The organism is Pseudomonas sp. G.S.17 (assembly GCF_038096165.1).
GTDB lineage: Bacteria > Pseudomonadota > Gammaproteobacteria > Pseudomonadales > Pseudomonadaceae > Aquipseudomonas.
The window spans coordinates 1,320,727-1,376,362 of sequence record NZ_CP151076.1 but is presented as its reverse complement, the minus strand read 5'-3'; the positions used below and the strand labels follow the sequence as shown (position 1 = coordinate 1,376,362).

Here is a 55,636-nt window from a genome sequence, read left to right as displayed (position 1 = left end):
CAGTTGCTCGAGGTAGGACAGGGAAATGCCTTGTCGCTCAGAGATATCGGCCAGTGACACTGGCCCGTGCTGCGCATGTAGTGCCAGATCGAGCATGGCAGTTACAGCGTATCGGCCTTTCGTAGTCAGTCGCATGGCGTGTACCACAGAGGTTCTGGATAAAATCGAGTATGCTATTCCCGACTGTTTAAGTCAACTATAAGACCAAGCAATTTAGTCGGGAATACCTGCAAAACTGCGGCCGCATCATAGCAAACGCTGGGCCGCATGACACGCCCGGCATCAACCGACCTTGCTTTCGCTCTTGTCCTTGACGCAGTCGAAGACCTCGTCATGCAGTTCGGGAAGTTCCTTGGCGCAATAATCGCTGCCCAGGCCTTTGAGTGCATCGCACATGCCTTCCAGGCGCACGTCCACGGCTTGCAAGTGATCAAGCAACTGGCCAATGGCTCGCGCCACCGGATCGGGCATGTCTTCGCTGACGCCATAGGCATCGAAACCCAACTTCTCGGCAATTGCCTTGCGTTTGGCCTGCACATCATCGTCGGACTTGATGATGATGCGCCCCGGAATACCCACCGCCGTGGCACCAGCCGGCACCGCCTTGGTCACCACCGCGTTGGAGCCGATCTTCGCGCCCGCCCCCACCGTGAACGGCCCGAGCACCTTGGCGCCAGCGCCGACCACGACACCGTCTTCGAGAGTCGGATGGCGCTTGCCGGCATTCCAGCTGGTCCCGCCGAGCGTCACGCCCTGATACAGCGTGACGTCATTGCCGATCTCGGCCGTCTCGCCGATCACGATACCCATGCCGTGATCGATAAAAAACCGTCGACCAACTTTGGCACCGGGATGGATTTCGATACCGGTCATCCAGCGACCGAAGTTCGACACCACTCGCGCCGGCCACTTCAGACCCTGCAACCAAAGAATATGGGCCAGACGATGCAGCCAGATCGCGTGCATGCCTGGATAGCAGGTCAGCACTTCAAAGGCATTGCGTGCCGCCGGATCACGATGGAATACACTTTGAATATCTTCTCGCAGACGCTCGAACATCATTGATCCTTCCGCTTATAGGGTTCACCGCGGGCTGATTTCTGGGTCTCCGTGAGGATCCCGCGCAGAATGCTCAGCTCCGAGCGATTCACGTCGCTGCGACCGTACAGGCGGCGCAGTCGAGCCATCAAATGCCGTGGCTTTTCCGGATCCATGAAACCAATCGCTACCAGCGTGGCTTCGAGGTGCCCGTAAAAACCTTCCATTTCGTCCATGGTCGCCAGATCAGCGCTGCGCACCGAGGTCACTTCGACTTTTTCGGTCTTGGTCGGCTGCCCTTGAGCCACCAACCAGGACATGCGCACCTCGTAACTGAGCACCTGAACTGCCGCCGCCAGGTTCAGCGAGCTGAATTCAGGGTCGGACGGGATATGCACGTGATAGTGACATCGCTGCAGCTCCTCGTTGGTCAGGCCGGCGTATTCACGACCAAACACCAATGCCACCTCGGCGCCCTGCCCTGCCTGTTCGGCAGCCATCACGCCAGACTCGCGCGGATCGAGCAGCGGCCAAGGGATGCGCCGATCACGGGCACTGGTGCCCAAGACCAGATTGCAGCCCACCAAAGCGTCTTCAAGGGTCGCAACCACCTGGGCGTTTTCGAGGATGTCGCTCGCCCCGGAAGCCCGGGCGTCGGCCTCGTGATGGGGAAAGACCAGCGGATCCACAAGCACCAGGCGCGAAAGCCCCATGTTTTTCATGGCGCGAGCAGCCCCTCCGATATTGCCGGGATGACTGGTACCGACCAGGACAACACGAATGTTTTGCAGCAAGGCAAGTGCTCACAGACAGAAGAATGGGGAGCAAATCTTACAGAAGCCCCCGGCTTAACGCTATGAACGTCTGTGGCAGCGAGGTTGCTCGCGAAGAACGCTACCGCGGTGAGCGTGATCCTTTAAGGCGCCTGATTCGCGGGCAAGCCTCGCTCAACGAACCCGGTTTTAGCCTCACGCGGCAACACGACGCTGGAAATATTTCGTCTTACGCCATAGAATGTTCGGCTTTCTTTAACGACCCAGGTGAAACGTCCATGCAGCCCATGCTGAATATCGCGCTGCGCGCCGCCCGCAGCGCCAGCGAATTGATTTTCCGCTCCATCGAGCGCCTGGATACCATCAAGGTCGATGAAAAAGGTGCGAAAGATTACGTCACCGAAATCGATCGTGCTGCCGAGCAACTGATCGTGACCGCCTTGCGCAAGGCTTATCCGACTCACGGCATCCTTGGGGAAGAAAGCGGCCTGCATGAAGGCTCCGGCGAAGGCGCCGATTACCTGTGGATCATTGATCCGCTGGACGGCACCACCAACTTCATTCGCGGCGTTCCGCACTTTGCCGTCAGCATCGCCTGCAAACACAAGGGCCGCCTGGCTCACGCCGTGGTTCTCGATCCGGTCCGCCAGGAAGAGTTCACCGCAAGTGCCGGCGGCGGCGCGCAACTCAACGGTCGTCGCATGCGTGTCAGCCCGCGCACCAGCCTTGAAGGCGCCCTGCTTGGCACCGGCTTCCCGTTCCGTGACAACCAGATGGATAACCTGGAAAACTATCTGGGCATGTTCCGCAGCCTGGTAGGCCAGACCGCCGGCATCCGTCGCGCAGGCGCTGCAAGCCTGGACCTGGCCTACGTGGCCGCCGGTCGTTTCGATGCGTTCTGGGAATCGGGCTTGTCCGAATGGGATATGGCTGCAGGCGCCCTGCTGATTCAGGAAGCCGGCGGTCTGGTCAGCGACTTCACAGGCGGTCACGACTTCCTGGAAAAAGGCCACATCGTTGCTGGCAACACCAAATGTTTCAAGGCCGTGCTGACCTCCATCGCACCGCACTTGCCTGCATCGCTGAAGCGCTAAGTCTCGGCGCATTAAAAAAACCGGCCTAGGCCGGTTTTTTTATGCCTGGGATAAAAACTACTGCTGACCCAGAACCAATTGACCTTCCTTGTTGACCGGAATCTGGTTGCCCGGATCGCGCTCCATACGCACCTGACCGACCTTGTCGTTGAGCTTGTACTTCACGTCATAACCCACAACCTTGTCGCTGATGTCATTGACCGTGTTGCAGCGCGTCTGCGTCGTGGTGTAGGTATCGCGGTTCTGCATGCCTTCCTGAACCTTGTTACCGGCGTATCCGCCACCGACTGCGCCAGCGACCGTCGCAAGCTTCTTGCCGTTACCGCCGCCGACCTGATTGCCCAGCAAACCGCCGGCAACCGCACCGATAACGCTGCCGACGATCTGATGCTGGTCCTTGACCGGTGCCTGACGTGTCACGGCTACATCCTTGCACACTTCACGCGGCGTCTTGATTTGCTGTTTGACAGGTTCGACTGCCAAAACTTCAGCATATTCAGGGCCGCTTTTAACGAGGCTGTAGGTGGCAACAGCACCGCCGGCAGTAACGACGGCAGCACCCAGCACAGCACCAACAAGCAACGATTTGTTCACGTGAACCTCCTGACCATCTCAAGCGCAGTGACCTGCGCGACTTGGGCCTACTGCCCGCTCAGCGCGAGCCGCGTGGCGGTTTACAGACCCAATCCTTGGAGCACAAAAAAAGGCGCGAGTTCAAAACTCGCGCCTTTCAGGTCATTGAGGTGAACGCGTCGTGTTATGGACGGTCGTCCACCTTCTCGGCGACCACTGGAGGAATCAGATCCTCGGAGGACAGGTTCAGCCAGATCAGCACCACGTTGGCGATATAGATCGACGAGTAGGTACCCGCCAATACGCCGATGAACAGCGCCACCGAGAATCCGTGCAGGCTGTCGCCACCAAACACCCACAGCGCGATGATCGCCAGCAAGGTCGAAACCGAGGTCGCAATCGTCCGCAGCAGGGTTTGCGTGGTGGAGATGTTGATGTTTTCGATCAACGAAGCCTTACGCAACAGACGGAAGTTTTCCCGGACCCGGTCGAATACCACGATGGTGTCGTTCAGCGAGTAGCCGATGATCGCCAAAACCGCCGCCAACACCGTGAGGTCGAAGGTGATCTGGAAGAACGACAGGATACCCATGGTCACGACCACGTCGTGGATCAGCGAGACGATTGCACCGACGGCGAACTTCCACTGGAAGCGGAACGCCAGGTAGATCAACACGCCGCCCAGCGCCATGAGCATGCCGAGGCCGCCCTGGTCGCGCAGCTCTTCACCGACCTGTGGACCGACGAATTCGACACGCTTGACGGTCGCCGGGTTATCGGCGCCCGACTTGCGCAGCGCTTCAGCTACCTGAGTGCCCAGTTGTGGATCTTCGCCAGGCATACGCACCAGCAGATCGGTGGTCGCGCCAAAACTCTGCACGACCGCGTCGTGATAACCGGCGGTTGCCAGTTCTTCACGTACTTTGCCCAGATCCGCAGGACGCTCGTAGGTCAGCTCGATGAGCGTACCGCCGGTGAAATCCAGACCGTAGTTCAGCCCTTTGGTGGCCCAACTGAACAACGCCAGGACGGTAAGGAGCATGGTAACGGCGAACGCAATATTGCGAACGCCCATGAAGTTAATGGTACGTAACATGTCAGCCCCTTAAATCCACAACTTCTTGAAGTCACGCCCGCCATAGATCAGGTTGACCATTGCGCGGGTCACCATGATGGCACTGAACATCGAGGTAAAGATGCCGAGCGACATGGTCACAGCAAAACCTTTGACCGGGCCGGTGCCCATCGCAAAGAGAATGCCGCCGACCAGCAGCGTGGTCAGGTTGGCGTCGAGAATCGCGGTATAGGCGCGATCGAAACCTTCGTTGATCGCCCGCTGCACAGTCATGCCGTTGGCGATCTCCTCACGAATACGCGAGAAGATCAGCACGTTGGCGTCCACCGCCATGCCCATGGTCAGCACGATACCGGCGATACCCGGCAGGGTCAGCGTCGCGCCCAGCATGGACATCAAGGCCAGCAGCATGACCATGTTCAGCGCCAGGGCAACCGTGGCGATCAGACCGAAGAAACGGTAGATGGCCATGATGAACAGCGAGACGAACAGCATGCCCCACAGCGAAGCGTCGATACCCTTGGTGATGTTGTCAGCACCCAGGCTCGGGCCGATGGTGCGTTCTTCAGCGAAGTACATCGGTGCAGCCAGACCACCGGCGCGCAACAGCAGCGCCAGTTCGGAAGCTTCACCCTGGCCGTTCAGGCCGGTGATCCGGAACGAACCGCCCAGCGGCGACTGAATGGTCGCCAGACTGATGATCTTCTTCTCTTCCTTGAAAGTCTGAGCCGGCACGTCTTTCTCGACGCCGTTGACCGTTTGCTTGGTGTAAGTAGTGGTCGGTTTTTGCTCGATGAAAATCACTGCCATGCTGCGACCCACATTGCTGCGCGTCGAGCGGCTCATCAGATCGCCACCATGGCCATCCAGGGTGATGTTCACTTGCGGACGACCGTGTTCGTCGAAGCCAGCCTTGGCGTCGGTTACCTGGTCACCGGTGATGATAAGGCCACGCTCAACCGGAGCTGCCGGACGACCGCCTTCGCGGAACTCGAACATCTCGGTGGTGGCCTTGGAATCATCAGGACCTGCGCCCAGACGGAACTCAAGGTTGGCGGTCTTGCCCAGAATACGCTTGGCTTCAGCGGTGTCCTGCACGCCCGGCAGCTCAACCACGATGCGGTTGGCGCCCTGACGCTGGACCAAAGGCTCGGCAACACCCAGCTCGTTGACCCGGTTACGCACGGTGGTCAAGTTCTGCTTGATCGAGTATTCGCGAATCTCGGCAACCTTGGCCGGAGTCATCGCCAGACGCAGTACGGGAATACCGTTCAGATCGGCCGGGACGATATCGAAATCGGTGAAATTCTTGCGGATCAGTGCACGGGCTTCATCGCGAGCGGCTTCATCACTGAAACCCAGCTGAATAGCGCCGTTGAGTTGCGGCAGGCTGCGATAACGCGATTTTTCCTTGCGCAACAGGCTTTTCACTTCGCCTTCATAAACCTTCATGCGCGCGTCGAGCGCCTTGTCCATGTCGACTTCCAGCAGGAAGTGCACACCACCGGACAAGTCCAGACCCATCTTCATCGGGCTGGCACCCAGATGACGCAGCCATGTCGGCGTGGTGCGGGCCAGGTTCAGTGCGACGACATAGTCATCACCCAAAGCCTTGCGCGCGACATCCTTGGCCGGCAACTGGTCTTCTTGTTTACTCAGACGCAACAAACCGCCTTTGCCATTCTCAGCCAGGGAGGAAGCCTTGACCGCGATACCTGCATCGGTAAGCGCCTTGCCGACACGATCGAGATCAGCCTGATTGACCTGCAACGCCGTGCTCGCGCCGGTGATCTGGATCGCCGCATCATCAGGATAGAGATTGGGTGCGGAATAAATAAAACCGACCACCAGCACCGCCAGGATCAGTAGGTATTTCCACAGAGGGTATTTGTTCAGCATCACGCCGCCCGTATAACGCGGGGCGCCTTGCGCGCCCCGTCGATTGGTAAAAGACTGAAACCTTAGATCGCTTTCAGGGTGCCCTTTGGCAGGGTGGCGGCAATAGCGCCCTTCTGAATTTTCAGCTCAACAGTGTCGGACACTTCGATAACTACGAAGTCATCGGTCACTTTGTTGATCTTGCCAGCGATACCGCCGGAGGTGACAACTTCGTCGCCCTTCTGCAAGTTGCCGAGCAGGTTCTTCTGCTCTTTGGCGCGCTTGGCCTGCGGACGCCAGATCATCAGATAGAAGATGACCAGGAAACCGACCAGGAAAATCCATTCAAAGCCACCGCCCATAGGGCCTGCGGCCGGTGCAGCAGCATCCGCGAAAGCGGAAGAGATGAAAAAGCTCATTTAGCACTCCAGTTGCAAAATTAGTAAGAAAAGCTGAAAAAACTCAGTTCAATCAATCCAAAGGCGGCACGGGAAGGCCGCGTTTAGCGTAGAAGGCATCGACAAAGGCGGCCAATGTACCCTGTTGAATAGCCTCGCGCAAACCAGCCATGAGCAGCTGGTAATGCCGCAAATTATGGATCGTATTGAGCATGCTCCCCAGCATTTCGCCGCACTTGTCCAGATGATGCAGATAAGCACGGGAGAAGTTCTTGCAGGTGTAGCAATCGCACGTCGGATCCAGCGCCGAATCGTCATGACGATGGAACGCGTTACGGATCTTCAGCACACCTGTATCAATGAACAAATGACCATTGCGGGCATTGCGGGTCGGCATCACGCAATCGAACATGTCGATTCCGCGGCGCACACCCTCCACCAGATCTTCCGGCTTGCCTACACCCATAAGGTAACGAGGTTTGTCAGCTGGCATCTGGCCCGGCAGATAATCCAGCACTTTGATCATCTCGTGCTTGGGCTCGCCCACCGACAGACCGCCAATGGCCAGGCCGTCGAAGCCGATCTGATCCAGGCCTTCGAGGGAGCGCATGCGCAGGTTTTCATGCATGCCGCCCTGCACGATACCGAACAGCGCCGCCGTGCTTTCGCCGTGAGCGATCTTCGAGCGCTTGGCCCAGCGCAGGGACAATTCCATGGATACCCGGGCGACATCTTCATCGGCCGGATAAGGCGTGCATTCGTCGAAGATCATCACGATGTCCGAGCCCAGGTCACGCTGGACCTGCATCGACTCTTCCGGGCCCATGAACACTTTGGCGCCATCGACCGGGGAAGCGAAGGTCACGCCCTCTTCCTTGATCTTGCGCATGGCGCCGAGGCTGAACACCTGGAAGCCGCCGGAGTCGGTCAGAATCGGGCCGTTCCACTGCATGAAATCGTGCAGGTCGCCGTGCGCCTTGATGACTTCGGTGCCCGGACGCAGCCACAAGTGGAAGGTGTTGCCGAGGATCATCTGCGCGCCGGTGGCTTCGATGTCCCGTGGCAGCATGCCCTTGACCGTACCGTAAGTGCCCACCGGCATGAACGCCGGGGTTTCGACCACGCCGCGCGGAAAGGTCAGACGACCACGACGCGCCTTGCCGTCAGTGGCCAACAACTCGAAAGACATACGACTGGTGCGGGTCATGCGTGATCCTCTGGGCCCGATGCTGCAGGAGCGGTCGGCGCGGGATTGCGGGTGATGAACATCGCATCACCGTAACTGAAAAAGCGGTAGCCATGCTCAACCGCTGCCGCATAGGCAGCCATGGTCTCGGGGTAACCGGCGAACGCCGAAACCAGCATCAGCAGCGTGGATTCAGGCAAATGAAAGTTGGTCACCAGGGCATCGACCACATGAAACGGACGCCCCGGAAAAATAAAGATATCGGTATCGCCGCTGAACGGCTTCAACACGCCATCGCGGGCCGCGCTTTCCAGCGAACGCACGCTGGTGGTGCCCACGGCAATCACCCGCCCGCCGCGTTCGCGACAGGCTGCTACCGCATCGACGACTTCCTGGCTGACTTCCAGCCACTCGTTGTGCATGTGGTGATCTTCCAGACGCTCGACGCGCACCGGCTGAAACGTCCCCGCGCCAACGTGTAGCGTCACGAACGCCAGCTCGACGCCTTTGGCAACGATGGCATCCAGCAGCGGCTGATCGAAATGCAGGCCCGCCGTCGGCGCAGCCACCGCACCGGCGCGCTCGGCATAGACCGTCTGATAACGCTCGCGGTCGGCGCTGTCGTCCGGGCGGTCTATATAAGGAGGCAGCGGCATGTGCCCGACCCGCTCGAGCAACGGCAAGACCGGTTCAGCGAAACGCAGCTCGAACAGCGTGTCATGGCGCACCACCATCTCGGCCTCGCCACCGCCGTCGATCAGGATCGTCGAACCCGGCTTGGGCGACTTGCTCGACCGCACGTGGGCCAGCACGCGATAGGTGTCCAGAACCCGCTCGACCAGAATCTCCAGCTTGCCGCCGGACGCCTTCTGGCCGAATAAACGGGCCGGAATCACACGGGTATTGTTGAACACCATCAAATCGCCGGGGCGCACATGCTCCAGCAAATCAGAGAAATGACGATGTGCCAGCGCGCCGCTAACCCCGTCAAGGGTCAACAAACGACTGCTGCGGCGCTCGGCCAAAGGATGGCGAGCGATCAGGGAATCAGGGAGTTCGAAGGTAAAGTCAGCAACGCGCATGATGGGGTTCGTCTAGCAGGGCCGTGAAGTTTAGCGGAAGAAGACAAAATTGACTATGAAAGGTGATTGACCAACGGTAATACCGTCTGTAGACTTCGCCGCCATTGAGCCCTGATGGCGGAATCGGTAGACGCGGCGGATTCAAAATCCGTTTTCGAAAGGAGTGGGAGTTCGAGTCTCCCTCGGGGCACCATATAGCAGTATCTGAAAGTCTCTACCAGACTCTCAGACCCAAAGAAACCGGCCACTTGAGCCGGTTTTTTTGTGCCTATCTGTATACCCCTGTCTCTCCCTATCCGTTGTATCCCTGCTTGTATCCTGCAAAAAACACCGAACTTTGGGATACAAGGATGAAGCGTTCTGAAATCAAACGTCGCCCCCTTCCTGATACGACCCTCGCAGGATTAGAGCCTGATTCGAAGGAGTACAGGGAGCTGGATGGAAATGGCCTGTACTTCAGGGTAAAGCCTTACAGTGGGAAATCTTGGCAGCCTCGTTACAAACGTCCGGCGGGCAATTGGCCATGGATGGGGCTCGGGGCACCAGTTGGAGCGGTTCATACCAAACGCAGTGCTGGAGGTGTTTCCATAGTCGGCTATGACATTGGCCATGCTATGAGTAGAACGTCAGCTGCCGTCCCCCCCAGTGGCCGCCTTCAGTCCTGACGGAAGAACACTGACCAGGCTCTGCGTCACTCATTTACCAAGGAACGTCTCAACAGTACTGGCGAACCGTTCGGGCTGGTCAAGCATCACAAAGTGAAAACTGCCGTCAATGCGTGTGAACTGGACATTGGATGTCGAGGCATAGGCGCGATGGAACAGCGCATCGACGTTGGATGAAGGTACGCCATACAAGGGGTCGTATGCGTAAACGACCTCGACTGGCGCTCTGATGTGACTCAGTTCAGGGCGCAAATCGGTGACCATCAATTCATACACAGCATTTGCCACGGCTCTACGATCAGAATTGATGCTCGCAGCGAGTACGCAGGGCCTGGATGCTTGGGTTTTTACAAGCCGGGCGATGGATAATTTTTGCATGTTTTCGGTTTGTTCCGCAGATGCAGCCAACAGAGAATCACGCATCTGTACCGCATGTGGGGCCACTGTTTCGCTGGTCGCCGAAGGATTCATCAATAAGCTGTAGAAGGGCAAGGCATCGACGATCATCAAGCGACCCACCAAGTCTGGATGCCGAGCCCCAAGCATCAATGCAGCTTCGCCCCCAAGTGAGTGGCCGATGATCACCGGTGCATGGATATGCTGGGCGCGGATGTATTCAGCAATCGCTTCGACCGCAGGGGCCATGACTCCCCCTTCTGTATCGAGCGGAGCAGGCGAGCCGGCAAAACCTGCCAGTTGGATGAGATGAAGGCGATGGCTTTGACGTAATCTAGAGACCAGATCCGCCCATACCTCGCGGGACGAGGCAAGTCCCGGGATTAATATGACGTCCTTGCCAGCCCCCTCGACCTGCACAGAAATACGCCGCTGCTCGGAATGCCCCGCTGACGGAGATGGCAACTGATCGGATGCTGCCGATAGCGTCGCTGACAGCAACCATAATAAGGCACCCACCGTCGCCAAAATCTTCGCACGCATCAGATCCACCTAACCGCTTGATGCGCTGCAATACTAGCGGACACGTAAGCTGTACAAATGATCAGCAGCGTCATAGCCCTTCCTTTGACTATCAAGAGGCGGACACTATAGGGGCCATCTACGCTACGTGAAACCCCGGAAATCGGACATCTGGGTCAGGTCGAAAGCGGACTAGGTGGAAGGTCTGCTCTTGGCCGCTTGCGTTCTACATTTGCCCAAATCTGTAGATGCTGCTGTAACACCTATCTTGCTTGTAACACCCAAGAAACGTGGAAGCTTAGTGGTATGCAACACCAATAAAAATCATTAAATTCAATGAGTTAATTTTAATTGCAACACCCGCAACACCTGTAACACGTCTTTTTCGTGCCCCATACCCCAATGGTGATCAAGCCATCAGCGGGTGCAATACTGGCTGGTAACGACTGATGCAGAATTCGAATGTTGGGTCGCCGAGTGCCGGGGCGTTTGTAGGGCGGTCTACCAAGGGGGGATGCATCAATTGGGTAGCCAAATCGCCAGGGACCCTGTGAATGTTCGGTGGGTACGGGGTCGGAAACCCGTGCGTTCGTGTTAGCGGCTGGATTTTTTGAGTTGGTTGACAGGTTGACGAGGTTGACACCTACCACCATGGTTGGCGCCATGCAGGCGTTCACTATCAGCAACAGATAAAGCCATCTTTACCGAAGCTGTAACGATGGCCCTCTTTCTTCAAGATCCTTTCTTTAAACGATTGAAATTTCAGTAACTTCCGGCACTTCCCACTAACTCGATCCCGCGGATTTCCTGCCCCGTGTCTTGATTAAGCCCCTAGGGTCCCCGGCTACATTTCCAGAACCAAAAAAATTAGTAGCCTCCATTCTCCTCTCCGACCACAACCGCTTTCGGTTTATAAGTTTGAGGAGAATCAATATCCAAGAACGTGACTCCGAGACTTTCAAATAAAACCGCAACCGGATCCGCGACAATATTTGAAATATTGATAATCGACCACCTAGCAAATCAAAGCATCCAACCCTGCCGAAACACCATTCACCCAGTGATAGCTCGGCTCCTGTCTGCTGGTGAAACCCACAGGCAGCAAGTATTGGCACTTCCTATACGGCTCTCAGGGTCGAGCGGCGACATCAGTCACATTTCTCAGCTCCACTCGTGATCATTCACAAAGGAAGCAAAAATTCCATACCTCTGTACCAACGTAGTAGCCCTCTATTACCCACCTGGGTCACGTCCGCCTCATCATGAAATCGCAAGTGCTTGACCAAAAATCCAGGAATCACGAAAACCGTAGGTAGATGGAATGGCAAAATTTATTCATACCATGATCCGTGTGGGCGACCTCGACCAGTCGATGAAGTTTTACCAGGACGTGTTTGGGCTCAGAGAAACTCATCGCCTGGAGTTCGACGATTTCTCGCTGGTCTACCTGCGGGATTTCGAGAGCGGCGCAGAAATCGAGCTAACCTGGAACAAGGGGCAGAGCGAGTACACCCATGGCAGTGGCTACGGTCATGCCGCCTTTGTCGTCGAGGATCTGGACCAGCAGTTCAATCGACTGGTGGATCTGAAATTGTCACCGGCCCCCATCAAGGAATTTAAAAGAAATGGCGTTTTGCTCGCACGATTCTTTTTTATTCAGGATCCCGACGGTTACAAAATTGAAGTGTTACAGCGTGGTGGCCACTATCAATGAACATTTGAATTTCCAAATGCCGTCGGACTAAGCACTGCCAGCTTAGAACCAAAAACCTCAGATCCATTTGATCTCCAACAGGAGTGATTTTCCCCTTCAAACCGCACTCCATGATTCGACCGTGACGTTGTCATTCCTAATAAAAATAAAAAGGAGACATTTCATGCAAGACGTAACTCTCAATCGTCGCCGCTTTCTGCAAGGCAGCGGTGGGTTGTTGTTGGGCACACTTATATTCGGCTCAGGCCCCATCGCCCTGCTGGCTCCCAGCCGATCATGGGCCATGGAAATGAACACCCTTAGTAGCGAAGTAGCGGCGAAACTGCTGCTGGTGATTCGCCGCGTTTACCCCCATGACCGCATGGAAGATGCTGTCTACGCCTTTGCCGTAAAAGCGCTTGACGAGCGTGCATCCACTGACCCCTCCGTACTCCCACTGCTTGATAAAGGTCTTTCCGAACTCGACCGACTGGCGGGCGGCAACTGGACAAGTCTCGATGAAATCAGGCAGGTCGCCCTGCTTGAAGAAATCCAGCATTCCGACTTTTTCATTTTGATCAGAGGCACGTCAGTCAACTCGCTATACAGCAACGAATTGGCTTACCAGCATTTCGGTTACGAAGGCGCCTCCTTTCCTAAGGGCGGATATCTGATGCGTGGCTTCAACGATCTGAAGTGGCTGCCCGCCGCTCCAGCAGAAGCCAGTCCCAGCGCTTTTTCTTGAGGAGTAACCAGCATGACAACTTACAGTTTTGACGATGATTCCGTAGTAGTGATCATAGGTTCCGGTGCGGGTGGCGGGACACTCGCCAACGAGTTGTGCCAAAAGGGCATACCGGTCGTTCTTCTCGAAGCAGGTGAGCGTCAATCCACAGCGACCTTCATCAATGATGAATGGCCTTCGTTTCAACAGCTCTCCTGGGGCGATACACGCACGACGTCTGGCACTTGGCAGATCGCCAAGGACTTTCCCAATCTACCCGCCTGGATCTGCAAAACGGTGGGTGGCACCACCACTCATTGGGCCGGAGCGAGCATCCGCTTACAAGAACACGAGTTTCGCGCACGGCAGACTTACGGCGACGTAAAAGGAGCGAACCTGCTGGACTGGCCATTGACGCTGGCGGAACTGGAGCCCTATTACACCCGTGCCGAGGACAAGATGGGTGTCACTCGCACCAACGACATTCCCGGCCTGCCCGGCAACAACAACTTCCAAGTGATGTACAACGGTGCAATGAAGCTTGGCTACAAACACTGCTCGACTGGACGCATGGCCATCAACAGCCGCGCCCGCGCAGGACGCGCGCAGTGCATGCAACTTGGGTTCTGCTTTCAAGGCTGCAAAATGGGGGCGAAGTGGTCAACGCTCTACACTGAAATTCCGGCCGCCGAAGCGACCGGCAAGCTTGAGTTGCGAACCCAAGCCCATGCGGTTCGGATCGAACATGATGCCAAAGGTCGTGCCAGCGCCGTTGTCTATGCTGACGCAAAGGGCGAGTTACACCGGCAGAAAGGCCGCATCATCGCGATAGCCGGTAATGCAATCGAAACCCCCAGACTGCTCTTGAACTCTTCCAGCACCTTATTTCCCCACGGGCTGGCCAACGGATCGGGCATGGTCGGCAAGCACTACATGCGCCACACCACCGGCTCCGTTTTCGCCGAGTTCAGCGATCCTGTGCACTTCTACCGAGGCACGATAATGGCGGGCCTGATCAGTGACGAGGTGCATTTCAATCCTGATCGCGGCTTTGTCGGCGGCTACGAAATGGAAACCGTCTCTCTCGGGCCATCGTTCATGGCAGCATTTTTCAATCCAGGTGCATGGGGCAAGGATTTTACCCGTGTCATGGACAATTACACTCACCTTGCCGGCATGTGGATAGTGGGCGAAGACATGCCTCGCGAGAGCAATCGCATCACATTGAGCAATGACACCAAGGATCGTTTCGGGATATCCGTGGCCAACGTTCACTACGACGATCATCCAAATGACATTGCCATGCGTGAACACGCCTTCAAACAAGGCAGCGCGGTATACGAAGCGGTTGGCGCGCTCAAGACCCACCGGGTTCCGCCTTATCCTTCCACCCATAACCTGGGCACGTGTCGCATGAGTCTCAAAGAGGCGGATGGTGTCTGCAATAAACATGGCCAGTGCCATGAGGTGCCTAACCTGTTCATCTCGGACGGGAGTCAATTCACCACGAGTGGCGCGGAGAATCCGACCCTGACAATCGTCAGCCTGGCCATTCGACAAGCCGACTACATTGCCCAATCGCTCAAGGCCAAGGCCGCATGACAGCGCAAAATCCAGGCGGCCGGGAAGTCTGAGAGTTGAGGGCGTTCAGCGACAATTACATTTGGTCGCTGCTCTGCCTGGAGGAGAAACGCTGTGCAGTCGTTGATCCAGGGGGACGCGCAACCTGTCATTGACTGGTTACGCGCGCACCCGCAATGGACGCTTGGCGATGTTTTGATCACACATCACTAAAGCGACTGCAACCTCTGCAGGAGTACGCAGGTGTAGTATCTGACTATTACCCCCTCTTGTATAAAGAGGACAATGATTCTGATTTTTCCGGGAGGATCTTAAAATGTGCGAACTGTATATTAAAGCCGATCCAATTCTTTATGAGTCTCGGTCACGCTCATTGCGCATACATGGCGTGATCACGACGTTGCGGCTGGAAAACCAGTTTTGGGACATCCTCACGGAGATGGCTGCCGGGGAAGGTCTTACCACCAACCAATTGATCACCAATCTCTACGAAGAGATCACCAAAGCTCGCGACGAAGTGGTGAACTTTTCCTCGTTCCTGCGCGTTTGTTGCACTCGATACCTGGCTCAACAGCGCGGTGCTGCGCCTCTTAAGCTGGTTAACCGCACTGCATGATTAGAAACCGGCCATTGGAGGCAATATCATGCAAACCCATAATATTCACGCCGCCAAGACACACTTCTCGCAGCGTGTAGACGCTGCAGCTGGCGGGGAAACGATCATCATCGCGAAAGCAGGCGTACCCGTAGCGAAGCTGGTCCCAATCGAAGCTCCCAAGCGGCGTGGGATGCTACCCAATGTGAGATTTAATGCAGAAGCTTCGGATGCAATGGACGCGGGCTATGTTGAACTGCCCATCACATCTGCCCACGGACTGACAGTTGGCGCCCTGCCCCTCCATCACCGCGACCCGTTTGATCGCATTATCGTTTCGCAAGCTATGGCTGAGGGGATCAGCCCGGTCACCAATGACAGCGCTATGCGCGCTTATCCTCATACCATTATCGTCTGACATGCGAGCGTCCCTGGTGCAGACAACATTGGCAAAAGCGCCGAGCCGCGAAGGATTTGTCCCCGCATACAACACTGAACCCTTTGCGCATCACCCTGCCTAAACAGTTACAACCAAGGGGGAGATGTATGGAACTCAAACAAATCTGGGACGTGCTGGCGAATATCATGGACGCTCCGCTGGTCTGGATATCCGTTGTGACGCTACTTATCGTTGCCGTGCTGTGGGCGGTGACCCGGGTCATGAAGAGCGATGGCCAGCGCGAAAGCAAGGCGCTATGGATCATCGTACTGGTGTTTGTTCCGGTTCTCGGGCTGCTGGCCTGGGCGGTTGCGGGCCCGAAAGCCAAAACAGCAGGTTCCGATCCGCTTCAACAACGAAATTGAAGCCTGATGCGACCCTAAGCTTGCGATTCACAAAACCGGCCACTGAGCCGGTTTTTTTGTGCCTGGCATTTAGCGTTATGAAACGGTCAGTTAAATAACCATAAATCAGCAGCTTAGGTTTGCTATATTTCGCCGCATCAAATCGCCATGTCGTTCGGCGCAGCACTGACCTGGAAGGGAATCAACATGGGTCTCACCAAAGAAAACCAACAACTTCAGAATGCTCTGGTCTCGGCGGCCCACCTGCTGCGATGGTCTTTGGCCAATATGCTCAAGGAAGCCAACAGCCTCTCTGATAGCGGCAAGCATGCTGAAGCCCAGGCCCTGATTGAGTTTTCGGCCAATTATCAAGAATCCGAATCCAGCCTGCTGAGCTACGCCTCCGAAGTTCGCGATGGCCTGATCAGCAAAACCAGCGCTGCCTGACCAGCGGCACTCACCGAGCTCAAGCCTTGTTCTTGCTGGCTTCAGGCACGGCACCGCAACGCTGTCCAGGCATGCCTTCGCTGACCTGCACTTAACACGGCGCCTGTGCCAGGCAGTGTTATCAATCGGATCATGGATGTGCGGTCGGCTTCTGGCTTATACCTGAGCGGGCATCGCGTCCACAGTGAAGACATCACCCAAAAAGATAAACAGGCAACTCTTTTAACACTCAAATGGATTTATCTATTACCCACCTCTATTTTTTTATGACCATTCGTCAACTTGGCTGAACAGCTTTCACGGCTCGGCGCTCCCTTTACTGTGGCCAATCATATGTCCACCGACAGCCGTTTTGGCTTAATAAGATGAGGAACCGAACCATGTTCATTCATAACAAGCGTTTGCAGTACACCGTGCGTGTCGCACGACCTGATCCAGGTTTGGCCAATCTTCTTCTGGAGCAGTTCGGTGGTGCTCAAGGTGAACTGGCAGCAGCGGCACGCTACTTCACTCAAGCGTTGGCAGAAGAGGATGCAGGTCGTAAAGACTTGTTGATGGATATCGCCACGGAAGAACTTAGCCACCTGGAAATTATCGGTTCGATTATTTGCATGCTGAACCGTGGCGGCAAAGGTCAGTTGGCCGAAGGCGTACAGCAGGAAGGTGAGTTGTATCGTGCAATCAATGGCGCGGGCAATGATTCGCATATTACTTCTTTGCTCTACGGCTGCGGTGCGCCACTGACCAACTCGGCCGGTGTGCCATGGACAGCGGCGTATGTCGATACTATCGGCGAACCGACTGCGGACTTCCGTTCCAATATCGCGGCAGAAGCACGGGCGAAGATCGTTTACGAGCGCCTGATGAATGTGACGGATGATCCAGGTATCAAAGAAGCGCTGGGCTTTTTGATGACCCGGGAAATCGCGCACCAGAAGTCGTTCGAAAAAGCGCTGCACTCGATCCAGCCAAACTTCCCGCAAGGCAAACTGCCTGGCATGCCTGAGTTCGCCAACGTGTACTTCAACATGTCGGCCGGCGAGCCGAACCTGCGTGGCCCATGGAATGAAGGCGACGAGTGGGAATATGTGGAATCACCACAACCTGCAGTAGATGGCGGTGACGGTACCGCATCGGTCGAGTTGTCCACCGATGACGAAGCCGTGTTGTTGACCATGAAGGAACGCACCATGTCCGATCCGGATGCCAACCCGATTACCGGTGCGGATCTGGGTTCAGGTTACGTGCAAGGTAAAGATCTGTAAGACCATTAACCTGTGAAATAGACTGACTGACCAAAACTTAAAAGAGGAGGTGGACAATGCATTTGTCTGAGGATGAGACTCGCCTTGTAAATGACGAAGAACTTAATGCGTTGCTGGCGACTCCTGCAACGTTTGATTCAACCGTTAAACGCTTTGAAGTTCAGGCGCGGGATATCAAACGTGGTTTTCAGGTAAACCAGGCTATCAACTCATTGAGAGTGCCGGGCAGTTCCGATCATTCGGCTTCGCCGGACTCGAAACGCAAGTACGCTTCGGTGACTTACACGTCAGGCAAGTCGAAACAACCGTGACAATTAAATGTGCATAGCAAAAGATAGAGCAAGCCTGCATGCAGGCTTGCTCGCTGTGCCTGAAGTTAGATATCCAGACAGATCTTGCCGAAGTGTTGATTGGTTTCCTGGTAACGGAACGCGTCAACTATTTCACTCAACGGAAAGTGCCGATCAATAACCGGGCGCATACCACTGGCATTGATCGCGCGAATCATATCCTGCTGTTGTGTGCGACTGCCTACCAGCACGCCTTGGAGACGCAACTGTTTGACCAATGCTGGCACGAATGAAAGCTGCCCGGCAACGCCCGTCAAAATACCAATCACCGAGATATGCCCGCCAACCCGAGCAGCAATCATCGATTGCTCCAGCGTCGATGGCCCGCCTACTTCTATTACGTGATCCACGCCTCGGCCGCCAGTCAATGCCCGCGCGGTCTCCCCCCAATTGGTGTCCTTGCGGTAGTTGATCAGGTGATCAGCGCCCATCGCTTTCAGACGGCTGAGCTTTTCGTCGCTGGAGGACGTTGCAATGACCGTCGCGCCAGCCATTTTCGCGAACTGCAAGGCGAAGATGGAGACGCCGCCGGTGCCCTGAATCAGCACGGTATCGCCAGGCTTGAGAGAGTCGTCGGCCATCAGCGCACGCCAGGCGGTCAAACCGGCGGTGGTCAGCGTGGCGGCTTCGGCGTGGCTGTAACCGGTTGGCGCCAGGGTGAATGAAGTGGCGCGCGCCGTTACCTGCTCACGGGCGTAACCGTCGATGCCATCGCCGGGCACGCTGACGAAACCTTCGACCAGGGGCGTGCCATCGATCCAGTCCGGGAAGAAGGTGCTGACCACCGAATCACCGACCTTGAATTCGCTGACGCCCTCGCCCACGGCGATGACTTCACCCGCACCATCGGCCATGGGAATGCGCGCCTCGCTAGGGCCCCACATGCCGCTGACGACAGCGAAGTCATGGTAGTTCAGGGAATTGGCGCGTAACCGCACGCTGATCTCGCCGACGTGTGGCGCACGGACTTCGCTATCGCCGATTGTGACGTTGTCATAACCGCCGCCTGCTTGTACGTAAATGGTTTTGTTGCTCATGAGGTGTTCCTCTTGGCTTGATGTAGTCGTAGGAGCGAGGCTTGCCCGCGAAGAGGCCGGTACAGCCGCCTGTCTTCTGAACATCTGGCATGGCCTTCGCGGGCAAGCCTCGCTCCAACAGAACGCATTAAAATTCAGCTCTTCGATTCATCATTACGCATAATGACGAAACGTATGATCAAAAATCAGAGCTCGTTTTTCAGTCGGACGGCGAACTGGTCGATGGCCTGCTCGTCGCGTCGGAAGTAAGTCCATTTGCCGATTCTCGTTGCCTGCAGCAGCCCCGCTCTCTGCAAAATCGCCAGGTGCGCAGACGCCGAGGACGGCGACAGGCTGGCCTTGCGCTGAATGTGCGACATGCACACACCAATCGCCGGATCGCCATGGTCCTGGGGAGGAAAGTGAGTTTGCGGGTCCTTGAGCCACTCCATGATAGTCATGCGTGTGTCATTACCGACCGCTTTGAGCTGTTCGAGAATCATGGGGCGAACATTACGCCTTTTGACGAAATGTTCAAGGATAAATCTCCAATCCCCGATTCGAAAGCTGGAAAAAAATCACCAAAAATGCGCTGGCGCCGCTATCCTCAGGCCTTTTAGGCAAGGACGCATGCCATGAAACTGATTGCCTTATTGACCCTCAGTTTGGTATTGAGCGGATGCGGCAGCATCAATACGGTGGTGCGCGGCGATGAAGTCACCAGCCGCGAGTTGATCGACCAGAAGTCCTACTGCGCCACTGTTCCACGGGTTTACAGCGGGGTGTATTACGATTTCTGTCTGCTCAACGCACCCGCGCCTGAACATACCAGTCGCAGCGGCTACGGCATGCCGGGCTTGTTGATCGACGCGGCTGTCTGCGCGGTGCTGGACACCGTCGCCCTGCCCTACACGGTTTATCGGCAAAGCCAGGACGGCAGCATCGAAATCAGCCCCAGGACCTGGAAACGGGAAAGTTAAGAATCTGACACCAACCGAACACCCCTCACTAGAACAATCACTAGAAGTGAGCATCACTGCATGAAGAGCCTCAAGTACAGCGCAATCGCCACCTTGCTGTGTGGACTTTCCAACATGGCTCTCGCTGAAGAGCCGGCCGCTTCCCATCTCGACAAGGTCCTGCAAGGCGGGCAACTGGCGGTATGCACCACCGGTGATTACAAACCGTACACGTTCCTGCGCGAAGACGGCGAGTACGAGGGTATCGATATTGAAATGGCGCGCTCGCTGGCGCAAAGCCTCGGGGCGAAGATCCAGTGGGTGCCGACCACCTGGAAAACCCTGATGCCGGACATGATTGCGGGCAAGTGCGACATCGCCATGGGCGGAATTTCAGTCACCCTTGAGCGCCAGAAGAAAGCCTTCTTCAGCAACATGCTGGACATCGACGGCAAGATCCCACTGACCCGCTGTGAAGACCACGCGCTGTATCAGACCATCGAGCAGATCAACCAGCCATCAGTGCGCCTGATCGAACCGGCCGGAGGCACCAACGAAGCTTTTGTACACGCTTACCTGCCCAAGGCGCAGTTGGCGTTTCACGACAACAAGACCATCTTTCAGCAGTTGCTGGACAAGAAGGCTGACGTGATGATCACCGATTCTTCGGAAGCGCTGTACCAGCAAAAACGCATGCCTGGGCTGTGCGCGATCAATCCTGCGCAGTACATGCAATATGGCGAGAAGGCGTATCTATTGCCGCGCGATGATGCGACCTGGAAGGGCTTTGTTGATCAATGGCTGCATTTGAACAAGGCCACCGGCGCGTATCAGACCGTGGTCGGCCATTGGTTGGCGGTGCCGGGGCAGTAAGCTGTAGAAGCCAACTTGTCGGCGAGGCATAGGACCTGCAAAACAGGAACATCGCCTCGCGAACAAGTTCGCTCCTACACGTTTGTGCAGATCAAATCTTGACGATCCAGCCCTGCGGCGCTTCAACGTCGCCGGACTGTACACCGGTCAATTCCGCGTACAGCTTGCGGGTTACCGGGCCGACCTCGGTTTCGCTGTAGAACACATGCAGCTTGTCCTTGTAGGAAATCCCGCCGATTGGCGTGATGACCGCAGCGGTACCGCACGCGCCAGCTTCCTTGAAGTCGGCGATCTGGTCGATGAACACGTCACCTTCAACCACTTTCAGGCCCAGACGGCTTTGCGCCAGTTCGATCAGCGACAGGCGGGTAATACCCGGCAGCACTGACGGCGACTTCGGCGTGATGAATACGTCATCTTGGGTGATGGCGAAAAAGTTGGCCGAGCCGACTTCTTCGATCTTCGAATGAGTTTGCGGGTCCAGGTAGATGCAGTCGGCGAAGTGGTTCTTCTTGGCTTCGGAACCAGGCATCAGGCTGGCGGCATAGTTGCCGCCGACCTTGGCTGCGCCAGTGCCGTTCGGTGCGGCGCGGTCGTAACCGGAAATCACGAAATTGTTTGGCTTCAGGCCGCCTTTGAAATAGGCGCCGACCGGAATGCAGAAGATCGAGAAAATGAATTCGGGAGCGGTCCGCACGCCGATGTTGTCACCCACGCCGATCACGAACGGACGCAGATAAAGCGCGCCGCCTGAACCGTACGGCGGGATGAAGCGTTCGTTGGCCTTGACCACTTGCTTGCACGCTTCGATGAACACATCGGTCGGCACATGAGGCATCAGCAGACGCGAACAGCTGCGCTGCATGCGTTGGGCGTTCTGGTCAGGACGGAACAGATTGATCGAGCCATCCTTGCAACGATAAGCCTTGAGACCTTCAAAACATTGCTGACCGTAATGCAGCGCCGTGGAACCTTCACTGATGTGCAGGACGTTGTCTTCGGTCAGAGAACCCTCGTCCCAGGCACCATCGCGCCAGTGAGAGAGGTAGCGCATATCAGTTTTGATGTAGTCGAAACCCAGTTTGTCCCAGTTGATACTTTCGTGACTCATAACGCCCTCTGTCATTAGCAGCTGCCTGGACGAATCAGGCCAAGCCCGTATTCTGCCAGAATCATCTGCACCCTGAGGCTTCAAATCCACATAAACCTCCACATGACGTTCAACTGTGCGGCAAGTAGAGGATGTCATCGGCCGGATCGGCTTTCGACAGACAGCGGGCGAATAGCTGGTGCAGGGGAAGATCACGCTGGCCGCGCCGCATCAGCAATACCACTTCGCGATGGAAGGTCAGGCTGCCCAGCGGGATGACTCGCAAGTTGACGTCGCGCTCCAGCCAGAGCCCGGCCTGGGGAATCAGCGAAACACCCAGGCCGTTTTCAACGAACTTGACGATAGCGTCCAGCTCGTCCAGCTCCAGCGCCACTCGGACCTCGATCCGCTGCTCGCGCAGAAACCGGGTGACCTGCCGGCCGCCGAAGGAAGAGCGGTCGTAACGCACATGGGGCTGCTCAAGCAAGATGGTCAGCGGGTCATCACCCTTCACGTCCATTGGCACGATCAGCACGAAGGGTTCGGTCTCCAGCGCTTGAACATGCAGCTCTTTGGGCAGCTCGAACGGCGGCTTGATCAGGATCGCGACGTCCAGCTCGCCAGCATCTACCTGACTGAGCAGATCCAGCGAAACGCCCGGCACCAGCTTGGCCTCCACTGCCGGCGCCATACGGCGCAGCCGCAGCAGCGCCTGGGGCAGGAAACCGGTCTGAGCGCTGGCAATCGCGCCGATCTTCATTTCGCCGTGGTACTCGTCAGGTTTTTGCGGAATCGACATCTGGCTGAACAGCTCGAACATCTCCCGAGCCAGAGGCAACGCGCGCACTCCGGCAGCATTGAGTATTGCCTGACGTCCGGTGCGGTCGAAGAGCCGTACTCCCAGGGCCTGCTCCAGATTCTTGATCTGCGAGCTGACGGCCGACTGCGTCAAGCCGATGTGCATGCCGGCGGCGGCGAATGTGCCATGCCGTGCCACGGCCATGAAGGTTTTCAGTTCCCGCAACATAAGCGTCTCGATTGATCGAAATTATTTGAGCTGAGCAGCAAATATATCCGCTTTGTATAAATTTCTTTCTATCTAAAATGAAGCGTTCCCATAAAAACAGGATTTTCCCGTGAGCCTTTCTCCCTTTCACCTGGCAATTCCGGTTTATGACCTTGCAGCCGCGCGGCATTTCTACAGCACCATTTTCGGCTTCGCCGAAGGACGCTCCAGTGAGCACTGGGTGGATTACGATTTCTACGGGCATCAACTGGTGATCCACGAACACCCGAAGACCGCCTCCCAGGAATCCGCCCACACCAATGCCGTAGATGGACATGACGTGCCGGTGCCGCATTTTGGGGTGGTATTAAGCTGGGAGGACTGGGAAATTCTGGCAGAACGCCTGCGTTTGCAGGGCATCCAGTTCGTCATCGAACCTTATGTGCGCTTTCAGGGACAAGTGGGTGAGCAGGCAACGATGTTTCTGTTCGATCCGTGCGGCAACGCCCTGGAATTCAAGGCATTCAAGGATATCGGGCAGTTGTTTGCGAAGTGACGGCTGAAGGCGGTACTCAGTGGGTTCGGTAGTAGCCAAGTGTTGGCGAGGTAGTGATCCGACCTCCAGGACAATCACCTCGCCAACAACGTCGCATCTACGGGTTTGCCCGCTCGCGGATATAACCCAAAAACGCATCCATGTCCGCGCTGCTCAGCATCCGCGCCACGGACTTGACCTCTTCCATCGGCCAGTCCCACCACGCTGCCTGCAGCAGCAAGTCGCGCACGTCTTCTTCGAAGCGCCAGCGGATAAACTTGCACGGGTTGCCGCCCACGACCGAGAACGGCGCAACATCGCGGGTCACGATGGCTCCGGCAGCGACGATGGAGCCATGCCCAATGGTGACGCCCGACAGAATCATCGCATCGGCGCAGATCCAGCAATCGCTGCCAATCACCACATCGCCCTTGCTGGGCGCGTAATCCTTGATGTCTTCCAGGCCACTCATCATCGCCGGGAATGGATAGGTGGTGAGCCAGTCGGTGCGATGCTCGCCGCCCAGAAGAATCCGCACGCCTGCGGCAATGGACGTGTAAGAGCCGACGCGCAGGATGGTGTCATCGCCAAACTCAATGACTTCAGGAATGCCGTAAGTGCCGACCCCGACGGTATAGCGCGGATATTCGAGCCTGATTTTTTCCGGCGCGCGCTCCAGTTTGTCCATGCGGCGCAGGCGTTTTCGGGTGTTGCGCTTTTTCAACAGGTCGAGGAGATTCATGGCAATCCGCAAACAAGAATGACGAGGTGTCTGGCAAGTTCCGCTTAACTGCTGTGGCGATGCAGCAGCAGACGCTTGAAGCGGCGGAAGGTCGTCATGTTCAGATGCCGAAAAGGGATCGAGCGCAACAGGCTCCAGGCGTGCTTTTTATCGGTGACTACGGCGTACTTCAGCGCCTTGTTGAGGATCGCGGTGCGACCGCTCTGGTACGCGGGGTGCGCGGTGTAAGGCGCAATGGTCTGCAGATCGGCATCCAGCAGCACTTTGTACTTGCGCGACAGGTTATTGGGATGGCGCCGATAACGGGTCACGCTGACCGGCAGGACATCAATGCCATAACCCTGATGCGCGATTTTCAGGGTCATCTGGAAATCCTGGACCTTGATGTCCGGATTGTAGAATCCCGCAGCCTTGAGGGCGTCCATCCGATACAACGAAACCGGCGCGCCGACGACGATGGCATCACTGAGTATTTCATCGAAGTTGAGGTGTTTAACTTCGTCCAACTTCTGGAACTTGGTGTTGTTGCCTTCGCTGTCCATGTAAATGACCAGCGCGCCGACACAACCAACATGGGGATGCTTATCCAGATACTCGGCACGAATACGCACCGAGCCCGGCAACATGATGTCGTCCAGGTCTGGCGTGGAAACGTAGACGCCTTTGACGTATTGCAGCCCGTGATTGAGCGTGGCGCTGACGCCCTGGTTCGCTTGCTGATAGAGCTGGAACGGATAGCGCGACTGGAGCGCTTCAAGCATCGCGTAGCTGTTATCGGTCGAACCATCGTCGACGATGATGACTTCGAAGTTCGCGTAATCCTGGGCGAAGATGCTGGCAATCGCCTCTTCCAGAAACTTCTCGGCGTTGTAGCAAGGGGCAACGATTGATACGAGTGGCGGCGTATCCATTGCCTGATGTGGTCCAGAGGTGTTTTCGTCAGTCATAAAGTCAGTTTCGAAGCCTTTCAAGGGCGCGGTCCTACAAACCAGTTACCTATTACCTACAAAGCGGATACATCATGCTGCAAACAGCCCCCGTTTGTCATGGTTTGAATCCCTCTGTCCGGCTGAAACTGCTGTCACGACACTGTAAGTTTGCAAGGCTGCGGCAGAATCAAGACGAACTGCCTGTTGCAGACCTGTACCTATTTCTGTACGTTAGCGTTTCGACAGAGGTATTCACATGCAGACCATTAATTACACGACCGCACGGGCTCATTTGTCCGAAACAATGGACCGGGTAAACGAGGACCGAGCGCCACTCCTGGTCACTCGCCAAAAGGGCGAACCGGTGGTGATGATGTCACTGGCGGATTTCAATGCCCTGGAAGAAACCGCCTACCTGTTGCGCTCGCCAGCCAATGCCGAGCGTCTGGTGAAGTCCTTGAACAGCCTGCGTAGCGGCAAGGCACAGGCCAGGAAGCTGATTGAAGAATGAATGTGCTGTTCACTCCGGAAGCCTGGGACGATTACCTCTGGTTTCAACAAAACGACAAGACCAGCCTCAAGCGCATCAACCTCGTCATCAAAGCGATTCAGCGCGACCCCTTCGAAGGCATCGGTAAGCCTGAACCACTCAAGCACAACCTCAGCGGTTTCTGGTCCCGGCGGATTACCCATGAGCATCGGCTGGTCTACACAGTCGAGGGCAGCGAGTTGCAGATCCTGCAGTGCCGCTACCATTACTGAACCCTGAACCCAACCCTGAACCCGAGCCATAAAAAACCCCGCTGCTCAGTCGAGCAACGGGGTTTCATGTTTCAGGCCAGCGTGGAATCAGAAGGCGTACGTCACCAACAATTCCTTGGTTACCTGAAAGTCCAGCGACATCATCACGCTCAAGGCGCTGATGGTGAAGATGGAGAAGACGAACAGCTTGCGTGCCCAGACGATGTCATCCACCGCCTTGTAGCCTTTCCAGGCCATGTACAACCAGTACATGCCCATGGCTGCAGCGACTGCCATGTAGTTGAGGCCAGCGTAACCGCCAACGGTCAACATCAGGGTAGCCACCAGGAACGCCAGGATGTACATCAGGATATGACGCTTGGCGACCAGGATACCGCGCTCGACCGGCAGAACCGGAATCTTCGCGGCCAGATAGTCGTTGAAACGGAAGATCGCAATGGCATACGAATGCGGCATCTGCCACAGGCTGAACATCACCAGTAGCGTCAGCGCGGCGAAGTCGAAGCTGTTGCTCACCGCAACGTAGCCAATCACCGGCGGCATGGCCCCCGACAGACTGCCCACCAGGGTTCCGTGCACCGATTTGCGTTTCAGGTACAGACTGTAGAAGCCGACATAAATCACAAAACCGATGACCGCGAACAACGCCGCCAGCGGGTTGGCCTTGGTGTACAGCAGGCCAACCCCGACCACGCCCAGAATCGTTGCGTAGAGCAGCGCCAGTTTCAATGAAACCAGGCCCTGCACCAGCACGCGGTTCTTGGTGCGTTCCATCTTCACGTCAATGTCACGGTCGATGCAGTTGTTGAACACGCAACCGGACGCAACAACCAGCGAGGTGCCGATGACTGCGGCCAGAAAAAGGCCGAAGTCGATCTGCCCTTTGGAAGCCAGAAAGAAGCCACCTGCCACCGAAAGCACGTTACCGAAAATGATCCCCGGCTTGGTGATTTGGATAAAGTGCTTAAGGGACATTCAGGTTTCCTCAGTGCGCCATCATGACGGTGTGGATGCTGAACATGATCCACAACGAGAGACCAACCAACAGGACAATGACCAGCGCCGCAAACGCAAAGGAAATCACGTTATTGCGTTGTCCAGGCGAACGGTCGAAGTGCAGGAAGTACACCAGGTGAACCATTACCTGAACGATTGCGAAGATCAGAATCGTCCAAAGCGTTGCCGTCTTGGACATGATTGGATCCATGACCAGCCAGAACGGGATCGCGGTCAGGATTACCGACAACACGAAGCCGATGACATACGACCTGACGCTGCCGTGACTTGTTTCTTCAGCGTGGATATGTGCGTTAGCCATTACAGGACTCCCATCAGATAAACAACGGTGAAGACGCAGATCCAGACCACGTCCAGGAAGTGCCAGAACAGACTCAGGCAGCTCAGGCGCGTGGTGTTGGTCGCCGTCAGGCCACGAGTCTGGACCTGGTACATCATGATGCCCATCCAGATCAGGCCGCTGGTCACGTGCAGGCCGTGCATGCCTACCAGGGCGAAGAAGCCCGACAGGAAGCCGCTGCGGCTAGGACCGAAGCCCTCGGAGATCAGCTTGTGAAACTCGAAGATCTCCATGCCGATGAAGGCGGCACCGAACAGGAAGGTCAGGGCCAGCCAGCCCAGAACCTGCGACTTGTTACCCTTGTGCACCGCCAGCATGGCGAAGCCGTAGGTGATGGAGCTGAACAGCAGGCAAGCGGTTTCGACCAGCACGAACGGCAGTTCGAAGATATCGTGGCCCGAAGGCCCGCCAGCCACGTTGCCGGACAACACTGCGTAGGCCGCGAATACAGACGCGAACAACACACAGTCAGTCATCAGGTAGAGCCAGAAACCGTAGACGGTCATGGCTCCTGCGTCGTGGTGATCATGCCCGTGGTCGTGACCGTGGGCATCGCCTGGATTCAATACTAAGTTCGACATGTTTAAACCTGCTCCAGCGTGGAATTGACAGGAGTGTATGCGCCGTTAGCCACGAGGACCTTGTGCTGTTCACCTTCGATACGCGCTACGTCTGCGGCCGGAACCATGTAGCCCTGGTCGTCACGTGCTGCGTGGATCACGAAGGCAACGACTGTTCCTGCCAGGCTGGCGATCGCCAACCACCAGATGTGCCAGATCATGGCAAACCCGAACACCGTCAACAGCATGCCCATCACCACGCCGGTGGCGGTGTTGTTAGGCATGTGAATGTCGGAGTAGTGAGCCGGAACGTTGTAAGCCGTGCCCGCACGCTTGCTCGCGGTGAACGCATCGATTTCGTCGGCTTTCGGCAGTTCTGCAAAGTTGTAGAACGGCGGCGGCGAAGAAGTCGACCACTCCAGAGTGTGGCCATTCCATGGGTCGCCGGTGACGTCCATGTTGTCTTTGCGATCGCGGATACTGACGTAGATCTGGATCAACTGGCAGGCGATACCGCAAGCGATCAGCATCGCGCCCCAGAAGGCGATGTGCAGATACAGGTTCCACTCAGGGTTATCGGTGCTGTTCAGACGACGGGTCATGCCCAGGAAGCCCAGGAAGTACAGCGGCATGAACGCAACGAAGAAACCGGTGAACCAGAAACCGAACGCAGCCTTGCCCCAGTTTTCGTTGAGCTTGAAGCCGAACGCTTTAGGGAACCAGAACGCGAAGCCAGCGATGTAACCGAAGACCGCACCGCCGATGATGACGTTGTGGAAGTGAGCGATTACGAACAGGCTGTTGTGCAGCACGAAGTCGGCACCTGGAATCGCCAACAGAACGCCGGTCATGCCGCCGATCGAGAAGGTGATGATGAAGCCCAGGGTCCAGAGAACCGGCGCGGTGAAGCGCAGACGCCCCTGGTAAATCGTGAACAGCCAGTTGAACAGCTTCACACCCGTCGGAATCGCAATGAGCATCGTCGCCAGCCCGAAGAAGGCGTTGACGTTGGCACCCGAACCCATGGTGAAGAAGTGGTGCAGCCAGACCATGAAGCCCAGTACGGTGATCCCGCCGCTGGCGAAGATCATCGACTTGTGACCAAACAGGCGCTTGCCGGAGAACGTGGAGATGACTTCGGAGAAGACCCCGAATGCCGGAAGCACCAGGATGTAAACCTCAGGGTGACCCCATGCCCAGAACAGGTTCACGTACATCATCGGGTTACCACCCAACTCGTTCGTGAAAATGTGGAAGTCCATGTAGCGGTCAAGCGTCAACAGGCCCAGCGTCGCCGTCAGGATCGGGAACGAAGCCACGATCAGAACGTTGGCGAAGGTGCAGGTCCAGGTGAAGATCGGCATTTCCATCAACTTCATGCCAGGCGTACGCATTTTCAGCACGGTCACCAGGAAGTTGACACCCGTGAGTGTCGTCCCGAGTCCCGATAGCTGTAGCGCCCAGATGTAGTAATCGACCCCCACGCCCGGGCTGTAGCCCAGTTCGGAAAGAGGTGGATAGGCAACCCAACCGGTACGTGCGAATTCGCCGACGCCCAGGGACAGGTTGACCAGGATCACGCCGGATACCAGCAGCCAGAAGCTCAGGGAGTTCAGGAACGGGAAGGCAACGTCACGGGCGCCGATCTGCAGCGGCACGACGATGTTCATCAGGCCGGTGAAGAATGGCATCGCCATGAAGATGATCATGATCACACCGTGAGCGGTGAAGATCTGGTCATAGTGCTCAGGCGGCAGATAGCCTTCCGAGCCGTTAGTGGCGACAGCCAACTGGGTACGCATCATCACGGCGTCGGCAAAGCCACGCAACAGCATGACCATGGCAACGACGATGTACATCACACCGATTTTCTTATGGTCGACCGAGGTCAGCCATTCGGTCCACAGATACGTCCACTTCTTGAAGTACGTGATAGCCGCGAACAACGCAATGCCACCCAGCGCGATCATCGCCAGGGTGATCATCACGATCGGTTCGTGGAACGGTATCGCGTCCAGACTTAATTTACCAAACATCGTTTACTCCTCTGCCCCAGCAGCTGAATGCTTACCCATGTCCATCCCTTCCATACCGGCATGTTCTGCCTCGTGAGCGTTGCCTTCCTGCTCGTGAGGATTCGCCTTGCCCGGTTTCATGCCTTCATATTTGTCGATGACGGCCTGGAACAGGTTTGGAGTGACCTTGGAGTAGAGCTCGACGGGATTACGCTCGCTTGGCTTGAGCAAGGCTGCGTATTCGGACGTTTCAAGCTTTTTCGGTGAATTCTTGACTTCAGTGACCCAGGCGTCGAAGTCAGCCTGAGACGTCGAGATCGCCTTGAATTTCATGCCGGTGAAGCCCGCGCCGCTGTAGTTGGCGGAGATACCGTTGAATTCGTGGTTCTCGTTGGCGATCAAGTGCAGCTTGGTCAGCATGCCCGCCATGGCGTACACCTGGCCGCCCAGACCTGGAATGAAGAACGAGTTCATTACCGAGTCAGAGGTGATTTTGAAATTGACCGGTGTGTTGGCCGGGAACACGATCTTGTTGACCGTGGCGATGCCCTGTTCCGGGTAGATGAATACCCATTTCCAGTCCATCGAGATCACTTCGATCGTCACCGGCTTGACGTCGGAGTCGATAGGGCGATACGGATCAAGAGCGTGAGTAGACACGTAGGTGATGTAACCCAGGACGATCAACAGGGCGAGTGGAATGCCCCATACGGCGATTTCGATCTTCGTGGAGTGCGACCAGTCAGGCGTGTACGTCGCGTTCTTGTTCGACGCACGATATTTCCAGGCGAAGATAATGGTCATGAAGATGACCGGAATCACGACAATCAACATCAGCAGCGTGGCGGTAATAATCAGGTTTCGCTCGTCAATCCCTACTTGTCCTTTCGGATCGAGCAGAGGCACACCCTCGCAACCACTGAGCAAAAGCATGCTGAAAAGGGCCAAGAAGCCAAAAAACCTGGGGTACCTTTTTTTACTCATCTCACGACCTCTAAAAGCAAAAGCAGCTTGCGCAGTGCAATTGGTTTTCGACCGCCAACACTAAAGCCTGCCGGTGCTGGCATATTTTTGGATTGAACAGGGCCCTGTCAGGACGCATGCAAGCGTAACGACAAATCCGACGTTATCTTTAGTTTCTTATTTGATTGGTGGCATTGGGCCTGTTTTGCAGGCCAATTCCCTTTGGCGCGGACATTCCGAGTGCTAACAAAGGCCGCAAAAACACTCTACACAGTGTGTAAAAAGACGCTTTTGGACCCTGAAAACGGCTTATCACTCGGTGGACCGGAGCGGTAAGTGCGGGGATTGTAGATATGTAAGATTTTTATGACTATGGTTTATTTAGCAACAGTTTGTTTCCGAATACGTAACGATCACGAAACAACGACGGAATTTTCACAAGAAAAACGCTCCGCGTTTACGGAGCGCTAAACCTTACAGGCCTTGTAAACCGTGACGCTTGCGTCGGTTACGCAGGATTCCGACTGGAACCAGCACGACAGTCAGAACGAAGGCCACCAACGCCCATTGGGCCAGAGAAAGACCGAGGACTGGCGGATAAGGGGTCGTGCAAAAGCCGCCGACCTGAAAACCCAGGGGAAAGATCAATGCCAGTGGCAAACCGTCGACGATCGGTTGCAGCACATCGATGCCGCAGCTCTCGGTGGGGTGGGAAAGGATGTACACGTGGCGGCCCGCGGCGAAGATTCCGCCTATTGCGCTCAAGGTAACCAGCACCTCGCACACGGTGATGCTGCGGCTGCCCGGCATCGCGGCGCCGATGAAGGCGAAGATGGCGATGAACAGCAGCGCATAACGTTGCAGGATGCACAGCGGGCATGGCGCCTCGCCCAACACCACTTGCATGTACAACGCGCCGCCGATCAAGGCCAGGCAAATCACGCCCAGCAAGACCAGAAAGCGTTTCTCGCGTTTCAGGTACAACATGTTGTCGCTCATTCACATACCTTTTGTCAGGGTGTCCATATGGATCGTCGATCCATGCCTGGGCCCATTGAAGCCAGCCGTGGGTTCTCAACCACGGGAGTGTAAATGCACAACGGCCCGATCGCTCGGGATAATCACGGGGCGGGCCGGACAACTCAAGAGCTGACCCGCTGTACGGATACATTTGGCCACCGGATGGCACCACCTCGCCTTGACCTGCGTCATGCACGATCAAAAATCTGTCATGCACGATCACCGCCAGCATCCGGCACACGGCACCGCCAGAAACGCAAAAAAGCTGAATCCTTCTTATATATAGAAGGATGCGGCTTTTTGTCGCAGTGCGCCCTTCTATATATAGAAGAGTGCGGCGCTTTGTCGCAGCTTACTCAAGGGCAGAGGCTGGGCCGAAGAATTCATAACGGCTCTGCTTTTCCGGAACACCGGCAAGCTTGAGTTGGTGCTTCATCGCTGCCATGAAACCCTTGGGACCGAGGAAGTAGGCATCCAGATCGCGATCCTCCGGCAGCCACTGCTCCAGTCGCGCCTGATTCAGCAGACCCACGGCATCGGCAGCAGGACTTACGCCGTCGTCTTCGTCGTAGCAGTAAAAGCGTTTGAGCTGCGGGTGACGGGCCGCGAGATTATCCACCCACTCGCGGAAGGCGTGAACGCCGCCATTGCGCGCGCAGTGGATGAAGTGGATCGGGCGCGAAGTCTCCAGCGCGGCTTCAAGCATGGCCAGGGTGGGCGTGATCCCTACCCCGCCACTGATCAGCACCAGCGGTTTGTCGCTCGCCGCCAGGATGAATTCCCCGGACGGCGTGAAGACCTGAAGGCTGTCGCCGATCTGCACCTGATCGTGCAGATAGTTGGACACCTTGCCGTGCGGCTCACGCTTGACGCTGATCCGGTATTGGCCGCCGCCAGGAACTGCCGACAGCGAATAGTTGCGACGCATCTCGATGCCGTTGATGTGCAGTTGCAAACCCAGGTATTGCCCGGCGGCAAAATCCAGCACCGGACCTGCGTCCGCAGGCTTCAGGTAGAACGACGTGATCTCGTCACTTTCCACCACCTTGTCCATCAGTTTGAATTCACGCGTCCCGCGCCAGCCGCCTTGAGCCTCGGCCTTTTCGTCGTAGATCACGGCTTCGGCGCCGATCAGGATATCCGCCAGTTGCTGATAGGCGTTGCCCCACGCATTGATGACTTCCTCGGTGGCGATTTCCTCACCCAGCACTTCGGCAATGGCGGCCAACAGGCAGCTGCCGACAATCGGGTAGTGCTCGGGAAGAATTTGCAGCGCGACGTGTTTGTTGATGATCTTGGCGAGCAGGTCACCCAGTTGCTCCAGCTCATCGATATGCCGGGCGTACATCAGCAAACCGTTGGCCAGCGCTCTTGGCTGAGCACCGCTTGCCTGGTGCGCCGGATTGAACAACGGCTGCACTTGCGGGTATTGCGAAAGCATTTTTTTATAGAAATGAGTGGTCAATGCTTCGCCACCACTTTCTAGCAGTGGCACAGTGGATTTGACGATGGCACGATCTGAGGCATTCAACATAAGGTACTCCTGGCACGCGGGACTTTATAAGATCTACCTTGTTGTATCAGTAATCGTGCCATTAATTTTATTCAACGAAATCAAATAGATAAGAACACAAGGTCAAAATGACCCCATGTATAAACAAGTCACTTTGACAGCGCGAGGTCTTTTTGACTCGCCTATCGATGAGAGAATTTTGCACACCGGTTACAGAAAAAACCTCAAGCGTGCGTCGCGCAGGTCGATAACCCTCCAGAGAAAGCTGTCTGCTGCTCGTTGCAGCGAGACACCTAAGGCCAGAAGGTTTATATGTCCTCCAAGAACGTCCGCGCAGATTCCCTCTCGCTGCTGCTGTTCACATTGCGCAGCGGCAAGCTGATGGCGATCAATCTACTCAAGGTCAGCGAAATCATTCCCTGCCCCGCCCTGACCCGGCTGCCCGAATCCCACCCTCACGTCAAAGGCGTCGCCACCTTGCGCGGTGCTGCGCTGTCAGTGATCGACCTCAGTCGCGCCATTGGCGAGCGCCCCCTGGTTGACCCGGATGGCGGCTGCCTGATCGTCACCGACGTCAGCCGTTCCAAGCAGGGTCTGCATGTTCAGGCCGTGAGCAAGATCGTCCATTGCCTGACCACCGACATTCGCCCGCCGCCCTACGGCGCAGGCAGCAAGTCATTTATTACCGGGGTCACCCAGGTCGATGGCGTGCTGGTGCAGGTGCTGGATATCGAGAAGGTCATTCATGCCATTGCGCCTGCGCAAATCGTCGTCGAGCCGAACGCGCTGACGGCGGAAGAAACCGAACTGCTGGCCGCCGCGCGAATTCTGGTGGTCGATGACAGTCAGGTGGCCCTGCAGCAATCACTGATTACCCTGCGCAACCTTGGCCTCGATTGCCACACGGCCCGCAGTGCCAAGGAAGCCATCGACGTATTGCTGGAGCTGCAAGGCTCACCGGCACAGATCAACGTGGTAGTTTCGGATATCGAAATGTCCGAAATGGATGGTTATGCCTTCACACGCACCTTGCGCGAGACCCCGGACTTCAACGATCTTTATGTCCTGCTGCATACATCGCTAGACAGCGCGATGAACAGCGAAAAAGCCCAGGCGGCAGGTGCCAATGCCGTGCTGACCAAGTTCTCGTCCCCCGAGTTGACCAAATGTTTGATCACGGCGGCACGTGCGGTGCAAGCCAGCCATCACTGATCTGGCAAAACCAGCAAACCCGACTTGCTGCCGATCCCCTCGGCAGCTCGGACCGGCATTGCTGGCTGATGCGTCGGGATCTGCAAGGCAACCACCCGAGCATCGCCCCTGCCAGTCAACAGGTTCGGCAGGGCTTTGCGCCCGAAGACGCGATGCAGATTCATCAGTTGCTGATCCTGGGCTATCAAAACGGCGGCGGCAGCGTGACCGATTATCCAACCTGGCTGCGCGCCCTGCACACCGATCCCGAGTTTGATCCGAGCCTGTGTTTTACCGCGTCGGACGAATCAGGTCTGGTGGGCGTCATGCACTGCTGGACCAGCGCATTCATCAAGGATCTGGTCGTTCATCCTCGCGCCCGCCGTCAAGGCACCGCGCTGGCTCTGCTCAATCATGGCTTCCACACGTTCGGCTTGCGCGGCGAAGGCTGGGTGGACCTGAAAGTCATGGAAAACAACCTCGATGCCCGACGGCTTTATGAAAAAGCCGGAATGCGCTACGTGCAGCGCTCGGCAATGATCGAGTCCGATCTGGCCTGATCTGACATAATTCGGTCGCCCCCAACAAGACCAATGGACATGGACATGAAATCAGCCTCCGCGTTACTGCTTGCCCTGATCGCTATCGCCGGCCAGGCCCATGCTTCAAGCACCGATGCCTGGAAAGCGCTGGACAAGGCAGTGGTCGACAGCTGCATCAAGGCCAGCCAGCTCAAGAGCGTCAAACCTTCCGGTAAAGCGGGTTTTGACGACAGCGTCGGCTACGAAGCGCTGATGCTCGAAGGCCGTTATCCGCAGCCACACATGAAGAATCAACCCGGCGCCGAGCTGTGCCTGTACAACCGCCATAGCAAAAAGGCGACGGTGACCGAGTGGAATACGCTCAAACCAACGCCGAAGAAGTGACGCCCCAATGACCGGCCAGCGATCGTCGCAGTCACTGGCGCGTAACTTGCTTCGACCTTTGTCTATGCCGTGTGAGCAACCAGTTCTTGCCGCACTGTTCCGCGCCAGTCATGACGGATCGTTTGCCAATGAACACCCAGTTTTCCTGCGTCGGTTGTGGCCGTTGCTGCAACGACCACCACGTCCCCCTGACACTCACCGAAGCCATGCACTGGGCGGCCGATGGCGGCACAGTGATCGTTCTGACCGAGGCGTTTCTGGCGGATGGTTATGGCGTTGACCCCGCCCAGCTGAAGCATGCTTTGCGCCGCTCGACAGTGGTTGCCAGCGGTGCAGCCGAAGTCCATGTAGCCATCACCTTCGCCGCCTACAACGTCGGTCCTTGTCGGAATCTTGACGCGGAAAATCTCTGCCGCATCTATGAGCGTCGGCCGCTGGTGTGCCGTATCTATCCGATGGAAATCAATCCGCATATCCCCCTTCGACCAGAGTCCAAGGACTGTCCGCCGCAATCCTGGGAACAGGGGCCGGACCTGATCGTTGGCGGCCAACTGGTCGATACGCAGCTGATGGCACTGATCGAACAATCGCGCCAGGCCGACCGGGATGACATCGTCGCCAAGCAAGCCATTTGTCAGCAACTGGGGATCCGCACCACGGCGCTCAAAGGCAACGGTTTTGTGGCGTATCTGCCTGACATGAGCGTTTTTGCCGGAGCGGCGGTGCAGGTGCTTGAAGGTGCCGATTGTCCGTCCGAACACGAGGGCTGGAGCTTTCACGTTGCCGGGGAAGCGGTGACCGACAGGCTACAAGCGGCGGGCGCCAATGTGCTGTTCAGCGAGCCGCAGGGGTATATGTTCATTCCGCTGCAGGCCTGACACAGTCCGTTGGAGCGTGGCTTGCTCGCGAAAGGTTTTCACACGCCACGGATGTGTTGCCCGTGCCGACGCCCTCCCGGATGAATCCGGTCCTACGGGCATCAAGGCGTTTGGTTGGACGCAAATTTGTGGGAGCGAGCTTGCTCGCGAAAGGTTTTCAGACGCCGCAGAGGTGTTGCCCGAGCCGACGCCCTCCCGGATGAATCCGGTAATACGGGCATCAAGGCGTTCCGTTGGACGCAAATTTGTGGGAGCGAGCTTGCTCGCGAAAGGTTTTCACACGCCGCAGAGGTGTTGCCCGAGCCGACGCCCTCCCGGATGAATCCGGTCCTACGGGCATCAAGGCGTTTCGTTGGACGCAAATTTGTGGGAGCGAGCTTGCTCGCGAAAGGTTTTCACACGCCGCAGAGGTGTTGCCCGAGCCGACGCCCTCCCGGATGAATCCGGTCCTACGGGCATCAAGGCGTTTGGTTGGACGCAAATTTGTGGGAGCGAGCTTGCTTGCGAAAGGTTTTCACACGCCGCAGAGGTGTTGCCCATGCCGACGCCCTCCCGGATGAATCCGGTCCTACGGGCATCAAGGCGTTCCGTTGGACGCAAATTTGTGGGAGCGAGCTTGCTCGCGAAAGGTTTTCACACGCCGCAGATGTGCTGGCCGTGCCGACGCCCTCCCGGATGAATCCGGTCCTACGGGCATCAAGGCGTTCCGTTGCTCCCACAGAATCGCGACTGGATCAGCGCTTGCCCATCGTCTTGCGCGTGCCGTGCGGCGCGACGCCCGGGGTTTTGTGGTGGCCGGATTTGTTCGATTGCTGATACCAGGGCTGATCGTTCTTGTTCTGCGCGAAATCGGCAGGCTTGAACGGGAAGCTGAACGCTGGAATCGCGGTTTTCTTGTCTGTGGCCGCATCATCGACGACGGTTTCAGGAGCAGGTGTTTGGTCAGTAGAAGTCATGGAAGGCTCCAGAAATTGGGAATGGGTCGTCGAACGGCCGCGCAGCATACCTGAATCCCTCGCGACCCGCCTGCACAGCCCCTCACCTCCCATCGGCAAACGCTATTTGTAAAACAGATCCACCATCACCTCGGCCTCGAATGGCCCGGCTTTGGGTCGCGACGTCTGCCAGACCAACTCTGCATTGAAGTCCGCACTCGCGGACGAAACATCATTGAGCATATCCGCCAGATGGAATGGCTCGTTGTAGCGCAGCATCGCGTTGTCCAGGCCATTGACGATGCGGATGCCCACCGCGTTATTGGCCGCAGGAATCAGAAAATCCCCCGCCAACGTGCCCGTGACAGGCTTGAATCGCGCACCGAGGCTGAACGGCGAATCGCAGGATCGCCGCGTGGTCAGGGAAAACGGTCGGCGGTCGATGACTTTCCCCACGGCCACCTGCTGAATGCCGATGGCCCCAAATTCGACGGTCTCGGGCACGATTTGCAGCTCGGCGTCGCAGGCCACAAAACGTAACCCACTCAGGTTATTGATCATGTAGCTGAGGTTCTGCCCGGGCAACGGATTGGGGCCGGTGACACCGTCGAGCTGGAACAGCCGATAGTCCAGCAGCTCACTGGCAACGCCGGACGGCGGCGTGGGTCCGAATTTCTGGATGAACATCGAGAAGCCCAGATTGAACGTCACTTTGGGGCAGGCCGCGATATTCGACGGGCTCTCATGACACACCGGCAGGAATTGACCGGTCGCAATCCGCCCGCCGTTTTGCAGGTGATCGATGCCCGCCAACGTCAGGCCGGAGCGAATGCCCTGGCCGATCTGCTGATTATCCGGGTTGAGGTAGACGAAGATTTCTTCCCGCACTTGTGGCATAGAGTCCTTGGCGCATTCGACCTGAATGTCGTGTCGCGGCGAGCGCCAGACAATGTCGCCATCCGGCAGCGTGGCCGGGATCGCCACGCTGCTGTCCAGATTATCGCGAATCAGCGTCTGACCCGAGCCCTGGGTTTTGCAGACCAAGGCAAAACAGCTGGCCGGACTCAACAACAGTGCCACGAACAGCAGCTGACACCAGCGCGGGTGATGGGGACGATTCATGATCAGCATTCCTTTGGCTGTTGAAAAACAGGGTCGAGCAAGCGAGCGTTTACGGGCTCGTGCTCGTTGATTTGGCCGCACCAGGCCCGCGCTGCGCCGTAATCGGTGAGCGAGCTGAACGACAGGTGTTGCGGGCGCGGACTTGACGCTGGCAGGGCAAACTCATGGTTCGCGCCCGGCGCCAGCAACAGGTAATCACTGAGTTCGACGCCGCCCACCTTCACGTTTTGCAGGGCGGCGTGAAACGCTGTGGGATTGCTGATGCGCAGCGGGCCGTTTGCAGGCCAGGTCCAGCGCAACAGGCTCGGGGTTTCAGCCGGATCGCCGGGCAACCCGCGAGGCCGATAAAACACATTGATGCGCTGGCGAATGGCGATGCTCAGCTGATTCCGGCCTTCGACGCGGCGAGGGATTTCCAGCACATACAGGTGCAGCAGCGTTTCCCGGTCCTGAGCAATGCCACTGCCCTGATACAGCAGGCGCAACACCTGTTTGCCCTGCCCGTCCAGTTGCGACAGGTGCGGCGTCAGCACAAAAGGCAGTTCGCCGCCGGCATTGCCGGGATCGCCATCGTCATCGCGGGCATCGGTCAGCCAGGCTTGAATCAACACCTGATGGTCGCTGCGGTTGGTCACCGCAATGCTGACCTCGGCAAAGCGCCCATCGAAAATCAAGCGTGTGCCGGTCAGGGAAACCGCGCCGAAGGCTTTCAGGACCGGCACCGAGATCAACAGGGTCAAGAACAGATAAACCACCACGATCCACAACACCGGACGATTCATTGGCACATCACCTTGACGCGTTCATAGGCGCGTTGCGGGTCTTTTTCCGGCAAGGCAAACGGCGCGCGACATTGGTTGCCGGTCCACTTCACCTGCAATTCGCCGCTGTCCTGATCGCTGAGCACCAAGGCGCGTCCGGTGGGATCGACCACTGCCAGCGACTTGCCTTCGGCATTTTCAACACTGGCGCCCAACGGCACCTTGCTGCCATCGGCGCGGACCAGCTCGAATTGCACCCGGCGCCCCACCGACGCCTTGAACCGCACCACCGGCATCGCGCCACGACGCGGCACAATCTGGGTGATTGCATTCCCCAGATCGACATCGGCGCCCAACTGCCGGGTATCGAGGCTGACCCAGTTGCTGCGATACGGCTGCGCGTAAGGCAGCACCGCGTAACCGTTGGCGGCGGTCTCGACGTTATTGAAACTGGTGAGCCTGGCGCCACTGACGGCGGGGACTTCGATGAGGGCAAAAGTCTCGCCCAGCGACTGGCCAAAATTGATCCCGCCCGCATGGGCCAGCAACGATCCGGCCGCGCTCAGGCTCAATGCGTCGTAATCCCGGCCCTGGCTGTAACCGGCCTCGAAACGACCGAAGGGTGCGGTGGTGCTGACTTTGCCGGAGCCGAAGCTGCCGGAGCGGTTGTCCTGACCGAGCTGAACCGAATAGAACGTACTGCGTTGATCCAGCACCTGGCCGTTGAGTCCGGCTTGCGTGTTGTAATCCCCCGAACTGTCACGCACACCATTGAACGACAGCCGCGACGAACCTGGGCTGGAACCCAGCGGCATCGTCACGCTCAGGGCAATCCGCTGATCGCTGTCGCCCTCCAGCGCACCGCCCACCTCGCGATTGCTTTCCAGCGACAGGTTGTAACTGAGGCTGCGCCACGTGGCGTTCCACGCCAGATAAAACTGGCGGGTCTTGCCGGGCAAATTCCAGTAACGCTGTTCCGAGGCGGTCAGGCTCAGGCTGCCGGACGGATCGGCGAACGCCTGGGTGACCGTCAGCTCGAAACGGTCCTTGGCGCGCCCTGCCGAAAGCCGCCGGGCAATGTTGCCAAGCTCGTCGACATGCTCATTGAGCGACCGATATTTTTCGGTCGAATAGCGATAACCGGCGATTGCCAGCGTGGTGTTGGTAACGTCCAGCGTATTGGCGTAACGCAGGCGCAGGCTTTGCCCGACGCGACTTTCGTTGCGCAGCTCGCTGATCGATTGCGTGACATCGGCAGACAGCGCGCCGAACCCGGTATTGACCCCCGCGCCGAGGTTACTGGCCTGATAATCTTCGGCCACTTGCAAGCCGCCAAAGCCGGTGATCCGCTCCGACACCCCATAGATCAAGGCTGCGCTGGCAAAGGTCGGCGATTCGGGATTATTGCCGTTGTCGTCCAGTTGCCCGGCCGCCAGGCTGAAACGCAACGCCCCTTGCGGCACCATGATCGGCAGCGCGGCGTACGCCTGGGTGAACGAGCGCCGACGGCCATCGGCCTCGATGATCGTGACTTGCAGATCGCCATTGGCGCCACTGGGATAGATATCGGTGATTTCAAATGGCCCTGGGGAAACGTTGCCGCTGTACAGCAGGAAGTCGTTCTGCCGGACTTCCACTGCGGCATTGGTTTCGGCGACGCCACGAATCACCGGGGCAAAGATGCGCTCGCTGTCGGGCAGCATGCCGTCGTCGGAACTGAGCGCGGCACCCTTGAAGCGCACGCTGTCGAAGACCTGGGAATCGGTGAACGTCTCGCCCAGGGTCAGCTGGCTCTTGAGCGTGCTGATATCGCGCTGCACAAAGGTGCGATTGCTGCGAAAGCGATAAGGCTGGTCGCTGCCGTACGCCAGGGAAGATTCGTTACGCAGACGCCATGCGCCGAGATTCATGCCGTTGCGCAGGCCCAGGTAATAGTTATCGGCATCCCGCTGGCGATTGCGGCGTCGGCTGCTGCTGAAGCTGTAATTGACGAAGCCCACAGACTCGCCCGCATCCCACAGATCGGGCGACACAAAGCCTCTGGCGCTGCGGGTCATCAAGGCTTGCGGCACGCTGATATCCAGACGCAACGCATTGGGCTGGTAATCGACACGGGCAAACTCGATCTGCGTCAGATCGAAACAGTTTTGCTGCGACGCCGGCAGTCGCTCTATATCGAGCCCGAAGGCCTGCAACATCGGCAGCGTCAGACACGGCTCGACACGGCCGGAAACCGTGTTCTTGTTGAAACTGATGTCGCGACGTCCGCTCAATGCCCGATTGACGTAAATGTCCACCCGATACGTGCCGGGCAGTACGCTGTTGGCCCGCAGAAACTCGGTGAGTTCCGGAGGCTGGTCGCTGCCCTGGATGAACGCGGTATTGAACTTCACAGTCGGCATATCGCTGCTGTCGGCGGCCGAAGACAGCGGCGCAAATAACATCAAGCCCGCCAGCCCGCCAGCCATGAAGGGTCGCGGGGTGAACTCCCTGGTATTCAGATAAAGCCATTCCATTAGCAGTTTTCACTCGATTCAGGCATTCAGCGCGCAGCGCAATCCCTTCACGCAGACGCATGACGACAGAGCCAGCGCACGACGCGGCCCCTAAACGGAAAATCAGTTTTTGCGGCTAACGCGGTTCGGCCACTTCGGCCTGGACGGTTTGCCCAGACTTCAAAGCGGCGCGATACGGCTCCTGGCCACCGAAGTCATTAATGCTGATGAAATCCAGATTGATCGGCGCAGGCTTTGGCGGATGCTTCAACGGCAGCTGAATGCTCTGTCCCGGCGCGATCATCTGGCCGTCCTGGCTCAGCAGAATGGCGCCGTCCTGGCGCAATTCAAGCCTGACCATCGACACGTGATAAGCCCCGGGATTTTCCACCTGCAAACCAGCCGACTCGATTCGCCAGCGCAAACCCTGCGGCGCTTGAGCGACTTCGCCCGGCAGACCTTCGGGCCGGAAAAACACTTTGATCCGCTGCCGAATCGCCACCTGCAACGAGTTCTCGGCAACAGCCTGGGGAATTTCCTGCACGTTGAGCCACAACACTGACTCGCGATCCCGCGGCATGTCGGCGCCCGCGTAAATAATCCGCAGCAGCTGTTTGCCATCGCCCTGCACGCGGGCCAGCGCCGGGGTCACGACAAAAGGCAGGTTGCCCGGATCGAGGTTTTCCACGTTGGGTTCAAGCCAGCTCTGCAACAGAATTTCCGCGTTGCCGGTGTTGTGTACGCCGAAGCTGACTTCCTTGTCTTTGGCCGGATAAATCACGCGCGTGGTGTTGAGCACGATGCCCGCCTGGCTGTCGATCGCCAGCAAGACACCGGCGATCAATGCCAGGCAACGGTAAAGGGGAACGATCATGAAGGCGCCGCCTTGAGTTCAGATTGAGGCGGAACGAGTCAGACTCGCCCCGCCTGTTGGATTACTCGTAATCCAGAACGAAAGGCATGAAGCCGTCGGCATTGCCAGGGTTGGTTGTGGTGCCATTGAGCACATACACCGCGCCGAAGTTGAGTTCGGCGGTTGCACCGCCCACGCCATCCTTGATCAGTGGTTTGTCGATGGTTTCGGTGCCGCCAAGGTCCATGATCTCGTTGGCCGCGTTGAGCAGACCGATGCCGACACCATCCGCAGCGCCGGTGGTGCGCAGCAATTTGGCGTCGTTGTTGTCCAGGCCGCTGCCGGAACGCGCGGAGAAGCGCATTTTCACCAGGTTGTATTGGTCAACCCCGGCACTGCAGTTGACCAGCAACTGAATGGGCGTGGCCGTGGCCAGCTCACTTTGCGACGAAGTGCCGATGTCCGAGAAGGATACGTTACCCAAATCGACAGCGATTTCACCCGGATTGACACCCGGCGCGGTGCCCGTACCCGGAGAGACGTCACAGGAAATATTGGTCAAAGTGCCGTTGAAGATCAGTTTGCCGTTGTTTGCCGCATTCGCCGTTCCCGCCAAACCCAGCGTCAATGCGCCTGCTGCCATAAAACCAAAAGTAAGTTTTTTCATGCTAACAACGTTCCTTGTATTATTCCGTGTATGCCCTGAATCGGACGCCACGCACTATAGGGTTCGATGTTTTTGATCGCTGTCAGCATCGTTACTTTAATACGAGTGAATTTCCAACGGGACGCGCGTGAACTTTCCGTAGGATAAAACGGTTTCCTCGGATCGCCCAGCAAATACAAGGTATCGAGCCAATACTTTAGCAAAAAGGTCAGGAAAAACTTCGCACCTCTTCATCTGAATATTTGCGCCGCACTCTTTCCCATCCGCGCAATGAATCACCCTGCCCACCAAGCTATATCGTCGCGCAAACCCCGAAACGCTTGTCGTAATTATTGATAGGTAAGCGTGATAATTCCAACGCGCCCTTCTACCACTGTGGTTTGAGCGCCAATACCCTGTGCAGCGCTGATTGCCACCGCCTCATATCGGACAGAAAACGGCACAACTTCCCCATCGCAGACATTGCACAATGTATTGACCTTGAGCGTGAGCCGATCTGAAACTTCCACATAGCGCACATTTTGCGTGACTATGGAATCCGTCGAAAACTGTACCGCACAACCGGGGTTGGTCACCTGTCCGCGAAAAGCAATTGCTCCGTTATTCGAAAATGCCATGACCGGAGATAATAACAGCGGAGCGGTAATAAGCAGCACAGATATCTTTCGCACACACAAAGCAACTTTGGAAAATCGTTCCACGCGAGGCGTTTCATTTTTCATTGCAATGACTCCGCTATTCCATCAGCAAAAAAAGAATGAGATCGGTGCAAGTTACGTCCGTAAGAAATCCCTACAGAAATTTGTAGGATAGTTCCGAAAGACAAGTTGCGCTTTTGCCAATCACGCACCTCTCATTCCGGGATATCGTCCGTGCGGATGATTTCTTGATGCTGGCTCGGTGGCCTTTTGCCGCTTGCTGACAATTCTGACAGGTTGCAGTCATTCTCATGACCGGATTGGCAGGCTATAAAGGAGGCCTATTTCCGACTTCCTCATTTTCCTCCACCCTCCGGCGCCACTCGCATGCGTAGACAGACCAAAACCGTCATTGCCGTTATTGTCATCGCAGGCTTGATCGGGGTAGCCAGTTGGACCCTGACCCGCCCCGCCACGGCCAAAGTCAGCGCCCCCGTTGCGGTTCCGGTCAAAGTGGTGAGTGTGGTCAAGGAGGATGTGCCGCGTTACGTGACAGGGATAGGTTCGGTACTGTCGCTGCACAGTGTGATTATTCGGCCGCAGGTGGACGGCATCCTCACCAAAGTGCTGGTCAAGGAAGGCCAGGCGGTAAAGGCCGGTGATCTTTTGGCGACCATTGATGATCGGGCGATCCGCGCCACGCTGGATCAAGCCAAAGCCCAGCTGGCGCAAAGCCAGGCGCAACTGGACGTCGCGCAACTGGATCTCAAGCGCTACAAGCTGCTCAGCGATGACAACGGCATTTCCAAACAGACTTTCGACCAGCAGCAGGCATTGGTGCAGCAGCTCAAGGCCACGGCAATGGGCAATCAGGCCGCCATCAGCGCTTCACAGGTGCAGCTTTCCTACACGCAGATTCGCTCGCCGGTGACTGGTCGGGTCGGCATTCGCAATGTCGACGAGGGCAATTTCCTGCGAGTCAGCGATGCTCAAGGGCTGTTCTCGGTCACCCAGATTGATCCGGTTTCCGTGGAATTCTCCCTGCCGCAACAGATGCTGCCGACCTTGCACAGCCTGACCGTCTCCAGCACCCCCGCTGCGGTGAAGGCTTTTCTGGGTGATGGCGACAGCGGCAGCTTGCTGGGTGAAGGCAAGCTGACGCTGATCGACAACCAGGTTTCGGCCACCACCGGCACCATTCGCGCCAAGGCCGAGTTCAGCAATCCCAAGCAACTGCTCTGGCCGGGTCAACTGGTCACGGTGAAGATCCAGACCGGCATCGAACGCGATGCCTTGAAAGTCCCGCCGCAAGTGGTTCAGCGCGGCATGGAGCAGCACTTCGCGTATCGGGTCACTGGCGACAAAGTCGAAGTGGTGCCGGTACAAGTGCTGTATCAGGACAGCGATTTGACGTTGATCACCGGTCCGCGTGCCGGGGATGTGCTGGTCAGTGATGGCCAGTCCCGGCTCAAGGCCGGTTCGCGTATTGAAGTGATGAGTGATGCCGCGCCGCAAACCACGGCAGGCAATCTGGAGACCGCACGATGAAAGGCCGCGGATCCATTTCCGCGTGGTGCGTGGACCATCCGGTCGCCACCCTGCTATTGACCTTCGCCCTGGTGTTGCTCGGCGCCATCGCGTTCCCGCGCCTGCCTATCGCGCCGCTGCCGGAAGCGGAATTCCCGACCATTCAGGTGTCGGCGCAACTGCCCGGCGCCAGCCCGGAAACCATGGCGTCTTCGGTGGCGACGCCGCTGGAAGTGCAATTCAGCGCGATCCCCGGCATGACGCAGATGACGTCGAGCAGCGCCCTGGGCTCGACCAACCTGACCCTGCAATTCACCCTCAATAAAAGCATCGACACCGCCGCTCAGGAAGTTCAGGCGGCGATCAATACCGCCGCTGGCCGCCTGCCCGCCGACATGCCGAACCTGCCCACCTGGCGCAAGGTCAACCCGGCCGACAGCCCGGTGTTGATCCTCAGCGTCAGCTCCACGCTGATGCCTGGCACTGAACTCAGTGACGTCACCGAATCCCTGCTCTCGCGTCAGCTGAGTCAGATTGATGGTGTGGGCCAGGTGTACATCACCGGCCAGCAGCGCCCAGCGATTCGTGTGCAGGCTGCGCCGGAAAAACTCGCGGCATTGGGCCTGACCCTCGCCGACATCCGCCAGGCAGTGCAACAGACCAGCCTGAACCTGGCCAAAGGCGCGTTGTATGGCAAAGACAGCGTGTCGACGATTGCTTCCAACGACCAACTGTTTCGGCCGCAGGATTACGCGCAACTGATCGTTTCCTACAAAGACGGCGCCCCCGTGCATCTGCGTGATGTGGCGCGGGTGGTGAACGGCTCGGAAAACGCCTACGTCCGGGCCTGGTCCGGCGAGCAGCAAGGCGTCAACGTGGCTATCTTCCGCCAGCCCGGCGCCAACATCGTCGACACCGTGGATCGCATTCAGCGCGAACTGCCACGCTTGCAGGAAATGCTCCCGGCCTCGGTGGAAGTCACCGTGCTCAATGACCGGACCCGGACCATTCGCGCCTCCTTGCATGAAGTGGAAATCACCCTGCTGATCGCGGTCTTGCTGGTGGTGGCAGTCATGGCGCTGTTCCTGCGCCAGTTGTCGGCCACATTGATTGTCAGCGCCGTGCTGGGCGTCTCGTTGATTGCCAGCTTCGCCATGATGTATCTGTTCGGTTTCAGCCTGAACAACCTGACACTGGTGGCCATCGTGGTGGCCGTCGGCTTCGTGGTGGACGACGCCATCGTCGTCGTGGAAAACATCCACCGCCACCTGGAAGCCGGTGACGGCATGCGCGAGGCCGCGATCAAAGGTGCCGGGGAAATCGGCTTCACCGTGGTGTCGATCAGCTTCTCGCTGGTGGCCGCGTTCATCCCGTTGCTGTTCATGGGCGGCGTGGTCGGGCGGCTGTTCAAGGAGTTCGCCTTGACCGCCACCGCGACCATTCTGATTTCCGTGGTGGTCTCGCTGACGCTGGCGCCGACACTCGCGGCATTGTTCATGCGCGCCCCGAAACACGATCCCCACGCCCGGCGCGGCTTCGGCGAACGCTTGCTGGATTTCTACGAGCGCGGACTGCGCAAGGCGCTGGCCCATCAACGGGTGATGCTGGGGATTTTCGGCCTGACGCTGGTTCTGGCGGTCGTCGGTTACGTGATCATTCCCAAGGGCTTCTTCCCGGTGCAGGACACCGCATTCGTCCTCGGCACCACCGAGGCCGCCGCCGATATCTCTTACCCGGATATGGTTGAAAAACATAAGGCGCTGGCGAAAATCGTCGGCGAAGACCCCGCCGTATTGGCCTTTTCCCATTCCGTTGGCGTGACCGGCAGTAACCAGACCATCGCCAACGGGCGCTTCTGGATTTCCTTGAAACCGCGCAGTGATCGGGATGTGTCGGTCAGCGATTTCATCGACCGGCTGCGACCGAAACTGGCCAAGATTCCCGGGATCGTGCTGTACCTGCGCGCCGGCCAGGACATCAACCTCAGCTCCGGTCCGAGCCGCAGTCAGTATCAATATGTGCTGAAGAGCAACGACGGGCCGCTGCTCAACACCTGGACCGAACGCCTCACCGAAAAACTGCGCACCAACCCGGCATTCCGCGACCTGTCCAACGACCTGCAACTGGGCGGCAGCGTCACCCATATCGACATCGACCGCAGCGCCGCCGCGCGTTTCGGCCTGACCACCGCCGATGTGGATCAGGCCCTGTACGATGCGTTCGGGCAGCGACAGATCAGCGAATTCCAGACCGAGATCAACCAGTACAAGGTGATTCTCGAACTGGACGCCAAGCAGCGCGGCAAGGCTGAAAGCCTGGCGTATTTCTATCTGCGCTCGCCGCTGACCGGCGAGATGGTGCCGCTCTCGGCGCTGGCGAAAGTCGCGGCGCCGACCATGGGGCCGTTGTCGATCAGCCACGACGGGATGTTCCCGGCGGCCAACCTGTCTTTCAACTTGTCCAAAGGTATCGCGCTGGGCGATGCGGTGCGCATGCTGGATCAGGCCAAGACTGAAATCGGCATGCCGGCTTCGATCATCGGCAACTTCCAGGGCGCGGCGCAGGCGTTCCAGAGTTCGCTGGCCAACCAACCCTGGTTGATTCTCGCGGCGCTGGTGGCGGTGTACATCATTCTCGGCGTGCTGTACGAAAGCTTCGTGCATCCGCTGACGATCATTTCCACCTTGCCTTCGGCGGGGATCGGCGCGCTGTTGATGCTGTGGCTGATGGGCCAGGACTTCTCGATCATGGCCTTGATCGGCGTGGTGCTGCTGATCGGCATCGTCAAGAAGAACGGCATTCTGCTGGTGGACTTCGCCCTGGAAGCGCAACGCGAGCGCGGGCTGACTCCCGAGGCGGCCATTTACGAAGCCTGCCTGACGCGTTTCCGCCCGATCATCATGACCACCCTCGCCGCCTTGCTCGGCGCGTTGCCGCTGATGCTCGGCTACGGCGTCGGCGCGGAACTGCGCCAACCGCTGGGTATCGCAGTGGTCGGTGGCTTGCTGGTCAGCCAGGCGCTGACGCTGTTCACTACCCCCGTGATCTACTTGCAGCTCGAACGTGTCTTCCACCGCCGCAAGCCGGAGCCCGTCACGAAGCCCAAGCGCTCACTGGCGATGTCCGAATGAACACTTTTCAGAGCACAGGACCTGTTGGAGCCGAGCTTGCTCGCGATTGCGGTCTATCTGACGCAAGAGATCCGTGGGATGTCCCGCCCCCTTCGCGGGCAAGGTGGAACGCCACCCCGGTCGCTCCAACAGTTTCGCGGAGAGTTGCCCCATGCGCGTCCTGATTATCGAAGACGAAGAAAAAACCGCGGACTACCTGCATCGCGGCCTGACCGAACAGGGTTACACCGTCGATCTGGCCCGCGAAGGCATCGAAGGTTTGCACATGAGCCTGGAGAGCGATTACGACGTGATCATTCTCGACGTCATGCTGCCCGGTCTGGACGGTTTCGGTGTGCTGCGGGCTCTGCGCGCGCGCAAGCAAACGCCGGTGATCATGCTCACCGCGCGGGAACAGGTGGACGACCGGATTCGCGGCCTGCGCGAAGGCGCCGATGATTACCTCGGCAAGCCGTTTTCCTTTCTTGAACTGGTCGCCCGTCTGCAAGCCCTGACCCGGCGCACCAGCGCCCACGAGCCCGTGCAAATCAGCATTGCCGATCTGTGGATCGACCTGATCAGCCGCAAGGCCACCCGCGCCGGCACCCGTCTGGATCTGACCGCCAAGGAGTTTTCGCTGCTCAGTGTCCTGGCGCGGCGGCATGGGGAAATCCTCTCCAAGACGTCGATTGCCGAGATGGTCTGGGACATCAATTTCGACAGTGACGCCAATGTCGTCGAAGTCGCGATCAAGCGTCTGCGGGCGAAACTGGACGGGCCGTTCGATCAAAAACTGCTGCACACCATTCGCGGCATGGGCTACGTACTGGAGAACCGCAGTGAAAGCTGACTCCATCGCGCTGCGGTTGAGCGCCATGTTTGCGGTGGTCGCCTTGTTGGTCTTCACCCTGATCGGCTGGGCGTTGTATTTGCAGGTCGACAAAGGCCTGGGCCTGTTGCCCGAGGCGGAAGTGGATGCGCGCTACAGCGTACTGGAATCAACAGTCAATCGCTACGGCACTCCGGAGCATTGGGTCAAGATCAACGCCAAGCTCAAACTGCTCAGCGAGGAAGACAAGCGTCTGCACTTCTGGGTCGTCAGCGACAACCCGGCGTATGAGTTCGGCAATCCTGACGCCGAGATTCGCGCGTTCGCCAATGGCCCGCTGGGCATGCGCGATTTGCAGCTCAGCGGCCATGAGTTTCCGTTCAAGGTGCTGCTCAGTCAGTTTGCCGCCAAGGATCAACGGCCGCCGTTGCGTTTTCTCATCGCCATCGACACCGAAACCTTCTGGCAAACCCAGCACTCGCTGCTGACCGCCCTGATCAGCCTCGCGGCGGTTGGCATAACACTCGCTTCGCTGCTCGGTTATTGGGTGGCGCGCATTGGCCTGCGGCCCTTGACCAGCCTGTCGCTGGAGGCGCAGAAACTCGCCCCGCCGCGCCTATCCGGTCGCCTGCAGCTGTCACCGCTGCCACCGGAATTGAACCAGTTTGTCACCTCGTTCAATTCGACGCTGGAGCGCGTCGAGCAAGCCTATGCACGCCTGGAGTCGTTCAATGCGGACGTGGCCCATGAACTGCGCTCGCCGCTGACCAACCTGATCGGCCAGACCCAGGTCGCCCTGACGCGCGGCCGCTCGGCCGAGCATTATTTCGAAGTGCTGCAATCCAATCTCGAAGAACTGGAACGGCTGCGTTCGATCATCAACGACATGCTGTTCCTAGCCAGCGCTGACCAGGGCAGCAAGGTCACCGAACTGACCTGCGCGTCCCTGGCGCAGGAAGTGGCGACTACGCTGGACTATCTGGACTTCATCCTCGAAGACGCTCAGGTGCAAGTCCAGGTCAATGGAGATGCCAGCGTGCCCATCGAAAAAGCCCATCTGCGCCGGGCCTTGATCAACCTGCTGCACAACGCCGTGCAGCACACCGAGCCAGGGCAGGTGATCCAGGTCGATATCGTCGAGCACCTGGACCACGTGAGCATCGAAGTGGCCAACCCCGGCAGCGAGATCCCCCAAGAACATCTACCTAAATTGTTCGAGCGTTTCTACCGCGTGGACGCTTCGCGCAGTAACAGCGGCGCCAATCATGGCCTGGGCCTGGCCATTGTGAAGGCGATTGCATTGATGCACGGCGGCACGGTGTTCGTGCGCAGTCAGGCCGGGCTGAATACATTCGGGATCAATTTGCCGCTGAGTCTGGGCACCTGAAAAAACCGATCCATCCGGCGGTGGCTGTTGCGTGCTATCCATATGAGGTTATAAATACCGGACCTGCTTCTCACCTTTATGCCGATCACTTAAGAAATTTCAATTAATACAACACCTTAAGTCTGATCCGCTTTTCATCGAGCGCTCCCCGTGCAATGACGGCTCCTCTTCCCAAGCAAGAATTACGAAAAACATGGCGCCGACCGGAAGTTATTTTGATCTGCGGAAGCGTCATCGCCGTGGTGGCGCTGTTACTCATCATCATTTCGCTGCTGAGTCGGGAACACCGCGAGGCCAATGAGAATGCTGCTCGCGCTGCTTCCAATATCGTGCGACTGATTGACGCCGACGTGTTGCGCAATGCCGAACTTTACGACACCTCGTTGCAGGGCATGATCAGCGCCTGGCAACATCCCGGCTTGATGAGTATTGACCCGGAACTGCGGCATCTGGTTCTGTTCGACCGGTTTACCTCGGCGCGCTTCAAAGGTGATCTGCTGTTGCTGGACCAGGACGGTTATATCCTCGCCGACTCCACGTCGATTGTGCCCCGGACAGAAAACCTGTCTGACCGACCGCATTTTCAGAGCCATGCCAAGGACCCATCGCTCGACATGAAAGTCGATGGCCCCTTCAAAACCCGCTGGGGTTTCAAGGACTGGTGCATCAGCTTCAGCCGACGCATGTCGGCACCCGATGGCTCGTTCCTGGGTGTTGCCAGCGGTGCCATGCGCCTGGTTTATTTCAAGCAGCTGTTTCGCACGCTGGACATCGGGCCAGACAGCAACGTCAACCTGTTCACCACCAAAGGTTTGCTGCTGGCGCGCCATCCCGACCTGGATGGCCGGGACCTGATCGGCGAGGATTTGAGCCAGTCGTCCAACTTCCAGCGCATTCTCAGGGAAGGCAGCGGCAGCTTTATCAGCGTTTCATCCCTGGACAAAAAAGAGCGCCTGTTTACGTTCTCCCATGTTGGCAACCTGCCGCTGATCGTCGTGGTCGGGCAGTCAGTCAATGAGGTTTACGCCATCTGGCGCCGCAACGCGCTGCTGGTCGGGCTGGCGACCAGCGTGTTGTGCCTGGGGATTTTTGGCCTGGCGATGCTACTGCGCCGGGAATTAGGCCTGCGTCGGCATGCCGAGACCGAACTCAAGGTGCGTGCCGAGACCGATGCGCTCACCGGTCTGGCCAACCGGCGCAAGCTGGACGAAGTGTTCAGGGCCGAATGGTTGCGGGCCATGCGCTCAGGCAAACCGCTGGCGGTGTTGATGATCGATGTGGATAACTTCAAAGCCTTCAACGAGCGTCATGGGCATCACGGCGGCGATGAGGTGTTGCGCAATGTCGCCCTGGCGATTGAGCGCAATCTGCGCAGGCCCAGTGATTTCGTGGCACGTTACGGCGGCGAAGAGTTTGTCGTAGCGCTGCCCGAAACCGACATTGTCGGCGCCAGACTCCTCGCCGAAAAAATTCGTCAGGGGGTTCAGGCCCTGCCCACCTATGGCGGTGATACGCAGCCGGTCACCATCAGCGTCGGCATTGCCTGTACGGTGGTGACCAGCGAGGTATTGTTGCGGGATTTGCTCAATGCCGCAGACAAGGCGCTGTATGAAGCCAAGGATCTGGGGCGCAATCGGGTGGAGGCGTGCGATCTGTAGGACCGGCTTTAGCCGGGAGGACAATTGACGCCCTCGCGACTAAAGTCGCTCCTATGGACCTTCGCGGGCAAGTCTCGCTCCAACGATTCACCTTTCCAACCCAAGAAATCCCGGGCAATAAAAAACGCCAGACTGGCTGGCGTTTTTGTATTGAGTCGCCCCGCCAACTCGTCAGTTGGCAGGCGCTGGCTCAATCTCAGCTGGCAGCGCGAGCGCTGTTACGCAGAGCTTTTACTTTGTCGTGGTTCGCTTGCACGCCATCCAGCTGCTTGCGGATCAGACCAGTAACATTCGCGGGCAGGTTCTTCTCAGTTGCTTTCTGCAGCGCTTCTTTGTAAGCCTTCAGCGCCACGTCTTCGCCACGCTCAGCTTCGTTGAGGATAGCCACGTCGTCTTTACCCGCCAGAGTCGACTTCAGGTCAACCCATGCGCGATGCAGAGTGCCGCTGACGCTGGAAGAAGTTTCTGGATCGCCGCCCAGCGCACGTACTTCGGTTTGCAGTTCACGTACGGCAGTAGCGATTTCAGCAGAACGGCTGAGGAAAAACTCCTTCACAGAAGGGTTTTTGATGTCTTCTGCGCTGGTCTGAAAACCTTTCTCGCCGTCTTTGCTGGTTTCGATCAGGTCATTCAGGATAGAGATCGATTCTTTATTGATATCAGTCATTGGTTAATTTCCTTAATGGCAGGTTGATACGAAAGTTTCTGCTATCTAGGTAATTGCAGCCGTCGTGCCAGCTTTCAACCTCCAATAATTCATATATTTTTCAACGACTTAAAAAAACAACCATACAGACACATCGTGATTTCTGCATGAACTGTCCTTTGGCCTGCATGCAGAATGCACGTATCGTGATGCCTTGGACGCACTGACAAGGGGGCTCAACCATGAACCCGGAAAAACTCAAACTGCTCGTGACGCGCGAGATGCCATTTGGCAAATACAAAGGTCGGCTGATCGCTGATCTGCCGGGGCAATACCTGAACTGGTTTGCCCGCGAAGGCTTCCCGAAAAGCGAGCTTGGCGGTCTGCTGGCGTTGATGCAGGAGATCGACCACAACGGTTTGTCCGAACTGCTCGACCCCCTGCGCACGCGACCGCGTCAATTCAAAGAAGGCTGACCACAAGCGAGACGGCAATGGACTATGCACCGGTAAACCCTGCGGTATTGCAACAGGCGCGCGATGAGGCTTTCTGGGCCGACATCGCTGGCCGTTATGACGTCGAGCCAGGCCCGATCAATCTGGAATACGGCTATTTCGGGCGCATGACCCGCGAGGTGCTGGAAGACTATCGGCGCAACATTGACTACGTGAACCGCAGCAACTCGGTGTTCGTGCGTCGCCGGTTCGACGAAATCGACAGCCAGATCATTCACGGCCAGTTGGCGGATCTGGTGCAGGTAAGACCTGAGGAAATCGCTATCACCCGCTGCGCCTCCGAATCCCTGCAATCACTGATTCGCAACTACAACCGGTTGCAGCCGGGCGATCAGGTGCTGATCAGCGATCTCGACTATCTCAGCGTGCAAACGGCCATGCGTTGGCTGGCCAAGAGCCGCGGCGTGGAAGTGATTGAAATCAATCATGTCCATCCGGCCAGCTACGAAACCCTGCTGAACAGCTATCAGACCGCCTTCGAGCGCTACCCGCGCCTCAGACTGATGGCGCTGACTCACGTGACCCACCGCACCGGTCTGGTGATGCCGGTACAGGCGATTGCCGCACTGGCCAAATCTCGCAACATCGACGTGATTCTCGACGGCGCTCATGCTCTGGGGCAGCTTGATTTCCGGCTCGATGAGCTGGGCGTCGCATTTGCCGGTTACAACTTGCAGAAATGGATGGGCGCGCCACTGAGCCTGGGCTTTATCTATGTTGCGAAGGAGCGGCTGGGATCGATTGATGCGGACATGGGCGATACCCGCTACGGCAAGGACGACATCCTGGCGCTGGTGCCTTATGGCACACCGAATATTCCGGCGTGGATGACCTTGCCCAAGGTCTTCGAAGAACACCGGGCGATGGGCGGTTCGGTCGCCAAAGGCGCACGACTGAGCTACCTGCGCGACCTTTGGGTCAAGCCGGCTCGGGAGCTGGAAGGAGTGGAAGTACTGACGCCGGACGACCCACGGCTGTATTGCGGGATCACGGCCTTGCGTTTTACCCGGCATGCAGATCAGGAGCGCATGGCGCAACGTTTGCTCGATGAGCACAACCTGTTCACCGTGGCGCGGGAAGGATCAGCCTGCGGGCCGTGCATCCGCATCACGCCGGGGTTCAGCACCCCTGCTGCGCATCTGCAGCTGCTGACTGAAGCGTTGCGCAAACTGGCGTGAAAAAAACGGTGCGCCGGACCAGGGCGCACCGTAAAGCCAACAACAAACGATTAACCGATTTGACGCAAGCATCCGTAGGACCGGCTTCAGCCGGGAGGAGGTCGGTGCTTCAAACACATTTGCTCCATCAGAGCACCCCGCTCCCGGCTAAAGCCGGTCCTACAGTCGGACGTTCACGACTTAATCAAACAACGCCATCGCCTGCGCGGTTGCTTCCTGGATGCGGTTCCAGTCGCCATTCTTGACCCACGCGTTGTCGATCATCCACGTACCGCCAACGCACATGACATTGGGTTGCGCCATGTAGCTCTTGAGGTTGTCTGCGTTGACGCCGCCGGTTGGGCAAAAGCGCACTTCAGTGAACGGACCACCCAAGGCTTTGATGGCTGCGACGCCACCGCTGATTTCCGCCGGGAACAATTTGAAACGACGATAACCCATGGCGTAGCCGATCATGATTTCCGACGCGCTGTTGATGCCGGGCAACAATGGCAGCGGGCTGTCGAGGGCTGCCTGCAACAGGTCTTGCGTGCTGCCCGGCGTCACGATGAATTGCGAACCGGCCGCTTCGGCGTCCGCCAGCATGTTGCGATCCAGAATCGTCCCGGCACCGACACACAGCTCGGGACGCTGTTCGCGCAGTATCCGAATGGCGCTCAGGCCAAAGGCCGAACGCAGGGTAACTTCCAGCGCCGTCATGCCGCCAGCGGCCAGCGCGTCCGCCAATGGCAGGACATCCTGATCACGCAAAATGGTGATCACCGGCAAAATCTTTGCCTTGGCGCAGAGTTCATCGATCTGGGAAATCTTGTTCGCCATGCTGTTGAGCGGCTGATTGTTTTCGACTGTTTTCATGGCGGCG

General features: G+C 57.5%; 58 protein-coding genes, 1 tRNA gene and 2 pseudogenes (1 of these 61 cut by a window edge). 29 read left to right on the top strand and 32 right to left on the bottom strand.

The annotated features are described in order from the left end of the window. The 3 genes from iscR to trmJ form a co-directional block, all read right to left on the bottom strand. A protein-coding gene (gene iscR, locus AABC73_RS06210; protein WP_341522873.1) for a Fe-S cluster assembly transcriptional regulator IscR crosses the window boundary here: on the bottom strand, positions 1-135 show its start. It extends 357 nt beyond the left edge of the window; only the first 135 of its 492 coding nucleotides appear in the window; its start codon is at positions 133-135; the stop codon falls past the left edge of the window. 147 nt (positions 136-282) lie between these two features. Next, entirely contained in the window at positions 283-1,059 is a 777-nt protein-coding gene (gene cysE / locus AABC73_RS06205) for a serine O-acetyltransferase (protein WP_020292189.1), read from the bottom strand. Further along, on the bottom strand, positions 1,059-1,832 hold the full coding sequence (trmJ, locus tag AABC73_RS06200) for a tRNA (cytosine(32)/uridine(32)-2'-O)-methyltransferase TrmJ (protein WP_341522872.1): 774 nt from the start codon (positions 1,830-1,832) through the stop codon (positions 1,059-1,061). Before trmJ ends, cysE begins: the two co-directional genes overlap by 1 nt. Positions 1,833-2,089: 257 nt before the next feature. On the opposite strand from trmJ, the gene suhB reads away from it, so the two are divergent. Further along, positions 2,090-2,905 carry an inositol-phosphate phosphatase gene (suhB, locus tag AABC73_RS06195; protein WP_020292187.1) on the top strand — a complete coding sequence of 272 codons (816 nt, stop codon included), beginning with the start codon at positions 2,090-2,092 and terminating at the stop codon, positions 2,903-2,905. A 57-nt stretch (positions 2,906-2,962) separates the two neighbouring features. On the opposite strand, the gene AABC73_RS06190 is transcribed toward suhB, so the two are convergent. From AABC73_RS06190 to queA, 6 genes are all read right to left on the bottom strand, one after another. Next, positions 2,963-3,499 carry a glycine zipper 2TM domain-containing protein gene (locus AABC73_RS06190; protein WP_341522871.1) on the bottom strand — a complete coding sequence of 179 codons (537 nt, stop codon included), beginning with the start codon at positions 3,497-3,499 and terminating at the stop codon, positions 2,963-2,965. A 163-nt stretch (positions 3,500-3,662) separates the two neighbouring features. Continuing rightward, positions 3,663-4,574 (bottom strand): protein translocase subunit SecF, encoded by a 912-nt coding sequence (gene secF, locus AABC73_RS06185; RefSeq protein WP_341522870.1) that lies wholly within the window; start codon positions 4,572-4,574, stop codon positions 3,663-3,665. 9 nt (positions 4,575-4,583) lie between these two features. After that, positions 4,584-6,452, bottom strand: coding sequence for a protein translocase subunit SecD (gene secD, locus AABC73_RS06180; protein ID WP_341522869.1), 1,869 nt, complete (start codon positions 6,450-6,452; stop codon positions 4,584-4,586). A 62-nt stretch (positions 6,453-6,514) separates the two neighbouring features. Next, a complete protein-coding gene (gene yajC / locus AABC73_RS06175) occupies positions 6,515-6,850 on the bottom strand; it encodes a preprotein translocase subunit YajC (protein ID WP_020292183.1) in 336 nt (111 codons plus the stop codon). A 52-nt stretch (positions 6,851-6,902) separates the two neighbouring features. Continuing rightward, positions 6,903-8,018 carry a tRNA guanosine(34) transglycosylase Tgt gene (gene tgt, locus AABC73_RS06170; RefSeq protein WP_331152887.1) on the bottom strand — a complete coding sequence of 372 codons (1,116 nt, stop codon included), beginning with the start codon at positions 8,016-8,018 and terminating at the stop codon, positions 6,903-6,905. A 14-nt stretch (positions 8,019-8,032) separates the two neighbouring features. Next, positions 8,033-9,097 (bottom strand): tRNA preQ1(34) S-adenosylmethionine ribosyltransferase-isomerase QueA, encoded by a 1,065-nt coding sequence (queA, locus tag AABC73_RS06165; protein ID WP_331152886.1) that lies wholly within the window; start codon positions 9,095-9,097, stop codon positions 8,033-8,035. Between the two features lie 108 nt (positions 9,098-9,205). Here queA and AABC73_RS06160 point away from each other — a divergent pair. Then, a tRNA-Leu gene (locus tag AABC73_RS06160) sits at positions 9,206-9,290 on the top strand. Positions 9,291-9,447: 157 nt separating this feature from the next. Further along, positions 9,448-9,636, top strand: a pseudogene (locus AABC73_RS06155) (Arm DNA-binding domain-containing protein); the annotation flags it as partial. Positions 9,637-9,792: 156 nt separating this feature from the next. Here the strand turns inward: AABC73_RS06155 and AABC73_RS06150 are convergent. Continuing rightward, a complete protein-coding gene (locus tag AABC73_RS06150) occupies positions 9,793-10,701 on the bottom strand; it encodes an alpha/beta hydrolase (RefSeq protein WP_341522868.1) in 909 nt (302 codons plus the stop codon). A gap of 1,300 nt (positions 10,702-12,001) precedes the next feature. On the opposite strand from AABC73_RS06150, the gene AABC73_RS06145 reads away from it, so the two are divergent. The 10 genes and pseudogenes from AABC73_RS06145 to AABC73_RS06100 all read left to right on the top strand — a co-directional run bounded on the left by AABC73_RS06145 (position 12,002) and on the right by AABC73_RS06100 (position 18,079). After that, positions 12,002-12,394, top strand: a complete 393-nt coding sequence (locus tag AABC73_RS06145; protein WP_341522867.1) for a VOC family protein — start codon at positions 12,002-12,004, stop codon at positions 12,392-12,394. A 163-nt stretch (positions 12,395-12,557) separates the two neighbouring features. Beyond that, positions 12,558-13,118, top strand: a complete 561-nt coding sequence (locus AABC73_RS06140; protein ID WP_341522866.1) for a tat (twin-arginine translocation) pathway signal sequence — start codon at positions 12,558-12,560, stop codon at positions 13,116-13,118. 12 nt (positions 13,119-13,130) lie between these two features. After that, entirely contained in the window at positions 13,131-14,699 is a 1,569-nt protein-coding gene (locus AABC73_RS06135; protein ID WP_341522865.1) for a GMC family oxidoreductase, read from the top strand. Between the two features lie 35 nt (positions 14,700-14,734). Then, positions 14,735-14,888 (top strand): annotated as a pseudogene (locus AABC73_RS06130) (hydroxyacylglutathione hydrolase); the annotation flags it as partial. 106 nt (positions 14,889-14,994) lie between these two features. Next, positions 14,995-15,294, top strand: a complete 300-nt coding sequence (locus tag AABC73_RS06125) for a ribbon-helix-helix domain-containing protein (RefSeq protein WP_341522864.1) — start codon at positions 14,995-14,997, stop codon at positions 15,292-15,294. Positions 15,295-15,322: 28 nt separating this feature from the next. After that, positions 15,323-15,691 carry a type II toxin-antitoxin system prevent-host-death family antitoxin gene (locus tag AABC73_RS06120; protein ID WP_341522863.1) on the top strand — a complete coding sequence of 123 codons (369 nt, stop codon included), beginning with the start codon at positions 15,323-15,325 and terminating at the stop codon, positions 15,689-15,691. Between the two features lie 128 nt (positions 15,692-15,819). Further along, positions 15,820-16,077 carry a PLD nuclease N-terminal domain-containing protein gene (locus AABC73_RS06115; protein ID WP_020292170.1) on the top strand — a complete coding sequence of 86 codons (258 nt, stop codon included), beginning with the start codon at positions 15,820-15,822 and terminating at the stop codon, positions 16,075-16,077. Between the two features lie 147 nt (positions 16,078-16,224). Beyond that, on the top strand, positions 16,225-16,503 hold the full coding sequence (locus AABC73_RS06110) for a hypothetical protein (RefSeq protein ID WP_341522862.1): 279 nt from the start codon (positions 16,225-16,227) through the stop codon (positions 16,501-16,503). Between the two features lie 380 nt (positions 16,504-16,883). Beyond that, positions 16,884-17,768: a manganese catalase family protein gene (locus AABC73_RS06105; protein ID WP_065835317.1), complete on the top strand. Its 885-nt coding sequence runs from the start codon at positions 16,884-16,886 to the stop codon at positions 17,766-17,768. Between the two features lie 56 nt (positions 17,769-17,824). Beyond that, positions 17,825-18,079, top strand: a complete 255-nt coding sequence (locus AABC73_RS06100) for a hypothetical protein (protein WP_341522861.1) — start codon at positions 17,825-17,827, stop codon at positions 18,077-18,079. A gap of 65 nt (positions 18,080-18,144) precedes the next feature. Here the strand turns inward: AABC73_RS06100 and AABC73_RS06095 are convergent, their stop codons facing one another. Further along, entirely contained in the window at positions 18,145-19,155 is a 1,011-nt protein-coding gene (locus tag AABC73_RS06095; RefSeq protein ID WP_341522860.1) for an NAD(P)-dependent alcohol dehydrogenase, read from the bottom strand. Positions 19,156-19,340: 185 nt separating this feature from the next. Then, on the bottom strand, positions 19,341-19,637 hold the full coding sequence (locus AABC73_RS06090) for a helix-turn-helix transcriptional regulator (protein ID WP_341522859.1): 297 nt from the start codon (positions 19,635-19,637) through the stop codon (positions 19,341-19,343). Positions 19,638-19,769: 132 nt separating this feature from the next. Here AABC73_RS06090 and AABC73_RS06085 point away from each other — a divergent pair, with 132 nt between their 5' ends. Together AABC73_RS06085 and AABC73_RS06080 are read left to right on the top strand one after the other, a co-directional pair. Beyond that, a complete protein-coding gene (locus tag AABC73_RS06085; protein ID WP_341522858.1) occupies positions 19,770-20,114 on the top strand; it encodes a YceK/YidQ family lipoprotein in 345 nt (114 codons plus the stop codon). Positions 20,115-20,174: 60 nt separating this feature from the next. Continuing rightward, positions 20,175-20,966, top strand: a complete 792-nt coding sequence (locus tag AABC73_RS06080; RefSeq protein WP_341522857.1) for a transporter substrate-binding domain-containing protein — start codon at positions 20,175-20,177, stop codon at positions 20,964-20,966. 91 nt (positions 20,967-21,057) lie between these two features. On the opposite strand, the gene AABC73_RS06075 is transcribed toward AABC73_RS06080, so the two are convergent. After that, entirely contained in the window at positions 21,058-22,077 is a 1,020-nt protein-coding gene (locus tag AABC73_RS06075) for a branched-chain amino acid aminotransferase (protein WP_341522856.1), read from the bottom strand. A 109-nt stretch (positions 22,078-22,186) separates the two neighbouring features. Next, positions 22,187-23,083 carry a LysR family transcriptional regulator gene (locus AABC73_RS06070; RefSeq protein ID WP_341522855.1) on the bottom strand — a complete coding sequence of 299 codons (897 nt, stop codon included), beginning with the start codon at positions 23,081-23,083 and terminating at the stop codon, positions 22,187-22,189. A gap of 109 nt (positions 23,084-23,192) precedes the next feature. Here AABC73_RS06070 and AABC73_RS06065 point away from each other — a divergent pair, with 109 nt between their 5' ends. Beyond that, a complete protein-coding gene (locus AABC73_RS06065; protein WP_341522854.1) occupies positions 23,193-23,618 on the top strand; it encodes a VOC family protein in 426 nt (141 codons plus the stop codon). A gap of 97 nt (positions 23,619-23,715) precedes the next feature. Here the strand turns inward: AABC73_RS06065 and AABC73_RS06060 are convergent, their stop codons facing one another. Beyond that, complete coding sequence (locus AABC73_RS06060) at positions 23,716-24,339, bottom strand: CatB-related O-acetyltransferase (RefSeq protein ID WP_341522853.1); 624 nt, start codon at positions 24,337-24,339, stop codon at positions 23,716-23,718. Positions 24,340-24,383: 44 nt separating this feature from the next. Beyond that, entirely contained in the window at positions 24,384-25,250 is an 867-nt protein-coding gene (locus AABC73_RS06055; protein ID WP_341522852.1) for a glycosyltransferase family 2 protein, read from the bottom strand. Between the two features lie 274 nt (positions 25,251-25,524). Here AABC73_RS06055 and AABC73_RS06050 point away from each other — a divergent pair, with 274 nt between their 5' ends. Together AABC73_RS06050 and AABC73_RS06045 are read left to right on the top strand one after the other, a co-directional pair. Further along, positions 25,525-25,779, top strand: a complete 255-nt coding sequence (locus AABC73_RS06050) for a type II toxin-antitoxin system prevent-host-death family antitoxin (protein WP_341522851.1) — start codon at positions 25,525-25,527, stop codon at positions 25,777-25,779. Next, positions 25,776-26,030, top strand: coding sequence for a Txe/YoeB family addiction module toxin (locus AABC73_RS06045; RefSeq protein WP_341522850.1), 255 nt, complete (start codon positions 25,776-25,778; stop codon positions 26,028-26,030). The genes AABC73_RS06050 and AABC73_RS06045 overlap by 4 nt, the downstream gene beginning before the upstream one ends. 87 nt (positions 26,031-26,117) lie before the next feature. Here AABC73_RS06045 and cyoE read toward each other — a convergent pair whose 3' ends face one another. The 7 genes from cyoE to hmpA all read right to left on the bottom strand — a co-directional run bounded on the left by cyoE (position 26,118) and on the right by hmpA (position 33,479). Beyond that, the gene (cyoE, locus tag AABC73_RS06040; protein ID WP_020292153.1) at positions 26,118-27,005 is read right to left on the bottom strand and encodes a heme o synthase; all 888 of its coding nucleotides are present in this window, start codon (positions 27,003-27,005) and stop codon (positions 26,118-26,120) included. Between the two features lie 10 nt (positions 27,006-27,015). Further along, positions 27,016-27,348, bottom strand: coding sequence for a cytochrome o ubiquinol oxidase subunit IV (cyoD, locus tag AABC73_RS06035; protein ID WP_020292152.1), 333 nt, complete (start codon positions 27,346-27,348; stop codon positions 27,016-27,018). Then, positions 27,348-27,968: a cytochrome o ubiquinol oxidase subunit III gene (locus AABC73_RS06030; RefSeq protein ID WP_044901468.1), complete on the bottom strand. Its 621-nt coding sequence runs from the start codon at positions 27,966-27,968 to the stop codon at positions 27,348-27,350. The genes cyoD and AABC73_RS06030 overlap by 1 nt, the downstream gene beginning before the upstream one ends. Positions 27,969-27,970: 2 nt before the next feature. Beyond that, positions 27,971-29,983 (bottom strand): cytochrome o ubiquinol oxidase subunit I, encoded by a 2,013-nt coding sequence (cyoB, locus tag AABC73_RS06025; protein ID WP_341522849.1) that lies wholly within the window; start codon positions 29,981-29,983, stop codon positions 27,971-27,973. A gap of 3 nt (positions 29,984-29,986) precedes the next feature. Next, positions 29,987-30,946, bottom strand: a complete 960-nt coding sequence (cyoA, locus tag AABC73_RS06020) for a ubiquinol oxidase subunit II (protein WP_341522848.1) — start codon at positions 30,944-30,946, stop codon at positions 29,987-29,989. 453 nt (positions 30,947-31,399) lie between these two features. Further along, positions 31,400-31,924: a disulfide bond formation protein B gene (locus tag AABC73_RS06015; RefSeq protein WP_065835305.1), complete on the bottom strand. Its 525-nt coding sequence runs from the start codon at positions 31,922-31,924 to the stop codon at positions 31,400-31,402. Between the two features lie 373 nt (positions 31,925-32,297). After that, entirely contained in the window at positions 32,298-33,479 is a 1,182-nt protein-coding gene (gene hmpA / locus AABC73_RS06010; RefSeq protein WP_341522847.1) for an NO-inducible flavohemoprotein, read from the bottom strand. 291 nt (positions 33,480-33,770) lie between these two features. Between hmpA and AABC73_RS06005 the strand changes: the two genes are divergently transcribed. The 4 genes from AABC73_RS06005 to AABC73_RS05990 all read left to right on the top strand — a co-directional run bounded on the left by AABC73_RS06005 (position 33,771) and on the right by AABC73_RS05990 (position 36,453). Continuing rightward, positions 33,771-34,670: a chemotaxis protein gene (locus tag AABC73_RS06005; RefSeq protein ID WP_341522846.1), complete on the top strand. Its 900-nt coding sequence runs from the start codon at positions 33,771-33,773 to the stop codon at positions 34,668-34,670. Beyond that, positions 34,625-35,209, top strand: coding sequence for a GNAT family N-acetyltransferase (locus AABC73_RS06000; RefSeq protein WP_341522845.1), 585 nt, complete (start codon positions 34,625-34,627; stop codon positions 35,207-35,209). The genes AABC73_RS06005 and AABC73_RS06000 overlap by 46 nt, the downstream gene beginning before the upstream one ends. Positions 35,210-35,254: 45 nt before the next feature. Further along, positions 35,255-35,575, top strand: a complete 321-nt coding sequence (locus AABC73_RS05995; protein ID WP_341522844.1) for a hypothetical protein — start codon at positions 35,255-35,257, stop codon at positions 35,573-35,575. A 128-nt stretch (positions 35,576-35,703) separates the two neighbouring features. Then, a complete protein-coding gene (locus AABC73_RS05990; protein WP_341522843.1) occupies positions 35,704-36,453 on the top strand; it encodes a YkgJ family cysteine cluster protein in 750 nt (249 codons plus the stop codon). A 734-nt stretch (positions 36,454-37,187) separates the two neighbouring features. Here AABC73_RS05990 and AABC73_RS05985 read toward each other — a convergent pair. The 7 genes from AABC73_RS05985 to AABC73_RS05955 all read right to left on the bottom strand — a co-directional run bounded on the left by AABC73_RS05985 (position 37,188) and on the right by AABC73_RS05955 (position 44,008). Then, a complete protein-coding gene (locus tag AABC73_RS05985) occupies positions 37,188-37,409 on the bottom strand; it encodes a hypothetical protein (RefSeq protein ID WP_341522842.1) in 222 nt (73 codons plus the stop codon). Positions 37,410-37,511: 102 nt separating this feature from the next. Next, positions 37,512-38,519 carry a fimbrial protein gene (locus tag AABC73_RS05980; protein ID WP_341522841.1) on the bottom strand — a complete coding sequence of 336 codons (1,008 nt, stop codon included), beginning with the start codon at positions 38,517-38,519 and terminating at the stop codon, positions 37,512-37,514. Beyond that, positions 38,513-39,292 carry a molecular chaperone gene (locus tag AABC73_RS05975; protein WP_341522840.1) on the bottom strand — a complete coding sequence of 260 codons (780 nt, stop codon included), beginning with the start codon at positions 39,290-39,292 and terminating at the stop codon, positions 38,513-38,515. Before AABC73_RS05975 ends, AABC73_RS05980 begins: the two co-directional genes overlap by 7 nt. Then, positions 39,289-41,739, bottom strand: coding sequence for a fimbria/pilus outer membrane usher protein (locus AABC73_RS05970; RefSeq protein WP_341524181.1), 2,451 nt, complete (start codon positions 41,737-41,739; stop codon positions 39,289-39,291). The genes AABC73_RS05975 and AABC73_RS05970 overlap by 4 nt, the downstream gene beginning before the upstream one ends. Before the next feature lie 163 nt (positions 41,740-41,902). Then, positions 41,903-42,640, bottom strand: a complete 738-nt coding sequence (locus AABC73_RS05965) for a molecular chaperone (protein WP_341522839.1) — start codon at positions 42,638-42,640, stop codon at positions 41,903-41,905. Positions 42,641-42,701: 61 nt separating this feature from the next. Beyond that, positions 42,702-43,286, bottom strand: a complete 585-nt coding sequence (locus tag AABC73_RS05960) for a fimbrial protein (protein ID WP_331151703.1) — start codon at positions 43,284-43,286, stop codon at positions 42,702-42,704. A gap of 329 nt (positions 43,287-43,615) precedes the next feature. Beyond that, entirely contained in the window at positions 43,616-44,008 is a 393-nt protein-coding gene (locus tag AABC73_RS05955) for a hypothetical protein (protein ID WP_341522838.1), read from the bottom strand. Positions 44,009-44,311: 303 nt separating this feature from the next. On the opposite strand from AABC73_RS05955, the gene AABC73_RS05950 reads away from it, so the two are divergent. The 5 genes from AABC73_RS05950 (at position 44,312) to AABC73_RS05930 (ending at position 52,435) form a co-directional block, all read left to right on the top strand. Beyond that, positions 44,312-45,472, top strand: coding sequence for an efflux RND transporter periplasmic adaptor subunit (locus AABC73_RS05950; protein WP_341522837.1), 1,161 nt, complete (start codon positions 44,312-44,314; stop codon positions 45,470-45,472). After that, complete coding sequence (locus AABC73_RS05945) at positions 45,469-48,582, top strand: multidrug efflux RND transporter permease subunit (RefSeq protein ID WP_341522836.1); 3,114 nt, start codon at positions 45,469-45,471, stop codon at positions 48,580-48,582. Before AABC73_RS05950 ends, AABC73_RS05945 begins: the two co-directional genes overlap by 4 nt. A 151-nt stretch (positions 48,583-48,733) precedes the next feature. Continuing rightward, positions 48,734-49,411, top strand: coding sequence for a heavy metal response regulator transcription factor (locus tag AABC73_RS05940; protein WP_020292132.1), 678 nt, complete (start codon positions 48,734-48,736; stop codon positions 49,409-49,411). Next, positions 49,401-50,777, top strand: a complete 1,377-nt coding sequence (locus AABC73_RS05935) for a heavy metal sensor histidine kinase (protein ID WP_341522835.1) — start codon at positions 49,401-49,403, stop codon at positions 50,775-50,777. The genes AABC73_RS05940 and AABC73_RS05935 overlap by 11 nt, the downstream gene beginning before the upstream one ends. 155 nt (positions 50,778-50,932) lie before the next feature. After that, the gene (locus AABC73_RS05930) at positions 50,933-52,435 is read left to right on the top strand and encodes a sensor domain-containing diguanylate cyclase (RefSeq protein WP_341522834.1); all 1,503 of its coding nucleotides are present in this window, start codon (positions 50,933-50,935) and stop codon (positions 52,433-52,435) included. A gap of 196 nt (positions 52,436-52,631) precedes the next feature. On the opposite strand, the gene AABC73_RS05925 is transcribed toward AABC73_RS05930, so the two are convergent. Continuing rightward, entirely contained in the window at positions 52,632-53,102 is a 471-nt protein-coding gene (locus AABC73_RS05925; protein ID WP_341522833.1) for a PA2169 family four-helix-bundle protein, read from the bottom strand. A gap of 221 nt (positions 53,103-53,323) precedes the next feature. Between AABC73_RS05925 and AABC73_RS05920 the strand changes: the two genes are divergently transcribed. After that, entirely contained in the window at positions 53,324-53,557 is a 234-nt protein-coding gene (locus AABC73_RS05920) for a DUF3820 family protein (protein WP_020292128.1), read from the top strand. A gap of 17 nt (positions 53,558-53,574) precedes the next feature. Continuing rightward, on the top strand, positions 53,575-54,774 hold the full coding sequence (locus AABC73_RS05915; RefSeq protein WP_341522832.1) for an aminotransferase class V-fold PLP-dependent enzyme: 1,200 nt from the start codon (positions 53,575-53,577) through the stop codon (positions 54,772-54,774). 180 nt (positions 54,775-54,954) lie between these two features. Here the strand turns inward: AABC73_RS05915 and AABC73_RS05910 are convergent, their stop codons facing one another. Beyond that, positions 54,955-55,629, bottom strand: coding sequence for a bifunctional 4-hydroxy-2-oxoglutarate aldolase/2-dehydro-3-deoxy-phosphogluconate aldolase (locus tag AABC73_RS05910; RefSeq protein WP_341522831.1), 675 nt, complete (start codon positions 55,627-55,629; stop codon positions 54,955-54,957). Positions 55,630-55,636: the final 7 nt, after the last annotated feature.

Coding starts and splice junctions, on each gene's coding strand:
- cysE (WP_020292189.1), bottom strand. CDS start 1,059: ATGTTCGAGCGTCTGCGAGAAGATATTCAAAGTGTATTCCATCGTGAT.
- suhB (WP_020292187.1), top strand. CDS start 2,090: ATGCAGCCCATGCTGAATATCGCGCTGCGCGCCGCCCGCAGCGCCAGC.
- secF (WP_341522870.1), bottom strand. CDS start 4,574: ATGTTACGTACCATTAACTTCATGGGCGTTCGCAATATTGCGTTCGCC.
- secD (WP_341522869.1), bottom strand. CDS start 6,452: ATGCTGAACAAATACCCTCTGTGGAAATACCTACTGATCCTGGCGGTG.
- yajC (WP_020292183.1), bottom strand. CDS start 6,850: ATGAGCTTTTTCATCTCTTCCGCTTTCGCGGATGCTGCTGCACCGGCC.
- tgt (WP_331152887.1), bottom strand. CDS start 8,018: ATGTCTTTCGAGTTGTTGGCCACTGACGGCAAGGCGCGTCGTGGTCGT.
- queA (WP_331152886.1), bottom strand. CDS start 9,097: ATGCGCGTTGCTGACTTTACCTTCGAACTCCCTGATTCCCTGATCGCT.
- AABC73_RS06150 (WP_341522868.1), bottom strand. CDS start 10,701: ATGCGTGCGAAGATTTTGGCGACGGTGGGTGCCTTATTATGGTTGCTG.
- AABC73_RS06145 (WP_341522867.1), top strand. CDS start 12,002: ATGGCAAAATTTATTCATACCATGATCCGTGTGGGCGACCTCGACCAG.
- AABC73_RS06140 (WP_341522866.1), top strand. CDS start 12,558: ATGCAAGACGTAACTCTCAATCGTCGCCGCTTTCTGCAAGGCAGCGGT.
- AABC73_RS06135 (WP_341522865.1), top strand. CDS start 13,131: ATGACAACTTACAGTTTTGACGATGATTCCGTAGTAGTGATCATAGGT.
- AABC73_RS06125 (WP_341522864.1), top strand. CDS start 14,995: ATGTGCGAACTGTATATTAAAGCCGATCCAATTCTTTATGAGTCTCGG.
- AABC73_RS06120 (WP_341522863.1), top strand. CDS start 15,323: ATGCAAACCCATAATATTCACGCCGCCAAGACACACTTCTCGCAGCGT.
- AABC73_RS06115 (WP_020292170.1), top strand. CDS start 15,820: ATGGAACTCAAACAAATCTGGGACGTGCTGGCGAATATCATGGACGCT.
- AABC73_RS06110 (WP_341522862.1), top strand. CDS start 16,225: ATGTCGTTCGGCGCAGCACTGACCTGGAAGGGAATCAACATGGGTCTC.
- AABC73_RS06105 (WP_065835317.1), top strand. CDS start 16,884: ATGTTCATTCATAACAAGCGTTTGCAGTACACCGTGCGTGTCGCACGA.
- AABC73_RS06100 (WP_341522861.1), top strand. CDS start 17,825: ATGCATTTGTCTGAGGATGAGACTCGCCTTGTAAATGACGAAGAACTT.
- AABC73_RS06095 (WP_341522860.1), bottom strand. CDS start 19,155: ATGAGCAACAAAACCATTTACGTACAAGCAGGCGGCGGTTATGACAAC.
- AABC73_RS06090 (WP_341522859.1), bottom strand. CDS start 19,637: ATGATTCTCGAACAGCTCAAAGCGGTCGGTAATGACACACGCATGACT.
- AABC73_RS06085 (WP_341522858.1), top strand. CDS start 19,770: ATGAAACTGATTGCCTTATTGACCCTCAGTTTGGTATTGAGCGGATGC.
- AABC73_RS06080 (WP_341522857.1), top strand. CDS start 20,175: ATGAAGAGCCTCAAGTACAGCGCAATCGCCACCTTGCTGTGTGGACTT.
- AABC73_RS06075 (WP_341522856.1), bottom strand. CDS start 22,077: ATGAGTCACGAAAGTATCAACTGGGACAAACTGGGTTTCGACTACATC.
- AABC73_RS06070 (WP_341522855.1), bottom strand. CDS start 23,083: ATGTTGCGGGAACTGAAAACCTTCATGGCCGTGGCACGGCATGGCACA.
- AABC73_RS06060 (WP_341522853.1), bottom strand. CDS start 24,339: ATGAATCTCCTCGACCTGTTGAAAAAGCGCAACACCCGAAAACGCCTG.
- AABC73_RS06055 (WP_341522852.1), bottom strand. CDS start 25,250: ATGGATACGCCGCCACTCGTATCAATCGTTGCCCCTTGCTACAACGCC.
- AABC73_RS06050 (WP_341522851.1), top strand. CDS start 25,525: ATGCAGACCATTAATTACACGACCGCACGGGCTCATTTGTCCGAAACA.
- AABC73_RS06045 (WP_341522850.1), top strand. CDS start 25,776: ATGAATGTGCTGTTCACTCCGGAAGCCTGGGACGATTACCTCTGGTTT.
- cyoE (WP_020292153.1), bottom strand. CDS start 27,005: ATGTCCCTTAAGCACTTTATCCAAATCACCAAGCCGGGGATCATTTTC.
- cyoD (WP_020292152.1), bottom strand. CDS start 27,348: ATGGCTAACGCACATATCCACGCTGAAGAAACAAGTCACGGCAGCGTC.
- AABC73_RS06030 (WP_044901468.1), bottom strand. CDS start 27,968: ATGTCGAACTTAGTATTGAATCCAGGCGATGCCCACGGTCACGACCAC.
- cyoB (WP_341522849.1), bottom strand. CDS start 29,983: ATGTTTGGTAAATTAAGTCTGGACGCGATACCGTTCCACGAACCGATC.
- cyoA (WP_341522848.1), bottom strand. CDS start 30,946: ATGAGTAAAAAAAGGTACCCCAGGTTTTTTGGCTTCTTGGCCCTTTTC.
- AABC73_RS06015 (WP_065835305.1), bottom strand. CDS start 31,924: ATGAGCGACAACATGTTGTACCTGAAACGCGAGAAACGCTTTCTGGTC.
- hmpA (WP_341522847.1), bottom strand. CDS start 33,479: ATGTTGAATGCCTCAGATCGTGCCATCGTCAAATCCACTGTGCCACTG.
- AABC73_RS06005 (WP_341522846.1), top strand. CDS start 33,771: ATGTCCTCCAAGAACGTCCGCGCAGATTCCCTCTCGCTGCTGCTGTTC.
- AABC73_RS06000 (WP_341522845.1), top strand. CDS start 34,625: ATGTTTGATCACGGCGGCACGTGCGGTGCAAGCCAGCCATCACTGATC.
- AABC73_RS05995 (WP_341522844.1), top strand. CDS start 35,255: ATGAAATCAGCCTCCGCGTTACTGCTTGCCCTGATCGCTATCGCCGGC.
- AABC73_RS05990 (WP_341522843.1), top strand. CDS start 35,704: ATGAACACCCAGTTTTCCTGCGTCGGTTGTGGCCGTTGCTGCAACGAC.
- AABC73_RS05985 (WP_341522842.1), bottom strand. CDS start 37,409: ATGACTTCTACTGACCAAACACCTGCTCCTGAAACCGTCGTCGATGAT.
- AABC73_RS05980 (WP_341522841.1), bottom strand. CDS start 38,519: ATGCTGATCATGAATCGTCCCCATCACCCGCGCTGGTGTCAGCTGCTG.
- AABC73_RS05975 (WP_341522840.1), bottom strand. CDS start 39,292: ATGAATCGTCCGGTGTTGTGGATCGTGGTGGTTTATCTGTTCTTGACC.
- AABC73_RS05970 (WP_341524181.1), bottom strand. CDS start 41,739: ATGGCTGGCGGGCTGGCGGGCTTGATGTTATTTGCGCCGCTGTCTTCG.
- AABC73_RS05965 (WP_341522839.1), bottom strand. CDS start 42,640: ATGATCGTTCCCCTTTACCGTTGCCTGGCATTGATCGCCGGTGTCTTG.
- AABC73_RS05960 (WP_331151703.1), bottom strand. CDS start 43,286: ATGAAAAAACTTACTTTTGGTTTTATGGCAGCAGGCGCATTGACGCTG.
- AABC73_RS05955 (WP_341522838.1), bottom strand. CDS start 44,008: ATGAAAAATGAAACGCCTCGCGTGGAACGATTTTCCAAAGTTGCTTTG.
- AABC73_RS05950 (WP_341522837.1), top strand. CDS start 44,312: ATGCGTAGACAGACCAAAACCGTCATTGCCGTTATTGTCATCGCAGGC.
- AABC73_RS05945 (WP_341522836.1), top strand. CDS start 45,469: ATGAAAGGCCGCGGATCCATTTCCGCGTGGTGCGTGGACCATCCGGTC.
- AABC73_RS05940 (WP_020292132.1), top strand. CDS start 48,734: ATGCGCGTCCTGATTATCGAAGACGAAGAAAAAACCGCGGACTACCTG.
- AABC73_RS05930 (WP_341522834.1), top strand. CDS start 50,933: ATGACGGCTCCTCTTCCCAAGCAAGAATTACGAAAAACATGGCGCCGA.
- AABC73_RS05925 (WP_341522833.1), bottom strand. CDS start 53,102: ATGACTGATATCAATAAAGAATCGATCTCTATCCTGAATGACCTGATC.
- AABC73_RS05920 (WP_020292128.1), top strand. CDS start 53,324: ATGAACCCGGAAAAACTCAAACTGCTCGTGACGCGCGAGATGCCATTT.
- AABC73_RS05915 (WP_341522832.1), top strand. CDS start 53,575: ATGGACTATGCACCGGTAAACCCTGCGGTATTGCAACAGGCGCGCGAT.
- AABC73_RS05910 (WP_341522831.1), bottom strand. CDS start 55,629: ATGAAAACAGTCGAAAACAATCAGCCGCTCAACAGCATGGCGAACAAG.